The sequence below is a fragment of the Proteus sp. G2618 genome (assembly GCF_009915995.1).
GTDB classification, from domain to species: Bacteria; Pseudomonadota; Gammaproteobacteria; order Enterobacterales; family Enterobacteriaceae; genus Proteus; species Proteus terrae.
On record NZ_JAABNI010000019.1, the window covers coordinates 1 to 57671 of the forward strand.

At 35.6% G+C, this 57671-nt stretch carries 55 protein-coding genes, 1 tRNA gene and 2 pseudogenes (1 of these 58 running past the window's edge); 34 read left to right on the forward strand and 24 right to left on the reverse strand.

Annotated features, from left to right (window positions below):
- Positions 1-176 precede the first annotated feature (176 nt).
- The 19 genes from GWJ01_RS10090 (at position 177) to GWJ01_RS10180 (ending at position 19232) form a co-directional block, all read left to right on the forward strand.
- The gene (locus GWJ01_RS10090) at positions 177-716 is read left to right on the forward strand and encodes a fimbrial protein (protein ID WP_109401246.1); all 540 of its coding nucleotides are present in this window, start codon (positions 177-179) and stop codon (positions 714-716) included.
- Between the two features lie 83 nt (positions 717-799).
- Positions 800-1360 carry a fimbrial protein gene (locus tag GWJ01_RS10095; RefSeq protein ID WP_098944003.1) on the forward strand — a complete coding sequence of 187 codons (561 nt, stop codon included), beginning with the start codon at positions 800-802 and terminating at the stop codon, positions 1358-1360.
- Between the two features lie 21 nt (positions 1361-1381).
- A complete protein-coding gene (locus GWJ01_RS10100) occupies positions 1382-3997 on the forward strand; it encodes an outer membrane usher protein (protein ID WP_109401245.1) in 2616 nt (871 codons plus the stop codon).
- A 55-nt stretch (positions 3998-4052) separates the two neighbouring features.
- Positions 4053-4811 carry a fimbria/pilus periplasmic chaperone gene (locus tag GWJ01_RS10105; protein WP_109401244.1) on the forward strand — a complete coding sequence of 253 codons (759 nt, stop codon included), beginning with the start codon at positions 4053-4055 and terminating at the stop codon, positions 4809-4811.
- Positions 4812-4824: 13 nt separating this feature from the next.
- On the forward strand, positions 4825-5370 hold the full coding sequence (locus GWJ01_RS10110) for a fimbrial protein (protein ID WP_161711056.1): 546 nt from the start codon (positions 4825-4827) through the stop codon (positions 5368-5370).
- A gap of 11 nt (positions 5371-5381) precedes the next feature.
- Entirely contained in the window at positions 5382-5867 is a 486-nt protein-coding gene (locus GWJ01_RS10115; protein WP_023581062.1) for a fimbrial protein, read from the forward strand.
- Positions 5868-5877: 10 nt separating this feature from the next.
- Positions 5878-6426, forward strand: a complete 549-nt coding sequence (locus GWJ01_RS10120) for a fimbrial protein (RefSeq protein ID WP_109393353.1) — start codon at positions 5878-5880, stop codon at positions 6424-6426.
- Between the two features lie 21 nt (positions 6427-6447).
- Positions 6448-7275, forward strand: coding sequence for an MrpH family fimbial adhesin (locus GWJ01_RS10125; RefSeq protein WP_075673423.1), 828 nt, complete (start codon positions 6448-6450; stop codon positions 7273-7275).
- 21 nt (positions 7276-7296) lie between these two features.
- Entirely contained in the window at positions 7297-7617 is a 321-nt protein-coding gene (locus GWJ01_RS10130; protein WP_109393354.1) for a helix-turn-helix domain-containing protein, read from the forward strand.
- 1939 nt (positions 7618-9556) lie between these two features.
- Positions 9557-10084, forward strand: coding sequence for a fimbrial protein (locus GWJ01_RS10135; protein ID WP_161711057.1), 528 nt, complete (start codon positions 9557-9559; stop codon positions 10082-10084).
- A gap of 86 nt (positions 10085-10170) precedes the next feature.
- On the forward strand, positions 10171-10731 hold the full coding sequence (locus GWJ01_RS10140) for a fimbrial protein (protein WP_109393356.1): 561 nt from the start codon (positions 10171-10173) through the stop codon (positions 10729-10731).
- Positions 10732-10751: 20 nt separating this feature from the next.
- The gene (locus GWJ01_RS10145; RefSeq protein ID WP_161711058.1) at positions 10752-13373 is read left to right on the forward strand and encodes an outer membrane usher protein; all 2622 of its coding nucleotides are present in this window, start codon (positions 10752-10754) and stop codon (positions 13371-13373) included.
- Between the two features lie 45 nt (positions 13374-13418).
- Positions 13419-14177 carry a fimbria/pilus periplasmic chaperone gene (locus GWJ01_RS10150; protein WP_109393358.1) on the forward strand — a complete coding sequence of 253 codons (759 nt, stop codon included), beginning with the start codon at positions 13419-13421 and terminating at the stop codon, positions 14175-14177.
- Positions 14178-14188: 11 nt separating this feature from the next.
- Entirely contained in the window at positions 14189-14746 is a 558-nt protein-coding gene (locus GWJ01_RS10155; protein ID WP_161711059.1) for a fimbrial protein, read from the forward strand.
- 12 nt (positions 14747-14758) lie between these two features.
- On the forward strand, positions 14759-15256 hold the full coding sequence (locus GWJ01_RS10160; protein ID WP_234566043.1) for a fimbrial protein: 498 nt from the start codon (positions 14759-14761) through the stop codon (positions 15254-15256).
- A gap of 10 nt (positions 15257-15266) precedes the next feature.
- Positions 15267-15818 carry a fimbrial protein gene (locus tag GWJ01_RS10165; protein WP_109393360.1) on the forward strand — a complete coding sequence of 184 codons (552 nt, stop codon included), beginning with the start codon at positions 15267-15269 and terminating at the stop codon, positions 15816-15818.
- 20 nt (positions 15819-15838) lie between these two features.
- Positions 15839-16705: an MrpH family fimbial adhesin gene (locus GWJ01_RS10170; RefSeq protein ID WP_109401240.1), complete on the forward strand. Its 867-nt coding sequence runs from the start codon at positions 15839-15841 to the stop codon at positions 16703-16705.
- Positions 16706-16727: 22 nt separating this feature from the next.
- Positions 16728-17045, forward strand: coding sequence for a helix-turn-helix domain-containing protein (locus GWJ01_RS10175; protein WP_109401239.1), 318 nt, complete (start codon positions 16728-16730; stop codon positions 17043-17045).
- Positions 17046-17657: 612 nt separating this feature from the next.
- A complete protein-coding gene (locus tag GWJ01_RS10180) occupies positions 17658-19232 on the forward strand; it encodes an AbgT family transporter (RefSeq protein WP_109393363.1) in 1575 nt (524 codons plus the stop codon).
- Positions 19233-19293: 61 nt separating this feature from the next.
- Here GWJ01_RS10180 and GWJ01_RS10185 read toward each other — a convergent pair whose 3' ends face one another.
- The gene (locus tag GWJ01_RS10185) at positions 19294-19683 is read right to left on the reverse strand and encodes a DUF1992 domain-containing protein (protein ID WP_109401238.1); all 390 of its coding nucleotides are present in this window, start codon (positions 19681-19683) and stop codon (positions 19294-19296) included.
- A 128-nt stretch (positions 19684-19811) separates the two neighbouring features.
- Between GWJ01_RS10185 and GWJ01_RS10190 the strand changes: the two genes are divergently transcribed.
- Together GWJ01_RS10190 and arnT are read left to right on the forward strand one after the other, a co-directional pair.
- Complete coding sequence (locus GWJ01_RS10190) at positions 19812-20150, forward strand: carboxymuconolactone decarboxylase family protein (protein WP_109393365.1); 339 nt, start codon at positions 19812-19814, stop codon at positions 20148-20150.
- A gap of 379 nt (positions 20151-20529) precedes the next feature.
- Positions 20530-22176, forward strand: coding sequence for a lipid IV(A) 4-amino-4-deoxy-L-arabinosyltransferase (gene arnT / locus GWJ01_RS10195; protein ID WP_161711060.1), 1647 nt, complete (start codon positions 20530-20532; stop codon positions 22174-22176).
- 495 nt (positions 22177-22671) lie between these two features.
- Here the strand turns inward: arnT and GWJ01_RS10200 are convergent, their stop codons facing one another.
- From GWJ01_RS10200 to GWJ01_RS10225, 6 genes are all read right to left on the reverse strand, one after another.
- Entirely contained in the window at positions 22672-24024 is a 1353-nt protein-coding gene (locus GWJ01_RS10200) for a TolC family outer membrane protein (RefSeq protein ID WP_109393367.1), read from the reverse strand.
- Entirely contained in the window at positions 24024-25349 is a 1326-nt protein-coding gene (locus GWJ01_RS10205) for an HlyD family type I secretion periplasmic adaptor subunit (protein ID WP_109393368.1), read from the reverse strand. The genes GWJ01_RS10200 and GWJ01_RS10205 overlap by 1 nt, the downstream gene beginning before the upstream one ends.
- 16 nt (positions 25350-25365) lie before the next feature.
- Positions 25366-27105, reverse strand: coding sequence for a type I secretion system permease/ATPase (locus GWJ01_RS10210; RefSeq protein ID WP_161711061.1), 1740 nt, complete (start codon positions 27103-27105; stop codon positions 25366-25368).
- A 166-nt stretch (positions 27106-27271) separates the two neighbouring features.
- A complete protein-coding gene (locus GWJ01_RS10215; protein WP_161711062.1) occupies positions 27272-28699 on the reverse strand; it encodes a serralysin family metalloprotease in 1428 nt (475 codons plus the stop codon).
- 335 nt (positions 28700-29034) lie between these two features.
- Positions 29035-30663, reverse strand: coding sequence for a M10 family metallopeptidase C-terminal domain-containing protein (locus GWJ01_RS18930; RefSeq protein WP_161711063.1), 1629 nt, complete (start codon positions 30661-30663; stop codon positions 29035-29037).
- A 394-nt stretch (positions 30664-31057) separates the two neighbouring features.
- Positions 31058-32803: a M10 family metallopeptidase C-terminal domain-containing protein gene (locus tag GWJ01_RS10225; RefSeq protein ID WP_161711064.1), complete on the reverse strand. Its 1746-nt coding sequence runs from the start codon at positions 32801-32803 to the stop codon at positions 31058-31060.
- 548 nt (positions 32804-33351) lie between these two features.
- Between GWJ01_RS10225 and GWJ01_RS10230 the strand changes: the two genes are divergently transcribed.
- Entirely contained in the window at positions 33352-34236 is an 885-nt protein-coding gene (locus tag GWJ01_RS10230; RefSeq protein WP_109393373.1) for a helix-turn-helix domain-containing protein, read from the forward strand.
- Here the strand turns inward: GWJ01_RS10230 and GWJ01_RS10235 are convergent.
- The gene (locus GWJ01_RS10235) at positions 34230-35486 is read right to left on the reverse strand and encodes a M20 family metallo-hydrolase (protein WP_109402648.1); all 1257 of its coding nucleotides are present in this window, start codon (positions 35484-35486) and stop codon (positions 34230-34232) included. The genes GWJ01_RS10230 and GWJ01_RS10235 overlap by 7 nt on opposite strands.
- A gap of 1050 nt (positions 35487-36536) precedes the next feature.
- Between GWJ01_RS10235 and GWJ01_RS19050 the strand changes: the two are divergent.
- From GWJ01_RS19050 to GWJ01_RS10250, 3 genes and pseudogenes are all read left to right on the forward strand, one after another.
- A pseudogene (locus tag GWJ01_RS19050) lies at positions 36537-36926 on the forward strand (Fic family protein); the annotation flags it as partial.
- Positions 36927-37054: 128 nt separating this feature from the next.
- A pseudogene (locus GWJ01_RS10245) lies at positions 37055-37534 on the forward strand (phage integrase N-terminal domain-containing protein).
- A gap of 253 nt (positions 37535-37787) precedes the next feature.
- Positions 37788-38093: an ArdC-like ssDNA-binding domain-containing protein gene (locus GWJ01_RS10250; protein WP_109402649.1), complete on the forward strand. Its 306-nt coding sequence runs from the start codon at positions 37788-37790 to the stop codon at positions 38091-38093.
- A gap of 107 nt (positions 38094-38200) precedes the next feature.
- Here the strand turns inward: GWJ01_RS10250 and GWJ01_RS10255 are convergent.
- The 4 genes from GWJ01_RS10255 to mutY form a co-directional block, all read right to left on the reverse strand.
- Positions 38201-38276, reverse strand: a tRNA-Phe gene (locus tag GWJ01_RS10255).
- A gap of 251 nt (positions 38277-38527) precedes the next feature.
- Positions 38528-39598, reverse strand: coding sequence for a membrane-bound lytic murein transglycosylase MltC (mltC, locus tag GWJ01_RS10260; RefSeq protein ID WP_161711065.1), 1071 nt, complete (start codon positions 39596-39598; stop codon positions 38528-38530).
- A 63-nt stretch (positions 39599-39661) separates the two neighbouring features.
- Positions 39662-39934, reverse strand: coding sequence for an oxidative damage protection protein (locus GWJ01_RS10265; RefSeq protein ID WP_098943971.1), 273 nt, complete (start codon positions 39932-39934; stop codon positions 39662-39664).
- Positions 39935-39963: 29 nt separating this feature from the next.
- Positions 39964-41004, reverse strand: a complete 1041-nt coding sequence (mutY, locus tag GWJ01_RS10270; protein WP_109402693.1) for an A/G-specific adenine glycosylase — start codon at positions 41002-41004, stop codon at positions 39964-39966.
- A gap of 216 nt (positions 41005-41220) precedes the next feature.
- Here mutY and trmB point away from each other — a divergent pair, with 216 nt between their 5' ends.
- The 5 genes from trmB (at position 41221) to GWJ01_RS10295 (ending at position 45143) form a co-directional block, all read left to right on the forward strand.
- Positions 41221-41940, forward strand: a complete 720-nt coding sequence (gene trmB, locus GWJ01_RS10275; RefSeq protein ID WP_088493525.1) for a tRNA (guanosine(46)-N7)-methyltransferase TrmB — start codon at positions 41221-41223, stop codon at positions 41938-41940.
- Entirely contained in the window at positions 41940-42266 is a 327-nt protein-coding gene (locus GWJ01_RS10280; protein ID WP_023581025.1) for a YggL family protein, read from the forward strand. Before trmB ends, GWJ01_RS10280 begins: the two co-directional genes overlap by 1 nt.
- 74 nt (positions 42267-42340) lie before the next feature.
- Positions 42341-43267, forward strand: a complete 927-nt coding sequence (gene glsB / locus GWJ01_RS10285; protein WP_109395302.1) for a glutaminase B — start codon at positions 42341-42343, stop codon at positions 43265-43267.
- Between the two features lie 22 nt (positions 43268-43289).
- Positions 43290-44027 carry a DUF2884 family protein gene (locus GWJ01_RS10290; protein WP_109395301.1) on the forward strand — a complete coding sequence of 246 codons (738 nt, stop codon included), beginning with the start codon at positions 43290-43292 and terminating at the stop codon, positions 44025-44027.
- Between the two features lie 165 nt (positions 44028-44192).
- Positions 44193-45143 carry a siderophore ABC transporter substrate-binding protein gene (locus GWJ01_RS10295; RefSeq protein ID WP_161711066.1) on the forward strand — a complete coding sequence of 317 codons (951 nt, stop codon included), beginning with the start codon at positions 44193-44195 and terminating at the stop codon, positions 45141-45143.
- A 115-nt stretch (positions 45144-45258) separates the two neighbouring features.
- Here the strand turns inward: GWJ01_RS10295 and hemW are convergent, their stop codons facing one another.
- From hemW to GWJ01_RS10320, 5 genes are read right to left on the reverse strand one after another with little or no spacing between them, the layout of a single operon-like run.
- Positions 45259-46389, reverse strand: coding sequence for a radical SAM family heme chaperone HemW (hemW, locus tag GWJ01_RS10300; protein ID WP_161711067.1), 1131 nt, complete (start codon positions 46387-46389; stop codon positions 45259-45261).
- The gene (locus tag GWJ01_RS10305; protein WP_109395298.1) at positions 46382-46975 is read right to left on the reverse strand and encodes an XTP/dITP diphosphatase; all 594 of its coding nucleotides are present in this window, start codon (positions 46973-46975) and stop codon (positions 46382-46384) included. Before GWJ01_RS10305 ends, hemW begins: the two co-directional genes overlap by 8 nt.
- A gap of 11 nt (positions 46976-46986) precedes the next feature.
- The gene (locus GWJ01_RS10310; protein WP_161711068.1) at positions 46987-47544 is read right to left on the reverse strand and encodes a YggT family protein; all 558 of its coding nucleotides are present in this window, start codon (positions 47542-47544) and stop codon (positions 46987-46989) included.
- 18 nt (positions 47545-47562) lie between these two features.
- Positions 47563-48381, reverse strand: coding sequence for a pyrroline-5-carboxylate reductase (gene proC / locus GWJ01_RS10315; RefSeq protein ID WP_161711069.1), 819 nt, complete (start codon positions 48379-48381; stop codon positions 47563-47565).
- 14 nt (positions 48382-48395) lie between these two features.
- Positions 48396-49094, reverse strand: a complete 699-nt coding sequence (locus GWJ01_RS10320; RefSeq protein ID WP_075672347.1) for a YggS family pyridoxal phosphate-dependent enzyme — start codon at positions 49092-49094, stop codon at positions 48396-48398.
- A 21-nt stretch (positions 49095-49115) separates the two neighbouring features.
- On the opposite strand from GWJ01_RS10320, the gene GWJ01_RS10325 reads away from it, so the two are divergent.
- Positions 49116-50120 carry a type IV pilus twitching motility protein PilT gene (locus tag GWJ01_RS10325; RefSeq protein ID WP_109395295.1) on the forward strand — a complete coding sequence of 335 codons (1005 nt, stop codon included), beginning with the start codon at positions 49116-49118 and terminating at the stop codon, positions 50118-50120.
- 48 nt (positions 50121-50168) lie between these two features.
- On the opposite strand, the gene ruvX is transcribed toward GWJ01_RS10325, so the two are convergent.
- The 4 genes from ruvX to rsmE form a co-directional block, all read right to left on the reverse strand.
- Complete coding sequence (ruvX, locus tag GWJ01_RS10330) at positions 50169-50588, reverse strand: Holliday junction resolvase RuvX (protein WP_161711070.1); 420 nt, start codon at positions 50586-50588, stop codon at positions 50169-50171.
- Positions 50588-51151, reverse strand: coding sequence for a YqgE/AlgH family protein (locus GWJ01_RS10335; RefSeq protein ID WP_109395293.1), 564 nt, complete (start codon positions 51149-51151; stop codon positions 50588-50590). The genes ruvX and GWJ01_RS10335 overlap by 1 nt, the downstream gene beginning before the upstream one ends.
- 143 nt (positions 51152-51294) lie before the next feature.
- Positions 51295-52251 (reverse strand): glutathione synthase, encoded by a 957-nt coding sequence (gene gshB, locus GWJ01_RS10340; protein WP_069367062.1) that lies wholly within the window; start codon positions 52249-52251, stop codon positions 51295-51297.
- Between the two features lie 10 nt (positions 52252-52261).
- Positions 52262-52993 (reverse strand): 16S rRNA (uracil(1498)-N(3))-methyltransferase, encoded by a 732-nt coding sequence (gene rsmE, locus GWJ01_RS10345; protein WP_109395292.1) that lies wholly within the window; start codon positions 52991-52993, stop codon positions 52262-52264.
- 250 nt (positions 52994-53243) lie between these two features.
- Between rsmE and GWJ01_RS10350 the strand changes: the two genes are divergently transcribed.
- A complete protein-coding gene (locus GWJ01_RS10350; RefSeq protein ID WP_109402699.1) occupies positions 53244-53897 on the forward strand; it encodes a prepilin peptidase in 654 nt (217 codons plus the stop codon).
- 110 nt (positions 53898-54007) lie between these two features.
- Here GWJ01_RS10350 and GWJ01_RS10355 read toward each other — a convergent pair whose 3' ends face one another.
- Both GWJ01_RS10355 and GWJ01_RS10360 read right to left on the reverse strand, forming a co-directional pair.
- Entirely contained in the window at positions 54008-54676 is a 669-nt protein-coding gene (locus GWJ01_RS10355) for a DsbA family protein (protein ID WP_161711071.1), read from the reverse strand.
- Positions 54664-55536 carry an MBL fold metallo-hydrolase gene (locus GWJ01_RS10360; RefSeq protein ID WP_109395289.1) on the reverse strand — a complete coding sequence of 291 codons (873 nt, stop codon included), beginning with the start codon at positions 55534-55536 and terminating at the stop codon, positions 54664-54666. The genes GWJ01_RS10355 and GWJ01_RS10360 overlap by 13 nt, the downstream gene beginning before the upstream one ends.
- Positions 55537-55641: 105 nt before the next feature.
- On the opposite strand from GWJ01_RS10360, the gene GWJ01_RS10365 reads away from it, so the two are divergent.
- Positions 55642-56562, forward strand: a complete 921-nt coding sequence (locus GWJ01_RS10365) for a LysR family transcriptional regulator (protein WP_109395288.1) — start codon at positions 55642-55644, stop codon at positions 56560-56562.
- Here GWJ01_RS10365 and GWJ01_RS10370 read toward each other — a convergent pair.
- Entirely contained in the window at positions 56539-57465 is a 927-nt protein-coding gene (locus tag GWJ01_RS10370) for a LysR family transcriptional regulator (RefSeq protein WP_109395287.1), read from the reverse strand. The genes GWJ01_RS10365 and GWJ01_RS10370 overlap by 24 nt on opposite strands.
- Positions 57466-57577: 112 nt before the next feature.
- On the opposite strand from GWJ01_RS10370, the gene lysA reads away from it, so the two are divergent.
- Positions 57578-57671 carry the beginning of a diaminopimelate decarboxylase gene (lysA, locus tag GWJ01_RS10375; RefSeq protein ID WP_109402701.1) on the forward strand. 1148 nt of this gene lie beyond the right edge of the window, so only the first 94 of its 1242 coding nucleotides appear in the window; its start codon is at positions 57578-57580; the stop codon falls past the right edge of the window.

The following is a 57671-nucleotide window of genomic DNA, read 5'->3' on the forward strand; positions in this document are numbered from 1 at the left end:
AAACAATTTGGTGTATTTTGTTTTGTTTCTAACGATATTTAATTTCGTTTTGGACGGACATAAGTATACCAAAATTCAAAAACTCAATAAATGAGTCATTCAATTAGGAATAATTCAATCCTAATGAATTTATTATTTTTAATGTCTTCGTCCTTTATATTTTAGGAAACAAAAAGATGAAATTAAATAAATTAGCGTTAGTTCTTGGCTTAGGTTTATCTGTTGCTGCGGGTTCTACATTTGCTGCTGATCCAGTAAAAGATCAAGGTCACGGTACAGTTAAATTTGTTGGTTCAATTATTGATGCTCCTTGCTCAATTACTCCAGATACAGAAAATCAAACTGTTCCATTAGGTCAAATTTCTACTGCTGCATTAAAAGATGGTGGTCGTAGTAATTCTCGTGACTTTAAAATTTCTTTAGAAAATTGCACAACTGAAACTTATAAAACAGTTCAAACAACCTTCACTGGTTCAGAAGATGCAGACATTTTAGCTGGTTCTTTAGGTATTGAAGGTATCGCTAAAAATGCTGCTGTTGTTATCACCGATGCGGGTGGTAAACAAATCAAATTAGGTACACCAAGTGCAGCTCAAAACTTACGTGATGGTAATAACGATCTGAACTTTGCTGCTTACTTACAAGGTTCTTCTGCAGAAGCTGCTGTTCCTGGTGACTTCACTGCAATCGCAACTTTCGCACTGACTTATCAGTAAGAAAAAATAAGTTCTGTACAGGGATGTACAGGGCTTTTTTTCCTGTGTCTATTTTTAACGATTTTTTTCTTACGGAGAAAAATATGAATCGCAAGATGACACCACTATGGCTATGCCTTATTGCCAGCTTACTGACAACAACAGCAGTAGCAAGTGATGTAAAACAAGATAAAAACATGCATCAGCGATTTGGGGTACTTAATCTTTCAGGCTCGATCTTAGAACCATCTTGTACGATTGCTGCGGGAAGTGGTGAACAAGTTATTCCACTGACAATGGTTTCTATTCCGATGCTGGTGACTGAAGGGCAAGGACCTATCGAGTATTTTTCTATCAGATTAACGGAGTGTACGCTAATTGAACAAAAAGGTCAGGAAGCGGACAACCCTCGTTTTATTGCAACGTTTGAAGGTCCCTCTAACGAGAATGGTAATTTTGCACTCACTGGTGAAGCGAGAGGTGCGTCATTAGCTATAGCTGATCGTTATGGCAGGCGAGCAATTCCGGGTAAGCCATTACCCCCTGTTGGCATTGACTCTAAATCAATGGCATTACTTTACCAAGCGCGAATAGTCAAAAATAACGAAATACCAAAAGCTGGAAATTACCGAACAACGCTGCGATTTAAGCTGGAATACTATTAAATGGATCGGGTTGGATAACTTATGGTTAGAACATTCAAAACCGTTGGTTTAGGGACGGAAAAAAAGAAAAAACAACATACTATTCGGCCTGTTGCTGTACTGATCTATTTAATTCTTACTGGCGCCTCCAGTATTTCAAGTTCAGCTTTAGCAAATAGTAATATTGAATTTAATGCTGATATTTTGGATCTAAAAGATAAGCAAAATATCGACTTATCAGATTTCTCTCGCGCTGGCTATATTATGCCCGGCCGATATGAGTTTGTTATTCGTGTGAATAATAATGAACTCCCTGAACTTTATAATATTAGTTATGTAGTGCCTGCCAATGATCCTAAAGGTAGTGAGGCTTGCTTACCGCCTGAATTGATCCACCAAATAGGGCTCAAACCTGAATGGGCTGAAAAAGTGAAATATCAAGATAATGGAAGTTGTCTTGATATTTCTTCCATTCCCGGAATGACGGTAAATGCAAGTCTGGGAAATGGCAATCTTATTCTTACTATTCCTCAAGCGTATCTTGAATATTCAGCGCCAAATTGGGATCCACCTTCTCGTTGGGATCACGGTATCTCAGGAGTACTTTTCGATTATAACGTCAATGCTAACGTAACAGATCCCGCTAAAGGGAAACAGCGCCAACAAGTTACAGGCTTAGGAACCGTGGGAGCAAACCTTGGTGTTTGGCGTTTTCGTGCCGATTGGCAAGCAAGTTATCAGCATACAACGGGTCTTCCTGATAGCACTGAAAATAGTTGGAAATGGAACCAGCTTTATCTTTATAGAGCGATCACGCAATTAGGGGCTCGCTTTGTAATGGGGGAGACTTACTCACGCTCTGACATTTTCGATAACTTCCGTTTTACCGGGGTTAATTTGTCTACGGATGACAATATGCTGCCACCTAACTTAAGAGGATATGCCCCTGAAGTAACGGGAGTAGCAAAAACGAATGCGAAAGTAACGATTAGCCAGCAAGGTCGTGTGATCTATGAAACTCAGGTTGCTCCCGGGCCGTTTCGTATTCAAGACATCAATGATGCAGTGAGTGGCAAATTAGACGTGCGTGTTGAAGAGCAAGATGGATCTGTTCAAGAATTCCAAATGGATACTGCAAGTATTCCTTATTTAACACGTCCGGGTCGAGTCCAATATAAATTATCTGCGGGTAAACCGTCAGATATGAACCGTAATACGGAAGGCCCTATTTTTGGTATGGGTGAATTCTCATGGGGGATCAGTAACGGTTGGTCACTTTATGGTGGTTCATTAGTATCGGGAGATTATAACTCGGTTTCTGCCGGTATTGGTCGTGACCTAATGGCGCTGGGTGCAATCTCTTTTGATGCGACACATTCTTGGGCCAAAATTCCAAGTGATAATAAGCGTTATCACGGTGGCTCCTATCGTTTAAGTTACTCAAAACGTTTCGAACAAATAAATAGCCAAGTGACATTCGCCGGCTATCGATTCTCCGAACGTGACTTTATGAGTATGAATCAATATTTAGATCGCCGTTATCGTGGTGGTGAAGAAGATAACAATAAAGAGCTTTATACCATTATGTTTAGTAAGCAGTTCCCTGAATGGGGGTTGAGTGCTTACTTAAACTATAGTCATCAGACTTATTGGAATAAGCCTAATAATGATAATTATAACTTGTCATTAGCCAAAACGATGGATATTGGTAGCTTCAAAAATATCAATCTCAGTCTGTCGGCGTTTCGCAATAAATTTAATGGCACCAATGATAATGGTGTTTATATGAATGTCAGTATGCCTTGGAGCGATCGCGCGACCATTAGCTACAACACAGTGATTAATAAACACGGTAATTCACATAATGTCAGTTATTACGATCGTATTGATGACAATAGTAGTTATCGTGTTGGTGCTGGTTTAAGTAGTAACGGTAAACCATCCGCAGATGCCTATCTCATGCATTATGCTGATACCGCCTTAGTGACCGCCAGTGCGAGCCATATTAATGGCGAGTACACATCAGCCACATTATCACTACAAGGTGGGGCAACACTAACACCAAAAGGTGGTGCATTACACCGCACAAGTCGTATTGGTAGTACTCGTTTACTTATTGATACAGATGGTATTTCTGATGTACCAGTGAAAAGTATCGGCGCGATTACTCGTACCAATGCTTTTGGTAAAGCGGTACTGCCTGATATCAATGATTATTACCGCAGTAGTGCCAGCATCGACCTTGATCAGATGCCAGATAATGCTGAAGCATTACGTTCAATTCAACAATTAACCCTAACAGAAGGTGCAATAGGCTACCGCCACTTTGATGTGGTATCGGGGCAAAAAGCCATGGCTGTCATTCGCTTACAAGACGGAACTTATCCACCATTTGGTGCCAGTGTCACAACTGAGAAAGGGCGTGAGCTCGGTATTGTCAATGATGGTGGAAATGTCTATCTGACGGGGATTAATAGTGATGATGTATTGAGTGTGCGTTGGAATGGTCAAGAGCAGTGCAAAGTCCGTATTCCAACATTAGTTGAAGGATTATTTATGTCTTCTTTATTACTGACTTGTAGTGATGGAGACGCAACACCTTCGACAATCAATCAAAGAACTGAGCCCTTACCTAAACCTCAACTGATTACACAATAAGGTTAGGAAAGAAGGGAAAGATAAAAATAATTTCAGACAAAAAGAGTAATTCAAAATGATTTTATCAAAGCGCTTATTCATTGTAACAACCACTTTATTGACTGGAATGGTCTTTACTAGTCAAGCCCTTGCTGCGATTGCTTTAGATAGGACGCGTGTCATTTTTAATGGTGCAGATAAATCTATTAGCTTAAATGTCAGCAATCAAAACAAAGAGCTCCCTTACTTGGCTCAGGGCTGGATGGAAAATGAAAATGGAGAACGTATTGACAGCCCATTATTAGTTTTACCTCCAATTCAGCGTATTGAGCCGGGTGATAAAAGCCAAGTAAAAGTACAGTCATTACCAGATATTGCCAAGTTACCACAAGATAGAGAAAGTGTTTTCTATTTTAACTTGCGTGAAATTCCACCTCGTAGTGATAAACCTAACGTGTTGCAAATTGCATTACAAACACGAATTAAACTGTTTTATCGCCCAGCATCAATTTACGCCACACAAACGGATCTCACTCATCCTTGGCAGGAAAAAATCACCTTAATAAAGAAAGGTGATCGTTATGAAGTGAATAACCCAACACCTTATTACGTGACATTAGTGGATGGGTTGACAGGATTACAAGGAAAAAGTCTAGATGGTTTTGAACCGATCATGATTGCCCCTAAAAGCACAGGAACGATAAATCTACCTATTTCTGCGTTTGGCTCATCACCTGTACTCAGTTACATCAATGATTACGGTGGACGCCCACAGATGAAATTCACCTGTAATGGCAATGAATGCAAAGTCACAGAAACATCAGCAGGAAACTAAATAGGCCTATTTTATGAAAATGGAACAGCGGTTTAGCCCAAGCAAAGCAGTGTTGATTCTTATTTTGGCAACGTTTACTGGAGGCCTAAGTTTTACTGCTGTTGCGAATTTACCCGCGAGAGCGGTGAAAGATATTATTCCGGGCATTGTTTATATCAATATTTCAGGGAATGTCATTGCGCCACCACCTTGCTTAATTAATGACGGCAAAATGATCGAAGTTAATTTTGGTGAGGTGATGAGTACACGTATTGATGGTGTTCGCTATAAAGAGCCTATCCACTACACTGCGACTTGCCAAAAAATGCCAACCAATGCGATGAAAGTTTATGTCACGGGTAGTGCTACTGGCTTCGATTCAAATGCGCTACAAACAAATATTACAGGATTGGGGGTACGTATTCTATATCAAGGAAACTTATTAGATTTAGGCAAAGCGGTGAATTTTACCTATCCCAACTTACCTGAATTAGAAGCTATTCCTGTTCGTGATCAGAATGAAGCCTTAGTGGGTGGTGATTTTGTCGCAAGTGGCACACTGCATGTGGATTATCAGTAAGAGGTCAGAAGATGAATAAATTAAAGTACATGTGTCTGATTGCATTACTGAATTCTTATTCTGTCATGAGCGCAGACGCACCTAATATGAAATTGTTTGGCACTTTATTAGTGCCGCCACCTTGTGTCATCAGTAACAACGAACTGATTGATGTCTATTTTGGGCACAACGTAGGTATTCATAAAGTAGATGGCATTAACTATACCGAATCAGTGAATTATCGATTGGTCTGTGATCCAAATTTAAAAGGTTGGGATTTAGGGCTTTCTATTATTGGTCCTAAAACACAGTTTGATGAAGCTGCGCTACAAACCAATATTCCTGATTTAGGTATTCATCTCACACAAGATGGTAAGCCTTTTAAATTAAACGAGCGTATTGCGATATCACCCGATAATCCACCTGTGATCCAAGCCGTACCAGTTAAAAGACCGGGTAGCACTTTGCCTGAAGGTGCATTTGAAGTTTCAGCAACACTGCTTGCTGAATACCAATAGGAGCGTATTGATGAATATAACAAGATTATCGATCCCGTTCGTATTGAGTCTGGCCACATTTATGGGATTAACATCAAACGCTTTCTCTGCACCAGACAATATGCGCTTTCACGGCATATTGGTCGATGAGCCTTGCACTATAAAGCCCGGAGACGAAACCGTTGAGTTAGATTTTGGCAATATTCCAGACAAAAACCTTTATGCGTATCAAAGAACACCAAGCAAGTTGTTTCAAATACGCTTGTCTGAATGTGACTTAACGATTGGTAAAAGCGTCAAAATCACCTTTAAAGGCGATGAAAATCAAGCCATGGCAGGACAAGGTTTTTTAGCGATCAGCCCAAGCAGTCAAGCTGCGGGTATTGCTGTTGGACTGGAATCCGAAAATGGAAATGCGCTACCTGTTAATAAAGAAACAGACAAAATGTCATTAAGTGCGGATGACACAATTTTAAATTTTTATGCCTTTATTCAAGGGGAGCCGGATGCGATTGCTAACCAGTCCATTAAACGCGGCCCATTTAGTGCAATAGCCACATTTCATTTGAATTATGACTAATTATTAGGGTTGAGGTTTTTTATGTCCATATTAAAGCGATTTCCGGCTTTATGTATTGCAATCGGTTTGCTGTTTTCGGCACCTGCGATGGCATCCATCTTTTCTTATATAACCGAATCAACTGGAACACCAGCAAATGCAACCTATACCTATGTTATTCAACGCTGGGATCCTGAAGATCCTTACACCCCAAATCCTTGTTATGGTTGGAGTAAATGCTGGATAACCATTAACCATAAACATGATGCTAATGGTTCTCCAGGATCTGCGGTAAGAAGTATTGTCCGTGTTGAAAAAGAGCGTTATTTAGCTGGCGTTCGTGATGCGGTAATGCGAATGGAAAGTTTTCCAATACAAGGCACTGCTCGACATGTTGGTGATCCACTTACCTCAAACCAAGAATGTGTCGGGTTATTTTATGAATCTAAGGAAGGAGGTTGGTCTCCAAATGGGCGTTTATTACCAGGATCACTATGTGGTATTGCGCCACCACCAGTAGGTGCCTGCAAAATAACAGAAGGCGCTGTAAACCTAAATTATGGCGATATTGATGAAGTGAGTTTAGAAAATGCAACACGTGCTCAAAATATTAATGTCACTTGTAACTTGGCAATGAAAGTTCTAGTTATCGCATCAGGCTCAGACAGTGGCCGAGTACCACTGCGACCTGATAATAGTCTTTATGCCGATTTGTTTCTTGATAATTATCCTGGTGAAAAAGGTACTGTAATTGATGTTCCTGCAAATGGAACCATACCTGTAGAGGTTAAATCAGTTTTACATACCAATGGTCGCGTTGCTCCAGGATATTTCTCTGGTTCAGGTTCAATTATTTTAACGATGCCTTAATCATGATAATGGGTGAATATTATGATGAATTACGATTTTACAGATATTGATGTTAATGCGTTAGTTGGCAAGAGAATTCAAAAAAAACGTAAAGAATTAGGTTATACCGGTGTGCAGATTGCTGAAAAAATCGGTGTAAGCCAACAGCAATTTTCTCGCTATGAGAGAGGGATGAATAAAATAGATTTAAGTTACCTCGTTTTATTGGCTAATTACTTGAATACACCTATTTATTGGTTTTTCGAAGACTGCTTTACCTCTAAATCTTCATCTGAAAATCAGGGTATTGATAAACGCAGTAGCATCATGGCTGAAGCGATGCCTGATGTTTTTTTATACTAGTGCATATCGCTAAAGGGTACTCAAACTTGATGCTTTAGTGTGTATGCTTTTCTTTGATTGATTACCAAATTGGTAAGGCAGGGGAAACCCTGCCCTTTTTTTATGCTAAAAAATACTAAGTACTGTTAGTTAAATTTGAGTTATTGATTGTGCTATCAGTAAAAAAGGGAAGGTATAGATAATCAATTTTTACTCTTTTATAAGAGGTGAAAATTGGTCATAAAAGTAAAGTTGTCATTTTAAGATGATAATAATTATCTAAAACATGCCTTTTGCTTAAAATGCATAATAAGAATACTCTTAAAGAGAGTATTTTAAAAAAGTGCATTTCTATTAGGTTAAACATGTCTTTTTTTATTACATCATGAAAAAGATAAATAAAGCTAACTTAATTTATTAAATAAAGATCTTCTAATAATGATACTCTTATTAAGAGATAATTGGTTGAATAATTAAATAATATTAATGAAATTCTCTATTTTTATTTAAATTCTTAACTTGTTATTATTTAATCGATAAAAGATTATTTCTAATATATACCTTAAAACTTACTTATTTAGATTAATTAACTTATTCGAAAATGAGTTAAATTTATTCAGATAATATAAAACTATCCCTGATTTATCGTAAAGATAAAAAACTCCAATATTCTTATTGAAAAAGATTTGATAATTAAAAAACAAGTAATAACGACTAATATATATACGCATTAAATGAGTAATGTTAAATTTATATATATTAAATGTAATTAAAATGTATTTAATGGTGTTTCTTTTTGGATAAAAATATGTGGATTCTATGGGAAGGCAATAATATGAATAAGCTAATAATGAAATTAGTAGCAATACGTAAAATAGTCAAGGCACCAATAAATAAATAATTTAAATATTTGAAGTGGCTATTAATAAAATACATTAAAAATTTTACCCAAAAAAAGCGTAATCATTCTCAATCAAATTATTATATTTTTAGTTTTTTTTGCGAAAAAAATGTACATTACACGAATTTCTTTTTTGAATTATCAGTTAGTTAACGTATGGGAGTGTTCTGAATCAAAAAATGCAAATTGTATAAAAATTCGCTTTCTGACTTTAATTTCCTAGGTATAAACACTTATATGTAAATGTTAAATTTTTATAAAAACACTCTATCTCTGATTGGCTTATTTATATAATTAATTATAAATCAAATGGTTATGGTTTTTTTAATCTTGTTGTGTTATTTATTGTAAATGCATGTAATTATAAAAAATGTAATTATTAATTAATGTATTAAATACAATTAGTTATATGCATTTAATGTTTTATTTTTAATATTTATATTGATTTAAGATTATCAATAATGGATTGGTTTTGGTGTGGTTTCTATGTGGTAGTAAATAATAACAATAAATCAATTAACAAATTCACTATTTTGATTTACTTATAAATCAATATATTAAGGTGTGTTTGTTTCGTTATGTAAAATTTTAGTTATATTAAGTTAATATAAATAAATAATAAAATATTATTTAATTGACAGTTACTCCTATTCGTAAAAAGATAATTAGATCTTTTTACTTTAAATTCTTAAAAGGCAGAATTTAAATCTTATATATATCTTTTTAAGAGTATTAACTTGGTTTAAAAGTCCATTCTGGTTATTTTCAAAAAGTAATATTTTGTATGAAAATGTAAAAAAAACACCTAATATCAGTAAATTAATAAAAATGAATTTAATAAAGTTGGGGTGGTTTGACTTAATAAAAACCGAAGAGAATAATATGTCCAACTTGATATGTTTCCTTTATCTAATTTCATTATTAAATATGAAATTGATTAGGCGAAATTTATCAAAATATAGAAACTCTATTTAGTATGACATTCATTTAAGCAGTTTGCTTATATTGAATTTTATTATTTTAAATATCTTCGTTCTTATATTTTCAGGAAACATAAAGATGAAATTAAATAAATTAGGTTTAGTTTTAGGTTTAGGCTTAACTGTTGCTGCTGGTTCTGCATTCGCGGCTGATCAAGGTCATGGTACTGTAGAATTTTGGGGTTCAATCATCGATGCTCCATGTTCAATTGATCCTAACTCAGGTGACCAACGTGTTCCATTAGGACAAGTTTCAGCAAATGCTCTGAAAGATGGTGGCCGTAGCGTTTCTAACACTTTCAAAATCAAATTACTGCAATGCTCTACTGAAACTTATAAAACAGTTCAAACTACTTTCACTGGTGCTGAAGCAGCAGCTATCCTGCCTGGCTCTTTAGGTATCGAAGGTTTAGCACAAAATGCAGCAGTTGTTATTACTGATGCAGGTGGTACACAAATTAAATTAGGTGAACCAACAAAAGCTCAAACTATTCGTGATGGTTCAAATGATCTGAACTTTGCTGCTTACTTAAAAGGTTCTGAAACAGATGCAGCTGTACCAGGTGACTTTACTGCGATCGCTACTTTCGCATTAACTTACCAATAATAGATGTGTTTTTAAGCCCTGTATAAGGATGTATAGGGCTTTATTTTGAGCTTTATTTTATGGTTTACCTTATGGAGTAGAAAACAATGAATCGCAAAATGGTGTCACTATTATTACTTGTTGCAATAGGACTATTTGTTAAACCTGTAATGGCAGTGACCGACATAAAACAAGATGTAAAATCACATCAGCGATTCGGCGTGGTTAGCCTACAAGGCTCTATTTTAGAACCAACATGTACCATCTCAGCAGGAAGCCGAGAGCAAGTTATTTCTTTAAGTACCGTGTCTATTCCAACCTTAGCTATCGAAGGCCAAGGTCCTATTGAATATTTTTCGATTCGCTTAACAGAATGTTCTCTTGTTGACCAGAAAGGTACGCAAGCTGAACGTCCTCGTTTTATTGCTACTTTTGAAGGCCCCGCACAGAACGGATTATTCCAACTTTTTGGTGACGCGAAAGGTGTTTCGTTAGCTATTGCTGACCGTTATGGAAGATTAGCAATACCAGGGAAACCTCTACCTCCTGTGGATATTGATACAAAATCGTTGTCTTTGCTATATCAAGCAAGGCTCGTCAAAAATAACGAAATTCCACGAGCAGGTAATTATCAAGCAACCCTGCGTTTTAAACTCGAATATTATTAAATGGATTGGTTGGATTATTTATGGCTAAATCATTCAAAACTGCTTCACGAAAAGCAGAAAAAAAGAGTAATCAGCATACTATTCGACCTGTTGCAGCACTGATCTATTTAATTATTGCTGGTATGGCAAGTGCTTCTAATGTGGTATTTGCTACTAGTGACATCGAGTTTAACTCTGATATTCTTGATCTTAAAGATAAACAAAATATTGATTTATCTGACTTCTCTCGTGCTGGCTATATTATGCCAGGAAGATATGAATTCATTGTTAAAGTTAATAATAATGAATTACCCGATCTCTATACTGTTAATTATATTGTTCCCGAAAATGATCCTAAAGCGAGTATTCCTTGTATTTCTCGCGAATTGGTCAATCAATTTACGCTGAAACCAGAGTGGGTTAAAGCGGTGACTTGGAAGGATGGCGACACGTGTCTTGATGAGTCTTCATTACCAGGTATGACAACAAGCACTAACTTAGGTGCAGGTAGCTTTATTGTCACCATTCCTCAAGCTTATGTTGAGTATTCAACTGAAGACTGGGATCCACCTTCTCGTTGGGATGAGGGAATTTCAGGTCTTATTTTTGACTATAACGTCAATGCTAACGTCAATGATCCTGCAAATGGTAAACAGACACAACAAGTAACAGGGAGTGGTACTGCGGGTGCGAACTTAGGTGTTTGGCGTTTTCGTGCTGATTGGCAAGCAAGCTATCAACATACAACAGGCGTTAATAGTAGTTCAGAAAATGATTGGGATTGGAGCCAATATTATCTTTATAGAGCAATCACTCAATTGGGCGCTCGCCTTGTTATGGGTGAAACTTACTCACGCTCTGATGTTTTTGATAATTTCCGTTTTACAGGTATCAGTTTACTGACTGATGACCAGATGTTACCACCAAACTTACGCGGTTATGCTCCTGAAGTAACGGGTGTGGCGAAATCTAATGCAAAAGTAACAATTAGTCAGCAAGGACGAGTGATCTATGAAACTCAGGTCGCGCCAGGTCCATTCCGTATTCAAAATCTTAATGATGCTGTGAGTGGTAAGCTTGATATTCGAGTAGAAGAGCAAGATGGCTCAGTACAAGAATATCAAATGGATACCGCAAGTATTCCTTACTTAACACGACCAGGTCGAGTGCAATATAAATTATCAGCGGGTAAACCTTCTGATATGGACCATAAAACGGAAGGACCTGTTTTTGCAATGGGTGAGTTTTCATGGGGGATAACAAATGGTTGGTCTCTCTATGGTGGTTCATTAGTTGCAGGCGACTATAATTCTGTTTCTTTAGGTATTGGTCGAGATTTGATGGCATTAGGTGCAATTTCTTTTGATGCCACCCATTCATGGGCAAAAATTCCTAATGATGGTAAGAACTATCATGGTGGTTCTTATCGGGTCAGCTACTCTAAACGTTTTGAATCAATTAATGGTCAGGTAACTTTCGCCGGTTATCGCTTCTCTGAACGTGACTTTATGAGTATGGATCAGTATTTAGATCGTCGTTATCGCGATAACAATCGTGATAATAATAAAGAGCTTTATACCGTCACATTAAGTAAGCAATTCCCTGATTGGGGAATGAGTGCCTATCTTAACTATAACCACCAAACTTATTGGAATAAACCTAATAACGATTATTACAACTTATCATTATCTAAATTTATGGATATTGGTAGGTTCAAAAATATTAACTTTAACTTATCAGCGTATCGCAACAAATTTAACGGCACTAATGATGATGGTGTTTATCTGAATGTCAGTATGCCGTGGAGTGATAAAGCGACAATTAGCTATAACACTGTGATTAATAAACACGGTAATTCACATAACGTAAGTTATTTCGACCGCCTTGATGACAATAATAACTATCGTTTAGGTGCCGGTTTAAGTAGCCGTGGTCGTCCTTCAGCTGACGCTTATTATACCCATTATGGTGATACTGCATTAGTCACTGCAAGTGCAAGCCATATTCAAGGTGAAAATACATCAGCATCACTTTCGTTCCAAGGTGGCGCAACGTTGACACCAAAAGGTGGCGCATTCCACCGTACGGCAATGCCAGGCGCGGCGCGTCTATTAGTTGATACTAATGGTGTTTCTGGAGTACCAGTGAGAAGTTTAGGAGCGGTAAGTTACACCAATGCCTTTGGTAAAGCGGTGCTTCCAGATATTAATAACTATTATCGTAACAGTGCAACAATCGATTTAGATAAATTACCTGATGATGTCGATGCGATACGTTCAATACAACAATTAACCCTAACTGAAGGGGCTATTGGTTACCGTGAGTTTGATGTTATTGCAGGGCAAAAAGCGATGGCAATTGTACGTTTGAAAGACGGTACTTATCCACCATTTGGAGCAAGCATTACCACTACGAAAGGGCGTGAATTGGGGATCGTGAATGATAGCGGTAATGTTTATCTCAGCGGAATAAATTCAGGTGATATTTTAGACGTACGTTGGAGTGGTAAAAAACAGTGCACAGTACAAGTCCCTAAATTAGATGAAGGTTATTTTATTTCTTCACTATTATTAACTTGTGGATCCACTCCATCAACATCTTCTCCAGCAGAAGAGAGAACTGAATCACTATCTCAACCACAGCTTGTTAAAACAGAAGGTTGAGAAGGGAAAAATTAAACGATTTTATAAACAAAAGAGTAATTAAAGATGATGTTATTAAAGCGCTCATTCATTGTAGCAACCACATTATTAACTGGCATGGTATTCACTCAACAAGCCATTGCTGCGATTGCATTGGATAGAACTCGTGTCATTTTTAATGGAGCTGATAAATCTGTCAGCCTGAATGTTAGTAATCAAAATAAAGATCTACCTTATTTAGCACAAGGTTGGATGGAAGATATCAATGGGCAAAAAGTGGAAAGTCCATTAATCGTTCTGCCACCTATTCAGCGAATTGAACCAGGTGATAAAAGCCAAATAAAAATACAAGGCCTACCTGATGTCGCTAAATTACCTCAAGATAGAGAAAGTGTGTTCTATTTTAACTTACGTGAAATTCCACCACGTAGCGATAAACCGAATGTTTTACAAATTGCTTTACAAACGCGTATTAAACTCTTTTATCGTCCAGCAGCTATTTATGCAACGCAGACAGATTTAACAAATCCTTGGCAGGAAAAAATCACCTTAACAAAAAAAGGGGATATCTACCAAGTTAATAATCCAACACCTTATTATGTCACTATTGTTGATGGATTAACGGGATTAAAAGGAGAGAGCTTGAATGGGTTTGTACCTTTAATGATTGAGCCTAAAGGTAGTGCAAACCTTAATTTGAAAGCCTCTGCATTTGGTGTTTCACCTGTATTAAGTTACATCAATGATTACGGTGGACGCCCTCGTTTAAAATTTAGCTGTAGTGGTAATGACTGTAAGGTTGTAGAAACTGCAGTAGGAAATTAATAGGTTTATTTATGGATATGGAACAGCGGTTAAACACAAGCAAAGCAGTGTTGATTTTATTAATGACAACATTTACTGGTGTCCTGAGTTCAGCTGCTGTTGCAAATACATCATCAAGTATGTTCACACCTAAAGCGACGACAGTTTCACCGGGTATGGTTCCTGTTAATATCACCGGTTATGTTATCGCTCCTCCACCTTGTGTTATTAATAATGGGCAGATGGTTGAGGTCGATTTTGGCGAAGTAATGAGCACGCGTATTGATGGTGCTAACTATAAACGCCCCATTAATTATAAAGTTGAATGTAAAAAAATGCCGACTAATGCGATGAAAATTTCGGTTGTTGGTGGTGGTGCTGGATTTGATAGTAATGCGCTAAAAACAAATATTACTGGGTTGGGCGTCCGTATACTCTATCAAAATAAATTGTTGCGATTAGGACAAACTGTAAACTTTACTTATCCGAATATACCGATTCTTGAGGCAATCCCTGTTCGCGATTATTCAGCAACATTAAGCGGTGGTGATTTTTCGGCAATTGCGACACTTCGCATTGAATATCAGTAAGGAGCCGAGACTGTGTATAGCAAATTGAAACATGTTTGTTTGATGACTCTACTTGTAATGGCTCCATTATCAGTCAATGCCGCAGACGAACAACCTAATCTAAAATTATTTGGAACATTATTAATTCCACCGCCTTGTGTGATCGAAAATAATAACTTAATCGAAGTTTTTTTTGGCGACAATGTGGGGATCAATCGGGTTGATGGAATTAATTACACAAAACCGGTGAATTACACATTAAAGTGCGATCAAAATATAAAAGGTTGGGATCTTACCTTGTCAATAATTGGCCCTAAAAGCCAATTTGATGATGCGGGACTACAGACCAATATGGCAAATCTAGCTATTCATATGATACGAGATGGCCAGCCTTTTATTTTAAACGAACGTGTCATTATATCACCAAGTAAACCACCGATTATTCAAGCTGTACCTGTTAAAAAACCAGGAAGCACGTTGGTAAAAGGTCCATTTGAAGTCACTGCAACATTGCTCGCTGAATATCAATAGGAGAGTGAAAATGAAAATCAAGACATTATCACTTCCTGTTATTTACGGGTTAACGATACTGATAGGAAGTATGGCAACCGCCAATGCAGCACCGAAGAATATGCGGCTTTATGGCACGTTAGTGGATGAGCCTTGTGTGATTAAGCCGGGTGATGAAACTATTTCTCTGGAATTTGGTAATGTTCCTGACAAAACATTTTATATTGGTTCTGGAAGAACAAATAGCCAAGCATTTCAAATTCATCTATCAGAATGTGATCTTTCTCTTAATAAGAAAGTAAGAGTGACATTTAGTGGTACTGAAAATCAGGCAATGATAGGGCGAGGTTTTCTTGCATTAAGTGCAGGAAGTCAAGCTGAAGGTATTGCTATTGGCTTAGAAAATTCTGATGGTACTCCACTACGGATTAATCAGGAAACCAGCAATATCGCCTTAAATTCAGGGGATTCGATTTTAAGGTTCCGTGCATTTATACAAGCAGAGCCGAATGCTATTGCAAATGAATCAATAAAACGAGGTCGTTTTAGTGCAATAGCCACATTCCATCTGAATTATGATTAATCTTTACGATTGAGGTTAATATGTTTACCCCAAAACGATTATCAGCATTATTTATATTTAGTGTGATGATGTTATTTTCAACATCATCAATGGCAGCAATTTTTTCTTATATTACGGAATCAAAACCAGTAGGGCATAAGAATGATGGTGCTAACTATACCTTTATTATTCAACGCTGGGACCCTGAACCTCCTGGTGCATTAAATCCATGCTATGGATGGAAAAAATGCTATATTACTATAAATCACAGACACCAAGCTGATGGTTCCGGTGGTTCAAGAACAAAAGTTATTCTTAGAGATGCTGAAAAATATAGAACCATGGAAGAACTGCGCATTGCAGTTCTCAATAGTGGGAGATTACCATTACCTTATGGCCCGAGTGTTGCGAAGCATAGAGGTGTTCCTCTTGATACTCTTCAAGAATGTGTGGGCTTGTTCTATCAAGAAAGTTCAGGAGGGATTGCTGATGATGGGCGTTTATTACCGGGATCATCATGTGGTATTGCCCCTCCACCTGTAGGTGCTTGCCAAATTATCAATGGTTCCGTGGATTTGGATTATGGTCAAATTAATGAGAATGAAATCGAGAACGCCCGTCGTTCACAAACGATCCATGTTACCTGTAATAAAGATATGACAGTAAAAGTCATTGCAACGGGTATGGCGAGTGATCGCATTTCTTTACGCCCAGATAATAGTTTATATGCAAACTTATATTTAGGATCCCTTAATGGGGGCGAATATCCCGGGGAAGACGGCGCAATTATTTTTGTTCCCAAAGGTAGAGCAACATCAGTAGCAGTCAGTTCTGTATTGCACACTAATGGCCGTGTCGAGGCTGGATTCTTCTCTGGTTCTGGTGCACTTATTTTAACATTGCCATAATAGAGAGAGAATAGGTTAAAGCATGATGGATTATGATCTTATAGACATCAATGTGAATGAGCTAGTTGGAAAAAGAATACAGAGAAAACGTAAAGAGCTTGGTTATACTGGCGGCCACATTGCTGATAAATTGGGAATTAGCCAACAACAGTTCTCACGTTATGAACGCGGGTTAAATAAAATAGACTTGAGTTACCTTGTGACATTGGCGGTCTATTTAAAAACTCCCATTCACTGGTTTTTTGAAGATTGCTTTCACGTTGAAGAAGAAATTGAAGATAGACGTGCAAGTAAGTGCATATATTTTATAGCAGAAACTACGCCAGATGTTATCTTCTAATCAGTAAATATTTTCTCATTAATTGATAAATAAAAAGGGCAATTTATTATTGCCCTTTTTATCTTCAAAATATCAATGATATTGTCCTCTTAAAGATTTTTTTTTGTAATATTTCTTTTTCTTTCCTCAGATCATCAACTCTTCATTCTACGTATAGTCGAACGTTCAATATCTACTGTAAAATTAGTTGTTCATGTTACAAATAATCTAAAGTTTTAACCTATCCTGACCATTTATTCGTCATTATTTTCCCTTTTATAGTAATTACAACCGTTACTATCAGGTTTATCTGAGTGTTTAATCGTTTCTGACTATTAATTAATGGCATTTTTAATCAGAAAAGGTTAATAAATAATCAAGATAATGTTAAAAAATGTTATCTTATGCACATTTTTTAATTTTAGATATTATAAATTAATTTTAATGTAAGTTGTTTGTAATTGTATGATTAATTTTTAACTAATTGTTTATTAAGGTTAAAAATATTTTATTTAACAATTTTATCCTGATTATTATCTTAAATAAGGCATTTATAAATAGGATTAACAGATAGTCATAATAAAAAGGGTTGTGTACTGTGCATTTTCTGTTTTTTTATAAAAAGGATAAATGATGCAAACAAAAAAACAGGGAGGCAGTCGCTTTCTACGCACAGTGGAATGGCTAGGAAATGCGCTACCCCATCCCGTTATTTTATTTATTATTTTAATTGCTATTTTACTTGTCTCTTCGGCGGTTGGTGAATACTTCGGTGTTACGGTACAAGATCCCCGACCAGAAGGCGCCAAAGGACGCGCAGAAGATGGCTATATCCATATTATTAGTTTGTTAGATGCGGATGGTATTCGTCGTATATTGGCAAATGTCGTTACAAACTTTACTGGATTTGCACCTTTAGGTACGGTGCTGGTGGCGTTATTAGGTGTTGGTATTGCTGAACGAGCAGGTTTATTATCTGCGGTGATGCGTTTAGTGGTCATGAAAGCACCGCGTAAAATGACCACATTGGCAATTGTCTTTGCTGGTATTATGTCTAATACTGCAGCTGAATTAGGTTATGTGGTACTGATACCGTTATCAGCGATTATCTTCCATTCGTTAGGGCGGCATCCTCTTGCTGGTTTAGCAGCTGCGTTTGCAGGGGTTTCAGGCGGTTATTCCGCTAACCTACTCTTAGGAACGATAGATCCGTTATTATCGGGTATTACACAGCAAGCTGCGCGTATTATAGATCCAACCTATATCGTTGGTGCTGAAGCAAACTGGTACTTTATGTTTATCAGTACATTCCTTATTACTTTCTTAGGTTACTTCATTACAGAAAAAATCGTTGAGCCTCAACTAGGGCCTTATAACGGTAACGAACTTGATGATGAAGAAAATGATTTAAGGAATGCTGCTGAAGTTACGCCACTAGAAAAGAAAGCACTATGGGCTTCAACAGGGACATTTATTGTGATGGCCGTGATTTTGGCGCTAACGGTTGTTCCTGAAAATGGCATATTGAGAAATCAAGAAACAGGGCTAATTGGTAATTCTCCTTTCTTAAAATCTATTGTTGTCTTTATTTTCTTATTCTTTGCAATACCAGGTATTGTCTACGGATGGATTGCTAAGACAATGCGTACAGATAAAGACATCGTTGATGCTATGGCGAATTCGATGAGTACGCTTGGCCTTTATTTAGTGATTATTTTCTTTGCGGCTCAGTTTGTTGCGTTCTTTGGTTGGACAAACATCGGTCAGGTTATTGCTGTTAAAGGGGCTGCGCTACTTAATAGTATTGATATGCCAAGTGGATTGCTGTTCTTAGGCTTTATTTTAATCTGTGCTTTTATTAACTTAATGATTGGTTCGGCATCGGCACAATGGGCTGTGACAGCACCTATCTTTGTACCAATGTTAATGCTTGCAGGTTATGCGCCAGAGACAATCCAAGCGGCATATCGAATAGGCGATTCTGTCACTAATATCATTACACCTATGATGAGTTATTTTGGTTTGATATTAGCAGTCGCAACAAAATATAAGAAAGATACAGGCATTGGTACCATGATCTCTATGATGTTGCCATATTCCGTGATTTTCTTAATTGGTTGGTCATTATTGTTCTATTTATGGGTGTTTGTATTCAATTTACCAGTAGGGCCTGGCTCACCAACATACTACTCTCCAACAGCAGGTTAATTCTCTGCAATGATTGAAGCTTATACAGGGATGTATAGGCTTTTTCTATTTTGATATTTCATTATTTTTGTTCGGTTTCTTTTTTATGATTTACCAATTTTTTTGTTAATTGTGTGGCATAGTCTGCATGTAAAAATTGGGTATCTAAACCTGCTTGTTGCAATTTTAGCTCAAGTAATGCCAAACGCTTTTGCAGTGTTTCATCTTCTATTCCCGTTTCATTTAACGTACTTAGGATTTCCGCTAGAGATAAGGCTTCTTTTCTATCTTGCATTTCAGGTGGTAAAAAACCAGCATTCTTTAATAAGTGATAGCTTGCTCTGAGTGACTCAGGAACATGGCTATTATCATCAAGGATCAGTGGTTTTCCTTCACCTTTTAGTGATGAAAGTTCCCCTTTTTGTAACGCTTTTTCGATATGGCGTTCAGCCCACTCATCTAAAATAGACACTTTAAACCTCTTTTTTAGTAACTATCGCAATAGAAAAGATCACCACAAATTAAATTGACTTGCTTAGATTATATAATTTGATATTATATTTTTATATTATATATAAATATATTGATAGGGAATCAAAAATGAGCAAGTACAAAGAAATAGTAACAGACATTGCAGGTAACATGGGGGTATTGTCTCAAAATATTCCAGAAGTGATGAAAGCGTTTATGAGTACGACAAAAGCGGGTGGTAAAGAAGGCGCTTTAGATGCAAAAACAAAAGAATTGATCGCCATTGCAATTGCTGTTGCGAATCGTTGTGATGGTTGTATTGGATTTCATACAAAAACACTTGTAGAGCTTGGCACAACAGAACAAGAACTTGCTGAAGCATTAGGTGTTGCTATTTATATGGGCGGTGGCCCTTCAGTTATGTATGCATCCAACACCATGGGCGCTTTTAAAGAGTTTAGTAAATAAGATTTTTATCATCATATAATTAAACAACGTAATCAAAAACCAGAATTAGTTCATTCTGGTTTTTTTTTATTTATAGGCTTTGTTTACCTTCTGTTTATATTAACTGTTATCCTCTATGTTTTGTTTTAATACTATCTAGATAATCTTTTAATAAAAAGATGCCTGTTAATTAATAAAAGATTAATCTTTCATTATTTTAACTTCTAATGAGGCTGTTTTATTGTTTTGATTTATATGGGTAAAATGTTTATTAAGCATCATTTGGTTGGTTAAAAATAATAATTAATTATAATTTAATAAATAATAATTGAATCTTTTATAGGATAGCTATTCTAAGTGAATAGTTCATATAAAGTGATATTATTTTAACGAGGAATATATGCGTGTTGATGTTGTAGAAAGGTATAAATGGTTTCTACTTTTTATTTTTATATTTCTAACTTATTTAATTCCTCTCGAAACGCGACTACTCTGGCAACCAGATGAGATCCGCTATGCTGAAATTAGCCGAGAAATGCTGGTATCAGGTAATTGGTCAGTACCTTACATGCTGGATATTCGCTATTTTGAAAAGCCAGTATTGGGGTATTGGCTAAACAGTATTGCACAATGGTTATTTGGCGGAGGTAATTTTTCTGTTCGTATTGTTGTTGTGACTTCAACCTTATTAACCGGCTTATTTGTTTATCGTGCCACTATGCTAGTTTGGCATAACCGTACTTTGGCGTTTAATGCACTAGTGGTCTTTTTATCCTCGTTTCTTGTGTTAGCAATTGGTACCTACAATATTCTTGATCCTATCGTGACAATGTTTGTCACTATTGCGATGTATTACTTTTTAAGTGGATTATCTGCACAAAATAGAAAGTCAAAAATCAGTGCTTATATTTTAGTTGGTATTTTCTGTGGATTAGGTTTTTTAACTAAAGGTTTTATTGCTGTTGTGTTACCTGCGTTAGTTTTTGTTGTAACCGCAATTAGCTTATCTCGTTTTAAAGAAGTCCTTTGTTATGCGCCAGTAGCGCTTATCTCAATGCTTGTTATTGTGGGCCCTTGGGTGATTTCTGTTGCACTTCAAGCTCCTGATTATTGGCACTACTTCTTTTGGATTGAACACGTTCAACGCTTTGTTGAAAAGGATTCAGCAAGATCGCAACCTATATGGTTTTATTTACCTATTGTTGTTTTGGGTATTTTGCCGTGGTTAGGGTTCTTATTTGGTGCTCTTAAATCAGCTATTTTTTTGAAAAAGGGAACGCTTTATTTTTCGTTTTGGTTATTCCTATTTTTTGCATTCTTTTCTGCCTCCAGCGGTAAGTTATTAACTTATATGTTACCTTGTTTTGTGCCACTTTCTATATTGATTGCACATTACATGGAAGAGCTAAAAGATAAACAAAATGAAAAAATTCATAATATCAATGCGATCATAAATACTGTTTTTGGGCTTGTAGGCGTTTCTATTATTGTTTATTCGCTGTTCTCTACACGATTTACGTTATATGAAACTCATGAGCAAGATAAAGCGCTGCTGGGTATTGTGGGCTTTTTATTTTGGAGTGTGATGGGAATTGCTTCACTCTTTAAACCCACACGTTTACTGACTCTGTTTTGCTCGATAGGATTAAGTCTAGTAATTGGGCATGCCATTCCTCATAAAATTGAAAGCAAAAGCACCCCTGAAAAAGTAATTAACCACTATTACAGTGAGCTAGCAGATAAGCCTTATATTTTAACTGATGAAGTCGGGATTGGAACGTCCTTAGCATGGAGTTTAAAACGCACTGATATTCGTTTAACAGAGACGAAAGGGGAGCTTGCTTATGGTCTTGCATATCCTGATGTGCAAAATAAATATTATGATCTTAAGCAGTTAGTTAATTTAATTGAAGAGAATAACTATCAAGGGCTTGCGATTGTTTTAGTCCGACCAGAGCGAAAAAAAATATTATCTGTTATAAGTCAGCTAAAGGTAAAACCTATTGTAGAAAAACAGGGTGATTTAACATTTGTTTTCTTTAATTAACTGATTTAAAAGTCTATTTCTATTTTTCAAGAGACGATTATAAAAGAGCAAATAAATTTAGTTTCAGCTTTAAAATGACATCGATTTGATTTTTTGTGTTGTTTTTATGTGATCAAAGCCAAAAAATGGATTTTGTTGAGAAATATATTTTGCTCTTTTTAGTTTTAATGGTAGGTTTAAAATGTGTCCATTAAATCGGAGTTAGCTAAGCACTATATGACAAGTCACTTTACTTTATCAGAACCCCCGCCCAAACAAAATGTACTTATGAATGGGGGTAATTTATGCTGATTTTCCTAGCTGAATGTTTTATCGGTCTAGCATCAATTGCTCTTACTCACCGTGTATTAACGTTGTACGGTACTAAAAAGAAGTGATGATACCCGCTAGCTAAAATAAGTAATCAACAGTTGCTTATAATTAAAAGTCCTATATCTATCGCGATCTAGGACTTTTATAATTATCTCAATATCTCTTATTAAAAACTTAGCAATTCTATTGAAAATAACCTTCAATCAATTTTATTTTTTCAATATCCAATGTATTAGTATATTGATGTAATAATGCCCAAGCCTGAATATAATCATATTTAGCTTTAATTAAATCCTGTTGGGCGCGATATAATAATTCTTCAGCATTAAGAACATCGACCATTGTTCTTTGCCCACCAATATAACTTTTTTGAGTCGCATCTAGTTGTAATTTAGCAGAAGAAACAGATTGCTCATAGGCATTCAATTTAATATTACTCGTTGTGCATATTTGGTATTGATGACGTAGTTCTTGTTTAATTTGCTGGATAATGGCATCTCTTTCAAAAGCACTCATCTGATATAGTGCAGTAGATTGGCGCATTGAAGCTGTTGTTTTTCCACCATTAAATAAAGGTAAACTGACATAAAAACCAACATTCGCTGATTGATATTTCTGATTTACAGTATTATTGCTATCGGAATCGCTATTAGAATAAGAAGCATAGAGTTGCACTGTTGGGAAAAATTCACCTCTATTTTTTTCTACTTCTTGTTTTGCTATTGCCATTTCATAACGAGCTGTTTGAATATTGAGGTTGCTTTGCATAGCCTCATTTTCCCATGACTCGTAATTATTGGGTGTGATAGGTTGTAATATAAAACTATTATTGCTTAATTTTGCTATATGTTCTGCATAAGGAAGTGATGTACCAATCATTGAACTTAGTTTATTTTTAGCATTATCTAACTCAAGCTGGATATCTGTATATTGAGATTGAGTTAAATATAATCGTGTTTGGATCTCTGAAATATCTGTTTTTGTTCCTTCACCTAATTCGAATAAACGCTGACTTGATATTAGTTGTTTTTTATAAATCTCTTGCTGTGAAAGATTTAATAATAATTTATCCTGCGCATAAGCCAATTCTATATAATTATCTACTAATCTGATCACAAGCTCAGAAAATTTAACTTGATAACGACTGTCAGATAATAATGTTTTAATTAATGATGATTTATAATCACTAAATGCCGTGTAATCAAAGAGTGGCTGGCTAATAATGGCACTGACAGAATGACTTTGATAATTCTGATATTCGGTTCGTTCCATTTCTCCTTGATTCGTATTAATAGGATAAACTTTTCGTTGCCAATTTCGTGGGTTGTTTTGATAGTTTACATGTACGCTTGGAAGTAATTGAGATAATCCAATATTTTCATACTCTTTCCCCGCAACCTGTTCTTTAATCGCAGCATTAAACGTAGGATCATTTTTTACTGCTAAGAAATAGAGATCAGACAAACTGATGGCAAAAGCGTGAAAACTTAGCATCCATATAAATAAAATGGCAGAGAGTTTTTTTGTTTGCATCATTATTCTTCCGTCAATGAAGTATGGATCCTATCTAAAACAGGTTTAAATAAATAATTTAGTAATGAGCGATCACCTGTATTAATAAATACATCAACTGGCATTCCAGCCTTTAATTTATTTTTCTTGTCTTCAAGAAGCGTATTATCTTTAACATTAATAAATACTTGGTAATAAGGTTCTGTCGTTCTTTCATCGAGAAGTCTATCCGCTGAAATTAACGTCACCTCTCCGGGGATTTTAGGCGTTGTATTTTGATTGAATGCACTAAACATTAAATCAACAGGAAGACCAAGGGTAACTTTATCAATAAGATGAGGGGCTAACCGAGCCTCAATAATTAATTGGTGATCTTGAGGAACAACTTCCATTAATGTTTGACCTGTTCTTACAACACCACCTTGAGTAAAAACAGATAAATCCATTACTATTCCTGAAATTGGGGCAGTAATTTGCATTTTTTTCAGTTTATCTATTTCAATGATAAGTTGTTTTTCTGTTTCACTTATTTGTAATTGAACTTGATTAAGTTCAGTGCGTGCTGATTGGTAAAAATTAGCATTGCGTTGCAATATTTTTTGCTCATATTCCAACTTCTGTTTTTCTAATGTACTTATTTGCCCAAGTGTATCATTGAGATGGTTATTATTTTCAGCGAGTTCACGCTCAATTTCTTGATAACGATGGCGAGGAATATAGCCCTCATTAGCAAGTGTGTATAAATCTTTGATTTGATTTTGTAAGCTATTAATTTGATGCTGTTTATTTTGAGTGGATTTTTTTAAATGAATTAAACGATTAGAAACTCCATCAATAATAGCGTTATAGCCATTTATTTCACTATGCAATTCAATATACTTTTCATTAAGTAATTTGTTTTGAAGTAGTAATAATTTATTTAAATTCTCTGAAGGAGAGTAATATTCTTCATTAAGATCTAAGGTGAATTCTTTTTTTTCATTCAATTGAGCATATAAGCGCTGTTGAGTAATAAGTAAATTATCATATTGTTCTGATAAGGATTTTACTAAAGCTTTTGATTGAATAGGACTTAATTGAATAAGTGTTTGACCTTCGGTTACGCTATCTCCATTCTTTACTAAAATATCAGTAATAGTGCCTTCTACTGATGCTTGAACACTTTTTTTATTACCTGAAATTGAGACATTTCCTTTAGCCGATACTCCTTTATCTAAAGGAGCAAAAGCTGCCCAAAAAATAAAAATAGCAAGACCTAAAAGAATAACTGACCATCCTATTATTAAGAATTTCCTAGGATCATCTGAAATTCCATGAACAATATCGATTTCATTTTTTTTTGTGATCATAATAGTCTTCTCAATATTAAATATTGCTTTGAGTAATAGGTGTGGTTGCTGGCGTTGGCGTACTCTTTATTGCTGATGAGTTATTTAACTCAGCAATAACAGCTGTTGTAGAGCCAAATAATTTAGTGTGACCATCGAAAAGAACTAAGAGTTTATTGGTCACTGAGAGTAATTGTTTTTGATGCGTAATTAATATAACGGTTTTCTTATTTTTTTTAAGCGTTTGAATTGCTTGCATTAAAGCTTTAATACCCAAATCATCCAAATTAGAATTCGGCTCATCTAAAACAACTAAAGCAGGATTTCCATACAATGCGCGAGCTAACGCTATACGTTGTCGTTGTCCTCCTGATAACCCTTCCCCATGAGCACCAATAACGGTTTCATACCCATCAGGAAAACGTAAAATCATCTCATGAACATTTGCCATCATTGCAGCTTGAGTGACTTTTTGAGGATCTATCTCAGAAAAACGTGCAATATTTTCGGCAATTGTACCGGGAAAAAGGGCGATTTCTTGTGGAAGGTATCCAATATATTGACCAACTTCACTTTTATTCCATTGATATATATCTGCATTATCAAGGCGTATGGCACCAGTTTTAACTTCCCATATGCCAACAATAAATTTAGCTAAAGAAGATTTTCCTGAAGCACTAGGGCCAATAATACCAAGTACATCACCTGGGCTTAGTGAAAAATGAATATTATTTAATAGAGTACGTTCCGTTTGAGGGTATTGAGCTTGATTAATATTGACCGTTAATTCACCTTTAGGGGCTGGTAGCGCCATTTTTTTATTTTCTTCAGGATACGCGTTTAGTAGAGTGGTTAATCTTTTATAAGCTTCTTTACTGCTATCCCAGTTTTTCCATACACCAATTACTTGTTCAATTGGGGCTAAAGTACGACCTAATAGTATTGATCCTGCGATCATCATTCCTGGGCTAATCGTATTATCTATTGCTAGCCATCCACCTAATCCTAACATTAAAGACTGCAGTGCCATTCGGGTGACTTTTGTTATTGCATTGACACCGGCTGCATTATCACTTGCATGGGTTTGTGCTTGTAGATATTTAAAGTGAGCAATTTGCCATTGGTTTCGTAAATAACCTAACATTCCCATTGCTTCAATAGGTTGTGGATGTTCAAAATGATGACCTTGTATTACTTGTGCTTGATTAGCAAACTCATTGGCCTTTTTTAATGATGATCGAGATAAATATTCATTAAGAATTGCCAACGAAAATAAAGCGAGTGCACCACATAATGCAAATAATCCTAACCATGGATTAAATAATGCGATAACAAGAAGATAAATAGGGAACCAAGGTAAATCAAAAAAAGCAAAAATAGCATGGCTTGTAATAAATTGCCTAATAGTCACTAAATCATTAAATGCTAACGAAGAATTAATACCGGGAGTTTTGTTCAATTTTGCTTGATATGCCGCGGTGTAAATTCTTGAATTTAAAGATAAATCAAGTTTGTTGCTCATTCTAATGACAATAATGCTTCTTAAATATTCTAATCCTCCCATAAAAATAAATAATGCTAACATAATGAGCGTTAGCATTAATAAAGTCATTTCATTACCTGAAGGTAAGACTCGATCATAAACTTGCAACATATAAATGGAAGGAACTAACATTAAAATATTTATTAAGGCTGTAAATATTCCAATGGAAAGAAATACTTTCTTTCTCTCTTTTATAATATTTTTTATTTCATTATTGTATTTGTTTGCTGGCATAATGTTATTCCTGATTTTATTCCTATCTGTTTATTGCTATTTACTGCATTTTTTCTATCAATACGGAGTGATAAATCTATCTTTTTTTTTATAAAAGAATATAAAAATAGCTCCGTATTGGTAAAAAAAAGGTAGGAGAAATACTTCTCTCCTACCCAATGCCAAATTAAACAATAAAGTCAGTTTCGTAATTAACAAATCCTACAATGTCAATTTTGAAATCAGGGCTATATCCATAACCATAAGCATTAATAGCAAGTTCACTTGAGTTTGTTGCTTGATCATATTTAATGGTTGCTTCACCTGAGCGACCTGTAAAGTTATCAACAAAATTAAGGAATTTTTGGCTAAAGGTATTTTCGATTAATTCTGATAAATCAATCTTATCAATACCTGATTTGAAGTCCATTATCTTGTCAGCGGCAGAGGTTAAAGAGTCAGAGATCTCTTTATAAACAAAGGTATTGCTGCCTGTACCACCCCATAATGTATCTTGACCACCGCCACCATACAGTATGTCGTTACCGCCACCACCGATGAGAATATTATCAGCATCATTTCCATAGATAATATCATTACCTGAGCCACCGATTGCATTTTCTATTGTAACGTCTTGTGCAATAGAAACGTTTTTCTGTAGTCCGCCAACATCAGAGAAATGACCCTCACGTAAATCAATAACTTGATCTTGATAATATCCTGAGAAGTCAAAAGTATCGTTACCACCGCTATCCCAAACGGAGAATATTAATTTATCGTTACTGCTTGTTGCTGTGTAATAATCAATACCTGTGTTTGAATTGAAACCATAAACATCATCACCTGTTCTGGTTGTTTTGTTTGCACCATAGAGGTATTGCATTGCTGAAATATCATGAAGTAATGGTGCGCCTGCATAAGCACCTTGGAAGTGTGCGCCTGTTTCATATTCATCCCAATAACTCATAACAGTATATTGGCGACTGTCTTCAGCGTAGTCAGATTTTAAATAATCTGGTACATTTTCTCCTGCGTTATAATCTCCGGGATGCATTAAACCGAGCGCATGACCAATTTCATGGATAATAGTTAAGCGACCATAATTACCTAATTCAGGCGTTGTATTACCCGCATAATAATAATCACTAAACCAAGCTTGGCCTGAAACATCACGCCCGTAATAATCATGGGTATTTGGTAATGTTGCATAAGCTTGGAACTTGCCATATGGATCAGTAATATTCCCAAAAGTAATATCTGATTTTACATTTGGTCCTACTTCTGTAAATTTAATATTTGCGATATCAGACCATGCATCTAAAGATTGTCTTGCATGTTCTTTCTGTGTTGAATTAAATCCATAGGGATTTTTATCACCAAAGTCATTAAACTTTTTACCAGCCCAAGTTGGGAATGAATATGTTACTTCTGCCGCTTGACCGATAACATATTTCCCATTCCATGTGGAATTTTCACGTGCAATATGTTTTCCTGCGGTATCATAATCAAAAGAAGGTAGAGTCTTAGCTGAGAAATTATAAAAAATTCCACTCTTATCTAATAAATCAGAAACATTAGATAGTCCTACTGCTTTTTTTAATAAAGAAGAACCCATAATATCCTCCGGATATCAAGTTTAGGTTAAGTTTATTTTCATGTTGAAAATAGTTTAATTATCTGGCGAGCGCCAGCGATAATAAAGATAGCTATTTATTGATATTAATCCAGAGGGGGAAAATATGTTTTTAAATAATTGTGAAGTGAGGTGTGTTTTAAGTCAGAATAATTTAATTAAGTAAATAAAATCATCGTTATCTTTCCGAGAGGTATTTTTTTTATTGTTATTGTTTTATTTTGTTATTTTTATTGATCTGAATATAACTTAAATATTATATTTTATTAATCTAAGTCATATTTTTAGGTTGTTTGAAGTTTAAATTAATTTTATTTTTAGCTGTTAAATATATCATCATAAATAAAATTTCCCACAAGTTCGATTGTGTGAATATACTTTGTAGATTGTATTTCTTTTGAAATGGAGAGTTGAGTAGTGTTTTCTATATTGTGATAATTTATTGAGATAATAATTTTTTTATCTTCAATTAAATTTTTAATACTGAATATGTTTTTATTCCTATCAGAAAATAACAAGCGATCATCATTTATATTAAAATCCATAATTTTATCACGGTTATTATGATTATTAAGGCCTAATATAAATATATCTTTTCCTTTTCCACCACTGAATTGATTACATCCTTTATCATCCCAAAGAATATCATTTCCATCAGAGCCATATAGGATGTCATCATCTTCGCCACCATAAAGCCAATCATTGCCTTTCCCACCATAAAGAACATCACTACCTTTATTACCATAAATAGTATCGTTACCGTTATTACCATAAAGATGATTATTAGTATGATTACCAATAATAATATCATCATTAATACCACCAATTGCATTCTCAATGACAGCACCATATGCTATAGAGAGGTTACTTCGTAATCCTCCAATGTCAGAAAAAGCACCTTCATTGAGGTCTATTTTTTGTCTTGCGTTATATTTATAAAAGTTGAGAGTATCAACACCTCCGGCATCCCAAATACAACTAATAATAACATCGTCTGGTGTAGTTAAACTATAACAGCCTCTTTGTGTATTGGAATTAAAACCATAAATAGTATCATCTGTTCGAGTCGTTAAATTTACTCCATAGAATTTTTGAATGACATATATATCGATTAATAATGGAGACATAGGAAAAAGACCACCAAAATCTGCCTCTTCTATTTTTGGGTAACGATATGTCATCACTGAATATTTAAAACTATTTTCTTCAATATCAGGATTATTACAATTATTTCCTCTAAAGGTATGAGGTAAACCAAGAGCATGTCCAATCTCATGTATATAAGTTTGAGTTTCTTTATTTCCTTTTTGTAATATTAAAGGTCGATTATTTATATGACCATCTTTATTGTTGTTTTTATATAAAGTAATATGCGAGTCTGTTTCTATATAATAGTATTTTATATTGTCTGATTTCTCTTTAAATGCATCTATTTCATTTTTTTGCTCTGGTGTTATTTTATTTTTATTGAATTTTTTTATACGTATAGTTGTGGATATATTAATCCAAACATGTCCTCCATTACTATAATCAGTAATTTTTTCTATTTTCTTACTGGGATCTATATTATTTAATGGGAATGTTGCAACACCTTTCACTAAGTGAGATGTATCTTTTGTTATCTCATTTACATTATTATAAACACCAAATTTAATATTGGTGTCATATTTGTTATCTTTCTTAATAAACTTAATATTTGCAACATCAGACCACAATTGTAATATTTTTTCGGCAACTTCTTGTTGATGTTCGTTTAATGTTGTAATTGTTTTATATTCATTTCCTCTTAACTCATTCCAATTGGGAAAGCTATATGTTACTTCAGTAAAATCATTATTGGGATCATGTTTTTTCCATCTGCGTAGTGGTTTAAAGCTCTTTATTAGCTTGATAATATCATTATTTTCTAAATTTTCTAAAGAAGTATCTTGATGAGTCTTACTCATAATGTATGAATATCCTTTATTATGAAATATCTCCATGTAAAAAATATGTGTTTTAACTTAAATATAAATAATTTTTTAAAATTTAAATTTTAAAAATATACGTTATTTAATGATGTTTGTATCAAGTGAAGTAAAAAAATAAAGATTTATTATTGTTTTTAATAGAATGATATAAAATAATTACGAGTAATCTTCTCTATTATAACGAACTTTATTTTCTTTAAAAACAAACAAAGAGATAATTGCTAGTTTTTTGTTGTTTTGAATAGTAAGATTTTTTATCTTTATAGAATACACTATGTTTTATTAGATATTCCCTTAAAACTAAATGCATTTAATATATTACTTGATGCTCTCTCATCAAGTAATATATGAAAAAATGCGAGTGTTTTAATTAACAGAATAAATCTTCATATTCGTATTTACCGATGATGTTAATATTTAAATATTTAGGTTCTGAGGTTTCTGATGTATTTATTTTTAACATTGTAATGTTTTTAATGTTGTCATAATAAAAATTACCTTCATTATTATTTAGACTATTTGAATTTACAATGTTAATATTATTTATAGTCTTACTATTATCTATATTTTTATAAAAATATATTTTATCAATGCCAGACTGAAAATCAGTAATTAAATTTGAGGAATTATTATCTTTACTATTAAAGTTAAAGGTATCATAACCTGCACCTCCTGTTAATTGGTTATTACCCATCCCTGCATCTAAATAATCATTACCTTCACCTCCATTAAGTACATCATTACCTTTAGCACTAAGTAAGATATCATTACCCAATCCGCCATAAAGAATATTATTTCCTTCTGAGTCCCAAAGATAATCATTTCCTTGTCCACCATATAGGTAATCATTGCCTTCGGAACCCATTAGATAATCATCGCCTTGCTCTCCATATAAGAAATCATCACCTCCTTTAGCGTATAAAGTATCATCACCAAGCTTACCAAATAGTCTGTTATTAACATCATTTCCAGATATGATATCTGATTTACAGCCTCCTATTGCATTTTCAATAACAGTATCATAGGCAATAGAAATATTAGCTCGTAATCCTCCCACATCAGAAAAACTTCCTTCACTAAGATCTATTTTTTGGTCAACTGAATATTTTGAAAAATCTAATGTATCTATTCCCTCTGCATCCCAAATACATGTAATAATTTTATCTTCAGAGGTATTTAATGAATAATGTTCTTTTTTTGTATTAGAATTAAAACCATAAGTGGTATTACCAATATGTGTGAATTTATTCTGTCCATACGTTGCTTGAATAGCGTAAGTATCCATTAACTGTAGTGTTAAAGGAGACATACCTTTAAAATCAGCATGTTTAAATTCAGGATGGTTATATGACATTATTGAATATTTAGTGGTGTTTTCTTCACAGTCAGTTGTTTTTTGTCTTGTAAATGTATGTTTTAGACCAAGAGCATGACCTATTTCATGATTAATTACTCGTTGTATGTCGGAGTCGTTTTTGAATACATTTTCTGTATTATCAATATGAGCCCGAGCATTATTGTTTTTTAGTAGTAAATAATAGTCATTATTTTCTTCAACGACATAATCAATAATATTTGCTTTAGATTTAAAGTAATTTACTCTTGTTTGTTGTTCTGGTGTTATTGTTGACTTCTTAATGTTTTCAATAATATTCATATCAGAGATATTTATCCAAACTTGCCCGCTGAAACTATAATCTCCGACTTTTTCTATTTTATCTTTTTCTATCTTATTCTTTTTTTCTATATTATTAGGGCGATAGGCAAACCCTTTTATTGAATAGTTTGTGTAACCGGCAATCTCATTGATATTATTATAAATACCAAACTTAATATCTGTGTCTTTTTCGCTTTTTACTTCAATAAATTTAATATTGGCAACGTCTTCCCATTGCTGAAGTTTTGCTCTAACTAAATCTTTTCCTTTTTCATTGAATGTTGTGAGTGTTTTATATTTATCACCTCTTAATATTGACCAGTTAGGAAAACTATAGGTTATTTCAGTATAACCTTTTTCAATATTATAACTTTCCCATTTGTTAGTTGATTCATTTATTCTCATTATATTGTAAATATAATTAAAATTAGGTGATATATGTTTTAAATATCTATTCATGATTAATTTTTCCTTTTTTTTGGTAACGAATAGTTTATCGGCAGCCTGCTAAATGCCTTTCAAAAAAGAAATATTTTAAATTATTTTAAAACTAATTAATCTTGTGAATTTATATTGGATTGGAAGGCGATAAAATTTATTATTATATAATAATGGTGTTATATACTTTTTGCTTATGTATTTAAATATAAATTTTAATGGATATTTAATGAGCAATTTATATGTATTTAATTGATGTTTTAATTAGTTAAAGAATACTAATCAATGGATGATAGTGAACAAGGAAAAAGTGCTGTTATATCCATTAACAGCACTTTTTGTTTTTTTATTGTTAATTTTTTACTGCGTTACCCCTGGTGAGGTTACCTGCTAAAAGCAGGTTTATTGAAATAGACTAACTTTTTACTACAAACTTCTTTTATTTACCTCATTGTGAGGAAGGTGATTCTTTTTATTTTGGGTTTAATTTAAACTATCTGAACTAACATCTTATTGTTGTGCTATTACTTTACCCTAGTACTTTGTGCATTTGGGAGCTAATTATAAATATGCCTTACATACCTAGAGAAAAAATAGATTACCAAGCCATTGGCTATCGCCTGCGTGCTTACCGCATAGCCTCCTCATTAAAAGCTGAAGATGTAGCAGAAAGCTTGGGTATTTCTCGTGCCGCTGTATATCGGTTAGAAAAAGGCGAAATTGTTAAAATTGAGACACTTGATAATCTTGCTAGATTATTAAATACCTCGTTAACCAGTTTGTTGGGAATTAATACTGAATATTATTCAAGTGCAAATGGCTTTTTTGAACGAATGCGCCAACTTGAAACACAATCTTCACATATTTACACCCATTTCGAACCTTTCTCTTATTTATTAACTTCAGATTGTTATGACAAAACATTGGTTGAAATGCTAACAGAGGCATCACCTTTAAATATCTTGTCTGAAAAACAACAAGAAGTTTTGTCTATTTTAAAAGAGCGTAAGAAACATCAGTCCTTACATTCCCCCTATATTTATAACCTTATTAGCCAACAACAAATCGAAAAGTTTCTTTATGTTGGTATGCTAGGTTCTGTTAATCTAACTAAAACACTGCAACATGAAAGAAAACAACGAGCAAAAAATGAAATTCTTCATTTAATTGAAAAGTTAGAACAAAAAAATAGTTATCTTAATATTGCGATCATTTCAGATACTATGCCATCTTTGACTTTCCAATTATTTTATCAAAATGAAATACCGCTTTCTTTAGCCGTTAGCCCGTTCCGCCTAGGAGAATTTCCTAATGTCAGTACGGGCATTGCGACGGTAACTTCTTCAACTGAGGCGATATTTCAATATCAATCTCTTTTTGATAAGTTATGGTTAAAAGCAACCAAGGGGAGGGATGCAATCAACCTTTTAAAACAAATAGTTAGAAATTACTGATTAGCAAGCGTGCCTAATGTTTCTGCTAATAAATCTGCAGCAACAGCAATATCACTAAATTCGGTAAATTCATCCGGATGATGACTAATACCAGCAACAGATGGTGTAAAGATCATTGCTGTTGGATAAAGTGGCGCCATATTCATTGAGTCATGACCTGCGCCACTTAACATTGTCATATAGTTGATATCGTGTTTTTGGCATAAGTTTTCAATCACTTGGCAAATTGAATCATCTAATTTGACTGGTGATTCAGCAGAAATCGGTTGAACATCAATAGCGACACCAAAATCTTTTTCTGCTTTCTCAACACTATTATTGAGGCGTTGTACAACGCGTTGAATACTTTCAATATCAATACCACGAATATCAACAGAGAATTTTACTTGTCCTGGAATGACGTTCATGGAGTTTGGTACAACATTGAGTTTACCCACTGTACCTACAGTGCCATAAACGGCTTCAGTACATGCTGCACGATTGATATCTGTAATAATCCCCGCACTTGCCACTAGAGCATCTTGTCGCTGATACATAGGTGTAGCACCAGAGTGATCAGCATGACCATTAACCGTAACAGAGAAACGAGTTGGCGCAGCTATTCCATTGACAATACCAATAGTTTTTTTATCATTCTCAAGGCGTTTACCTTGTTCAATATGAAGCTCAACAAAGGCACTAAAGCGATCCTTTTCCATTAAACAGCTATCTAAATTATCATACTGATAGCCTAATGATTTCAGAACCTCAAAGAAGTTATTGCCATCATCATCTCTATTTTGTTCCCAGCGTGCTCTATCTATTTTTCCTGCTAACACTTTACTGCCAATACATGAAAAGCCAAAACGGCTGGATTCTTCTGCACGGAAAACAACAAGCTCAAGGTCACGTTTAAGTTGTTTTGGTTTGTATTGCATTAAGGCATAAAACCCTGCGATAACACCTAAAGCTCCGTCATAAGCACCACCTTGAGGCACGGTATCAAGGTGAGATCCTGTACCGACTGCAGGCAGTGAGCGATCTTTTCCTGGTAAACGAGCGTAAAGTGTACCAATACCATCACGATAAACTTCAAGCCCAGCTTCTTTCATTAAACCAGCAAGATACAGATGCGCGGCTTCATCTTCTTCGCCATAGGCAATACGAGTGATCCCTTTGCCACTGTTATCTTTTTTATAGATTTGCATTGTCTCAATTAACGCTTTCATATCATCAATTGAATAATGAGTTGCTGTATCTAGTTGAGTCATAAGAGAATTCTCCCGTGGTTTTTGTAATATCTCTTGTCTAAAAAATGAGACAGTTTAAGGATTAAAAAAGCCATCTTAAAAGATGGTCACTGTTTTTATGATCATTGCTTATTATATTTACTGCTGTAGCTATATTTCGTCAATGATAATTAAGGTCAATTTCATATTCTGTGAGGTAGGTATTAATTAAAAGGAGATATATATCTAGAGTATTTCTTAAATGAACTTAATTTGTATGATAAATGTTATAAAATAGATCGCTTTTATTTTAAATCTATAAAAGAAGATATGTTTAAAGTTTTAAATGAAAATAAAAATTAGTATTAGTAGTGATTTTTATTAGAGTGAAATATCATTTATGATAAATTTAAATCTTTATATAAAATAGAATAAATGAATTTTAATGATATTAAAAATAATATTGTTAATATGATAAATATCCTATCTTATATATTTTCAGTTAAAATCCATTTTTATTTTATTCTAATGATATAGGTTATTATCTTCAGGTAAATTGAAAAAGTAGTTATTAACTATTGATAATATTTGTTAATCAAATTGAAAAATGAGAGAAAAAATAAATTAGTACTCAAGCAAGTCGGTTTTTTGTGTGGGTCTATCCGTACATTATGTAGTACTCTAGGCGTTGATATGGCTATTTATTCCGCATGCTGTTTATATAAGAAAGAGAATAAAAGTGAATGATTTTGATGAGTTATCACTATTTCCTGGTTGGAGATTTTTCTATTTTACATATCTTAACTTTTACCTTTTTATATATTATATAAGTTGCAACTTTACCTTCTTAATAAAGGGAGTGGGTTTTAAATTTAATATTTATATTGTTTATTTACTTTATTGTTAGTAGTTGTCTTATTATATTTAAATTTGGTGATAAATATTTTTTTGTGAGTTATTTATAGGATCAAGTAATAAAGATATTACTTGATATAGTTGTCTATTTTTCGCCCTTTATCTTTGTGTATCACTTATATTTGGAAAGATAAAGCAACTTATTGATTATGATAGTTTCTTTTGGAAGAATAAGCGTTAAAAGAGTGGTGTGTATATGTTCTTTCTGGGATCTCTGTAGAACTTAAAAAGCTAGAACAATTAACTAATCATACTTTTTTAAGTAAAAAAATACTATACCCAGCGATTGATTTCTCGTTAGAAAGAGAACTTATAAATACTTTTGAATCTAAGGTATTAAAGTAAACAGCAGAGTTAGGAACAATAAAATCTGGAGATATTCGTAAGATTTTACCTAATTTAAAACCATCCCAAATAACTTATCGGCTTGATAAATTAATTGAAAGAAGGTTGTTGCAACCCATAGAAGAAGGATCTCGAATTTATATTGCAAAATTTTCAAACTCTTATTTGATTCGAGGTGTTATTGAAATTTTAAAAGAAGAAGGATTTATTCATAACTTATAATTATTATTAGAAATATTATTGTTAATAATAAATGATATTTTTATCAGATAATTTTTAGTTTCTGATGAGGAATAACTTCGTCCAAATTAAGCAAGCAATTATCTACATTAGCGAAATAAGGTAGAGGGATTTTTAAAACCGTTGCAGATCGTTTGAAAATAACCTCTCGCATTGCAGATAAAATGGGAAAACTGAATATTCAAATTCGTGATGTAAAACATATCAAAACAAACCATATCGAACTTTATATCAAAAGCCGACAGGAAGAAGGCATTTCAAAAAGAACACTTCAAAACGAAATGGCAGGTATTAGAAATATTTTAGCTGTTGCTGGCAGAACAAAGCTTGCCTCATCTCAACATGAAAAGCTCAGTAATCATGCGCTTGGTTTGTCAAGTGCGAGTCGTGATGGCACGAAAAGGGCTATTACCGATGAATGGTAAATTGATTGATAAACCCGATTTAAAATCTGTCATAGATCGCTATCGAAATGTAGCCAGAAATGCTGGGTTAACAGGTAAATAACACCCCATAGCTTACGTTATGCGTGGGCAGTGAATGCAATGGAGTATCATAAAAATAATGGAATGAACTATGATGATGGGTGAGGGCATTATGTCGAGCGTGTCTACAATAAACTTGATATTAATGATTAATAAAACATACTTGTTTATAGCACATCAAATTAATAATGTTTACCCGTTAATTCGTTGTTTTTAACAACAGCCAATATTTCTGCAATCTGAAAGAAATGCCTTAGGGCGATTGTACATTAATTAAATCAACTTTCTTTATTTCAACCCAAATGGGAATTTCTTCCTCATTTGGTGGCATTTCCCTTTTTCTTAACAGGAATTGCCTATGAAAAAGGAATTAATAGGTTGTACATCCTCACAGCAAAACGAGCTTTATCATATAGTGACAAATAAGATTATTGAAGCATTAGAAAAAGGAACAGAACCTTGGCGTAAAACTTGGGATACCGAAAATGAAGGGCTACCTGTTAATGCTGCAACGGGACGATATTACAGCGGTATTAATGTCATGCTGTTATGGATTGGAGCGATTGAAAAAGGTGTTAATTCAAATCGGTGGCTGACTTTTAATCAAGCAAAATGTGCGGGAGGCAAAAAGAAAAAGGTTCTGACTAAATCACAGATGGGATGATATGTACCGTCGAATGGCACACTATCTAGAACTAAAAAAGAAGGTCTCAAAAATTTATAAAACGCAGAAAGCAAAAAACCAGCCCTAAGGCTGGTTTTTCTAAATAGTGGTGCCCGAACTCGGAATCGAACCAAGGACACGGGGATTTTCAATCCCCTGCTCTACCGACTGAGCTATTCGGGCAACGGGGCGTATTAAACCCGATATCGCCTTGCTCGTCAACGTTATTTATCACAAAACTGTTTGATTGCTGTTTTTTTAAACTTATTGATTAATAAAACGCTATTTGCCACGGAAAATGAATAAAAATAAAGCTGAAAGTGTTTTGTGATCCTTAAAAAAACACATGACGATAAGCCTTTTATTGAGCCTCAGTAACAAAAAAGCTTCCCCAAACTTATTGAGGAAGCTTTATTTTTTAGACTAATTATCAACTAACGATAGTTACGTTGAGCTGTACTGACCTTCTCAAGATAACGACGAGATTGATCGGCAGGGTGCTTATTACGTAATGTGGTATACACCTGTGTTGGCGCTAATTTGTTAATCATAGCGGCTGCTTGTTTCTTATCACTATGGAATATCCGTAATACGCTACCAGCACCGCCATTGTAAGCCTGTATAACGGCGTAGCGACGTGAAACAGGATCTTTGATATCTCCAAGGTAGCTGTTTTGCAGTATCGAAATATAAGCCGCACCTGCATCGATATTATTAGCAGGATCAAATAAGTAACTACGACTTGGTTGTCCTGATTTTCCTTGCATTCGGAAGACATCTCGACCTGCTGTTGCTGGCATAATCTGCATTAAACCGAGTGCATCAGAGCTGCTCACCGCATATGGGTTGAAACTGGATTCAATCTGCATAATTGCCAAAATTAGTGATGGCTCAACACCATATTTAGCGGCTGCCTGTTGTACTAGTGGTAAATATTTATGAGCACGTTGATCAAGATGATTAGGAACAAGATTAAGGGTGACATACCAAATTGTGTTCATACCGGATTGACGTTTTTGTAATTTATTGGCAATCAGATAATCTGCAAATTTATTGGCGCGCCATTCCCAACGTATAGGTTGCCCTGTGTTATCGAGTACTTGTCCTAATAAAAAGGGTTCTGTACTGTGAGGAATATTATTAACGTCAGAGTAGAGATCGATAGAGCCTGGATCTTCGCCCATCAATAACGTTGTGACTATCGCCTTATGCAATTGAAATTGAGGTGCATCATCACCTAAAGTTTCTATCGTGATCGTACCAGCTTCAAAATTAATATGGCTACGTGTTTTATAAGCATTGGTATATTTTACGTAGTCTTTAGGGCCTGCGATTAATACTTCCTTCATACCCCAAATCATTTCGATATTATTGGCAAATTGCCCCATAAGAATATCGAACGCATTGGTATCCTTTGCGTAATCGGGTTCAAATGTTTTTGGTGGTTGACTACTACATGAAATGAGTAGAGGGGCGATAATCAGCAAGAGAAGGATTTTTTTCATGGTCAATTGCATCGCTATGGTGAATAAAATACCAGAGCCTTAAAGGCTCTGGAAAAGTGAATATTATTTTTCAGGTGGTGTGTAGCCGTCAATATGAACATCATGGCCTTCAAATAAAAATCTCACCATTTCTTGTTCTAATAGTTTGCGATCATCAGGATTCATGGTGTTAAGTTTTTTCTCATTGATAAGCATGGTCTGTTTTGTCATCCATTGAGCCCATGCTTCTTTTGATATTTCATTGAAAATGCGCTTTCCAATTTCTCCTGGGTACAACTGAAAATCAAGCCCATCAGCTTCTTTGTTAAGGAAAGTACAAAAAATAGTTCTGCTCATAATAAATCCTCAATATCGCAGGTATTAGCTTAGGCTAATTGTCTAAGTAAATTCTCTACAGGTGCTGCTAACCCTACGGTCGCAGGTGTCTGTAAGTTATACCAAAGTCCTTTTTGCTCCTCCATCATAGAGGTAAACGCTGAGAGTTTTACGCAAATTGGCACAATATCTAAATGAAAGTGGCTAAAAGTATGTCTAAATGAAATCAGTTGCTCTGATTCATTATTATCAAGTCCATGTTCAATTAACCACTGTTCTAAAAGCGCTTTTGTTTCAAATTGAGGAAAGGCAAATAACCCACCCCATATTCCTGCTGGTGGTCTTTTATCCAACCAAACAAGATTATCATATTGTAAAATAAGAAAATAAGTTGTTTTTTCTGGGATGACTTTTTTCGGTTTTTTCCCAGGATAATCCGCCCAATTATCTTGAGCATAAGCGATACAGCCAGTATTTAATGGGCATAACTCACATTTAGGCTTACTTCTTGTGCAAACCATGGCACCTAAATCCATCATTGCCTGATTAAAATACTCGACACCTTCGGTTGGGGTGACGTTTTCGCTGATCTCCCACAATTTATTTTCAACTTCTTTTTTACCCGGCCATCCTTCAACGGCATAACAGCGTGCTAAAACACGTTTCACATTACCATCAAGAATTGGATAAGGCTTTTTCAGTGATAACGATAAAATAGCACCAGCAGTTGAACGTCCAACACCAGGTAAGGCACAAACGTCCTCAAAGGTATCAGGAAACTGCCCTTGATGTTTATCTACAATGTGTTGTGCCGCTTTATGTAAGTTTCTAGCTCTTGCGTAATAACCAAGGCCCGTCCAGAGATGAAGTACTTCATCTAGAGGGGCTTTAGCTAATGCGTTGACATCAGGAAAACGTGCAATAAAACGCTCAAAATAAGGAATAACCGTTGCAACTTGAGTTTGTTGCAGCATTACCTCTGATAACCATACGTGATAAGGCGTTTTTTCTTGCTGCCAAGGGAGTGTTTTACGCCCATATTTGTGATACCAATTGAGTACGACTTGCGAAAATTGCAGAGCTTCCATCATGTTTTATTTTATTAACTCATGTTCTGATTAAGGTAAGATTGCACCACAGAGAGAATAAACTGTAAACACTCTTAATATTTATCTTATAGAGTGATGCTTCTATGTGTGACTCTTGCTAAACTTAGTGATCTTTGGATAATGTCGGTTAAGTTGCACTATTGCGACATTATAACGATTTTAAGTAAATAATTGGCCTAACGACTGACAGTATTAGACATGATCAAGAATGTAATTTCTCCGGAATTCAATGAAGAGGGACGTGCTTTACGACGCGTTCGTAGTTTTGTTCGTAGACAAGGCCGTTTAACGCCTCGTCAAGAGCAAGCATTAGAAACACAGTGGCCCGCCTTTGGCATTGAATATCAACCGGAACCCATCGACTTCAGTCAGGTTTTTGGACGCGAAGCGCCTGTAATTTTAGAAATAGGCTTCGGCATGGGCGCATCGCTCGTGACTATGGCAAAAAATACACCAGAAAATAATTATTTCGGTATTGAAGTACATGCGCCGGGTGTTGGTGCTTGTCTTGCAAGCGCTGAAGAAGAACAATTAAGTAATCTGAGAGTCATGTGTCACGATGCGATTGAAGTGCTCAATCATATGATCCCAGATAATAGCTTAAAAATGGTTCAGTTATTCTTTCCTGATCCATGGCACAAAGCGCGTCATAATAAACGCCGTATTGTTCAAGTGCCTTTTGCAGAATTAATTTTAAAAAAATTAACGTTAGACGGTGTTTTTCATATGGCGACAGATTGGGAACCATATGCAGAACATATGCTTGAAGTAATGACAAGTGTTGAAGGTTATCAGAATTTGTCAGAAACTCAGGATTATGTACCACGACCAGAAACACGCCCTGTGACTAAGTTTGAAAAGCGTGGTCATCGTTTAGGGCATGGTGTCTGGGATCTTATGTTTAAGAGGGTAAAATAATGGCTAAACAACGTAGTCGCCGCTTACGCAAAAAAATGCGTATCGATGAATTTCAGGAATTAGGTTTCTCAGTTAAATGGACTTTCCCAGAAAATACCCCAATTGAGGAAGTAGATCGCTTTGTTGATGAACTGATCCTCAAAGTTATTGAGCCAAACGGGCTGGCATTTGATGCAAGTGGTTACCTGAGTTGGGAAGGCTTAATCTGCTTACAACAAATTGGTAAATGTACAGAAGAGCATCGCCAATTAGTCGAAAACTTCCTAAAAGAAAGCAAAATGCAAGATGTACAAACCTCTGAACTATTTGATGTTTGGTGGGATTGATAGAAAGTTATACATTTAGCAAATAATAACAAGGGCATCCAAAAGGATGCCCTTGTCTGTCTGGGGAAGGGACTGTGACTACAACGTTATCTAACGCATTACTTTCAGATATTTTGCAACAAATTCGCCCATTAATAGGGCAAGGAAAAGTCGCGGATTATATTCCTGCATTGGCTCAAGTACCTCCAGAACAGCTTGCTATGGCTGTTTATACGATTGATGGTGAACTCTATCAATCAGGCATGGCAGATAAGCGTTTTTCAATCCAATCTATTTCTAAAGTACTCAGCTTAACGCTTGCTTTAACGCGTTATGAAGAAAATGAAATTTGGCAACGTGTAGGAAAAGAGCCATCAGGGCTGCCTTTTAATTCCTTGATACAGTTAGAAATGGAAAAAGGAATACCACGTAATCCCTTTATTAATGCAGGTGCCATTGTTATCGCTGATATGTTGCAGTCTCGCTTAAGTGCGCCTAAGCAAAGAATGTTAGAAGTGATCCGTTTTCTCACTGATACTCCTGATATTTGTTATAACTCAGTGGTCGCAAAATCAGAGATGGAGCATCTTAGTCGAAATGCCTCTATCGCTTACCTGATGAAATCTTTTGGTAATTTTGAGAACGATGTTATTACGGTACTGGAAACCTATTTTCACTATTGTTCAATAGAGATGAGTTGCACCGAGTTAGTGCGATGTTTTAGTTATTTGGCTAATCAAGGTACATGTGTGGGTAATAAAAATCAGATTATTACGCCAAGACAAACCCGCCAAATAAATGCGTTAATGTTAACTTGTGGAATGTATGATGGTGCCGGTGAATTTGCGTTTCGTATCGGTATTCCCGGAAAATCAGGCGTAGGTGGTGGCATTATTGCTGTTGTTCCCGATGCTTTTACGGTTGCAGTCTGGTCACCAGAGCTGGATAAATCAGGTAACTCATTAGCAGGTTGTGCAGCACTTGAATTATTAGCAAACAAAGTAGGACGTTCAATTTTTTAGGTGTGTTTTCAGGAGAGTTGTTATGAATTTAAGAAATATTGCTGCCACACTGTTTTTTGTTGCAGGTACAGCAAATGCATCACCAAGTTTTGATTGCGCTGTAATGCCAAAAGATGATTTACGCATAACCTCTGAATTTGTTGAAGTCGCGGGTTCACATGGTTTAATGGTGATTTATCCTGACGGTACATTATTTCAAAATGAAAAAAGTGCCTCATTGACACCACAGCAACAAGAACTAGCAAAAAAATATCAAGCCACCGTAAGACGAGACGTACCTTGGCTAAGAACTGAAACAGGGGTAAAACTGCAAGATTCTCGTAAAGTGCTTGATAAAGTGGTGATTGAAGCTTTTGGTAAAGATAGCAATATCCTTAATAGATTAAGTAGATTAGAGAAAGATCTTAATCAGCAAATGGATAGAGTGGTCAGCATAGAGCCGAATAACATTACATTCCATTCTCAAGCCATTAAAGAAGTTGAAGTTAAAGGCCGTGAAATCGTAGAAAGTAGTTTAGGTGGTATGTTGCAAGACAGCATTAATGAGTTGGGGAAAAAACAGTTATTAGCAGCTGCGGGTGGTGACAGTAAAAAAGCCTTAGGCGGATTATTAGGAAACTTAGATGGTTTTCAAAAAATTATAGATCAGGAGTGGAAACAGCAAGAAGCTGCATTTACTCAATTTGGTCAGCAAGCTTGCAGCAAAATAACCCAGATGGAGAGTCAACGGGTAGAGCTTGTTAATTCTCTAAAAAAATAATAATACTCGTCATGCTTCAAGCGATATCTTGAATTATTTAGAGTATATATTACTAGCTCACAACAATTGAAAACAATAATGAAAATCATTCTTATTCAATTGACTTATGAGATGAGCTGTTTAGAATGCCCTGTTTGAGTATTTCACTTAAACAGGGCAAAATTAATGAAGAAGATCCTTCCTTTAGTTATCGCATCTATCCTTTCTGTAACCAGTTTCTCTGCGTTAAGCAAAACGCCAATCGAATACCAACCTAACCAAGTTATTAGCCAGCATAATGACAAGATGGTGATTAAACACCAGTTGGGTGAAACGTCGGTCACTAAGAACCCTTCAAAAGTGGTTCTATTTGATTTTGGTCTCTATGATTCTTTAGTTCAGTTAGGTTTAGCAGATAAAGTGGTTGGGTTACCGTTAGGTAATGCGCCAGCCTATATTAAAGGAAGTATTGCAACTAACGTTGCTAATGTTGGTGGCATGAAAGCGCCTGACTTAGAAAAATTAGCCGAAATTAAACCTGATTTAATTATTATTACAGGTCGCCAAGGTGCCTCATATGATGCTTTAGCGAAAATTGCACCAACCGTTAATTTAGGTGCTAACAGTGCAAATTATCTCAATTCAGTTGAGTCAAATATCAAATTATTAGGTGAATTATTTGATAAACAGCAAGTGACTCAAAAGCAAATTGCTAAATTAAATACTGTTATTGAGCAAGCCCAGAAAAAAGCAGCAGGATCTGACAAAAAAGTTTTAGTATTATTACATAACGCTGGCAATTTAATGCCTAATAATCAAAGTGTTGTTTATGATGTTGTTAAAGCAAAAAGAGCTGAATTACCGCCTGTTGCTGAAGAAGAGAAAGGCAAGCGTCGTGTAGTTACATCAGAAATGATTGTTCAAGCTAACCCAGATGTTATTTTTATTATTGATCGCAGTGAGGCCATTGGTGCGGGTAAATTAGAAAAAACAGCGTTTGAAGATGATGCTATAAAATCAACTTCAGCCTATAAAAATGGCGGTATTGTTTATCTACAAGCTGATCTTTGGTATCTTTCTGGCGGTGGTTTAGACAGCTTAACTAAACAAATTGAAGCGGTAGAAAATGCACTTTAATTAATTTAACCTTAAGATTTTTATGGTGTTTTAAGGTTTGCAATAAAGAAAAATGCCCAACTGTGAATAATCAGTATGGGCATTTTTTTAAGCTAGCTATTTGAAATCAGCAATATTAAAGAAATAACTCAAGCAATGAATTGAGGAACAGCTTGCCATGAGGTGTAATTTGCCAGTGAGTGTCTGATTCACTGATATAACCTAAAGTCAAAGCTTCATCTATTTGATGGCGAATAACTTCTTCAGAAAGCCCAGTGTAATCACTGAAATCTTGTCTTGGGAATGCTTCTAATAGACGAAAACGGTTCATAAAAAATTCAAATGGACGGTCATCATTATCAACAAAATTTTGCTGGTGGAGATAACGACCTTCCATAAAACCTTTAGGATGCTTGGTTTTTACGGCTCGCATTATACGACCATCTTCAAAGCTTATTTTTCCATGAGCACCACAACCGATGCCTAAATAATCCCCGAAACGCCAATAATTTAAGTTATGCTCACATTGAAAGCCCGGCTTACAATATGCTGATGTTTCGTATTGTTGATAACCTGCTGCTGTTAGTAATTTGTCACCTTCTGAGAAAATATCCCACAGCATATCGTCATCAGGTAATTTCGGTGGACGAGAGCCAAATTGTGTATTGGGTTCAATGGTTAATTGATACCAAGACAAGTGTGGTGGGGATAACTCTATTGCTTGCTGTAAATCCGAAAGTGCTTGAGATAATGATTGGTCTGGTAATCCATGCATTAAATCTAAATTAAAGCTACGTAGGCCTAATTCTTTGGCTAAACGAGCGGCATTTTTAGCTTCATCAGCATCATGAATGCGCCCTAAGCGAATAAGCTTATCGTTGCCAAAACTTTGCACGCCAATAGAAATACGATTTACACCTGCGCGTTGGAATCCAGCAAAGCGTTCAGCTTCCACGGTTCCCGGGTTAGCTTCCATAGTAATTTCTGCATTAGGACTAACAGCAATGCGCTCTTTAACGCCATAGAGTAAATCAGCCATTGACTCAGCGCTTAATAAGCTAGGTGTACCGCCACCAATAAATATGGTTTGGATTTCACGGGAACCCACGTGAATAAGATCGGCATCTAAGTCATTGAGTAAATGTTGCACATATTCCTGATGTGGAACTTCGCCTTTTAGTGTGTGTGAGTTGAAATCACAATAAGGGCATTTTTGTACACACCAAGGAATATGAATATACAAACTTAATGGAGGCAACTTAAGCATTCTTAAGGGCATCCAACATTAATTTAAGTGCTTTACCACGATGCGAATACTGATTTTTTTGCTCTTTAGTTAATTGTGCCGCAGTACAATTTAATTCAGGAACAAAGAAAATAGGATCGTAGCCAAATCCACCTTCACCATGCATTTCTGTGCTTAATACACCGTGCCAAATACCGTGAAAAATTAATGGAGTTGGATCGTTCTCATGGCGCATATAAACTAATACACAGTTAAATTGTGCTTGGCGTTTTTCAGCAGGAACATCTTTCATTGCATCAAGCAATTTATCCAGATTATGCTGATCACTCGCATCAACCCCCGCATAGCGTGCTGAGTAAATTCCTGGAGCGCCACCTAAAGCATCAACCGAAATACCTGAGTCATCGGCAATTGCGGGTAGACCAGTTACTTTTGCTGCATGACGCGCTTTAATCAGCGCATTTTCAACAAAGGTTAGGCCCGTTTCTTCAACAGAATCAACACCAAGCTCTGTTTGAGCAACAATATTTAAACCAAAATCGGAAAGCAAAGAGGCTAGCTCTTTGACTTTTCCTGGATTTCCTGTTGCGAGTACTACTTTTTGCATGAGTGTTATCCTTAGTAAAGTGTTGCGCTAAGTAACCATTGTAAAACGTCTACACGCAGATAATTCAGGGCGTAAAGCACAAGAATAACAATCATTGCTGAGAAATCTAAACCACCCATCGCCGGAATAACACGACGAATTGGTGCCATTAAAGGTTCTGTTAATTGAAATAAAAGATGATCAATTGGATTACGACCTTGGCTTACCCAGCTAAGAATTGCGCGGATAATGATCAACCAGAAAATCATCTTACCTGCTGCTGTAAGCAGTTCAATAAAAGCAAATGGGAACATTAAAGAGAAAGGAATTGATGTTCCTGATAAGTAAGATGGAATGATAATACCAATTAGAATTAATATATAGGCTAATAAAACTGAGGCTGTATCAATAGGACCAATAGAAGGAATAACACTTCTTAATGGGCGAACAATTGGCTGTGTGATTTTGACGATAAATTGTGAAAAAGGATTATAAAAATCAGCTCTGACACATTGCATCCAAACACGTAATAGTAGTACGGATGTGTAGAGTTGAAGAAGAGTCAGAATGACGAAATTTAAAAAATTCATTAGTTGGCCCTGATGAAATTAAAATTGTTTTTCCATTTCTTGCGCACGTTTAATCGCAGCTTGCATGGCAGAAGCGACGTTTTCAGGTAATTTACCTTCATAAAACTGCATAAGTGCAGCCGCTGTCGTTCCACCTTTTGATGTTACTTGTTCACGTAAAGTTGAGAAAGGTAACATGTATTGTTTCTCTGCTAAGGCGGTAGAACCACTTGCTGCTTGTTGCACAATAGCTCTTGCTACTTCAGGTGAAAAACCTAAACGTTCAGCTTCTTGTTGCATTGATTCCATAAACAAGAAGAAATAAGCAGGTGCACTACCAGCAACGGCGATAATATCATTGATGGCAGATTCTTGCTCTACCCAAACGGTTGTTCCAACACTTTTCATTAATTCATCAGCAAACTGTTTATCTTGAGATGAAAGCGAATTGTGCGCGAACATACCACTTAAACCTTTACCTACAAGAGCTGGGGTATTTGGCATAATGCGAACGAGCTGTAATTGAGTAGCGAAATAGTCATTATAACGTGTTGCAGGAATACCAGCAGCGATAGTGAGGACTAACTTTTTACTCATATCGATATTTTGTAAGGGCTTACAAACTTCCTCCATCATTTGTGGCTTTACTGCCAGCACAATAACATCCGCTTTCTGAACCGCATCAATATTGTCATTAGTACTATGAATACCGAACTCTTTTTCTAGTGGTTCACGACGAATAGCAGAAGGCGAGCTGACGGTGATTTTATTTGCTGGATATCCACCTTGAACCAATCCTGCAATAATGGCTTGAGCCATATTTCCAGCGCCAATAAATGCGATGTTACGATGTTCCATATAAACCTCTATTTTTACTTAGTCGCGTAATCTCTTGCGCCAAAAATTGCCGTTCCAATACGAACAAGTGTTGAACCACAAGCAATAGCAGCTTCCATATCACTCGTCATTCCCATAGATAACGTATCTATATGGGGATATTGAGATTGCAATTGCTTAAATGCGAGATGCATTTTTTCTAGCACTTCAACTTGTTTGTCATAATTACTTTCAGGTGCAGGGATCGCCATTAATCCACGTAATTTAATGCCTGAAAGAATAGAAATTTGTGCCGCTAGTCCATCAAGTTCAGTCAGATTAATACCTGATTTACTGTTTTCATCGCTAATATTGATTTGAATAAGGACATTTAATGGTGGCAATGAGTCAGGACGTTGATCACTTAATCTTTGAGCGATTTTTAATCTATCAATGGTATGGCACCAATCGAAATTCTCAGCAACAAGGCGTGTTTTATTTGACTGTAAAGGACCGATAAAGTGCCAAACTAGGGTGTGGTTATCAGCAAAATAATGGATTTTATCAACGCCTTCTTGGACATAGTTTTCGCCAAACTCAGTTTGTCCACACGCTATTGCTTTTTCGATATCACTCGCAGGTTTTGTTTTACTCACTGCAAGTAATGTTATTTCTTCTGAAGAACGGCCGCATTTCTGCGCTGCTGTGTCAATGTGAGACCTGACATTGACGAGATTCTGTTTAATAGTATTCATGGCAACTCAGGAGATAATAAGATGAAAATGGAAAATTTAATTGCATATAGTGTAAAGCATAACGCCTCGGATCTGCACCTTTGTTGTGGTGATGTACCACGATTGCGGATCAATGGAATACTTTATCAACAAAATCAATGTAAACCTATCACTTCCGATAGTCTATTAGCATGGTTCTTGCCTTTTTTGAGCAACACCCAAAAGCAAACTTTTGAGAATGAAGGGCAGGTTGATACAGCACTTACGCTATCTTGTGGGCAGCGACTTCGTGTCAATTTATTTCGTCAACAAAAGGGTGTTTCAGCTGTATTAAGAATAATTGAAACACAAATTCCTTCTTTAGATAAACTTCGAGTACCCAAGTCGGTTTCAACACTTTTAGACAGCTATTCTCATGGGCTTATTTTGGTAACGGGGGCAACAGGAAGTGGGAAATCATCGACATTAGCGGCAATGATCAATCATTTAAACCAATATCAACGTCAGCATATTTTGACATTAGAAGATCCTATTGAGTTTATACATAGCAATAAGCAAAGCATTGTGCAGCAAAGGGAAATAGGGCGAGATGTTCAGCATACTGCAAATGCGATAAAGAGCGCTCTACGCCAAGATCCAGATGTCATTATGTTAGGCGAATTAAGAGATGCACAAAGTATTCAATTGGCATTAACAGCAGCAGAAACCGGACATTTGGTGCTGGCAACATTGCATACTCAAGGGGCAGCACAAACGCTTGAGCGCGTAACTAATGTGTTTACAGGCAATGAGCGACAATGGATTTCATCACAATTAGCGTGCAGTTTAAGGGCGATAATCTCACAAGAGTTAGTATCTTCAACCGAAGGTGGGCGTGTGGCGTTATTTGAAATAATGCAGGTCACGCAGGGTATTTCTCATCTTATTAGAGAAGGAAAATACCACCAAGTGACAACATTAATGCAGACAGGTAGTGAATACGGTATGCAAACCTTCATGTTAAGTCGGCAACAACGCCAACATGAAGGTTTAATTCAAGCTGAGTAATAACTTATAAGTAAAAATAGGCGACTATTACTAGTTGGAACCTATTTTTTAGAATTGTTGTTCAAACCAGCTTTCAAGAATAATAACGGCAGACGCTGCATCTACACTGCCTTTATCTAAGGAACGATAACCACCACGTTCAAAAAGATGAGCGCGAGCTTCTACGGTGCTAAGGCGTTCATCATGCAACGCAATTTGTACACCAAATCGGCCATGAAGGCGATTAGCAAATTTTTTAGCTTGAGTTGTGATTAACTGTTCGGTGCCATCCATATTAAGAGGTAAACCGACAACCACGAGATCAGGTTGCCACTCTTTTATGATTTTTTCGATTTGAGCCCAATCAGGAATACCATCTTTTGCTTTAAATGAGGCTAAAGGTCTTGCTGTTCCTGTAATTTCTTGACCGATAGCGGCACCAATGCTTTTTGTGCCAAAATCAAAGCCCATTACCGTTCTGTTTGACATTATGCGTGACCCGCTATCGGTGAAATGGTGTGGATATTAATCCCAATTAATTCAGCGGCTTTATGCCAACGTTCAGCAATAGGGGTATCAAAAATAATTTGAGGAGAAGCTTCAACTGTTAGCCAGCTATTTTCTAAAATTTCTTTCTCTAATTGGCCTTGTTCCCAACTAGAATAACCCAAAGAGACTAATGTTTTTTCTGGTTGTCTTGCTGTACCTAAGGTTTCTAATACATCTTTGGAAGTTGTGATCATCGTGCTATCACTAATTTTGATACTAGAACTAAAACCTGAAACCGGAGTGTGCAAGATAAAACCATGCTCTTCTGCAACAGGGCCTCCTGACATCACGGGTTTTTGTAAGCTAATTGCTCCATCTCTATCAGTTGAAAAAATTTCTAGTTGATCTAATACACCTTCCACAGAGATATCTTCGATAGGTTTATTAATAATTAAACCCATCGCACCGTTTTCATTATGTTCGCAAACATAGACGACCGAGCGTTCAAATAACGGATCGCTTAATGAAGGCATAGCAATAAGAAAATGGTTAAGTAAATTCATAATAGTCGTACTGTTCCCTGATCATTTTTATTAAAAAAACCTAGCCCTTTTATACATCGTATTTCTTAATGTATACCGCTTATTGATTAATATGTGGGGGCTAGGTTCATACTTTTAAACCCTTTAATCTCAGTGTCTAAAAGTTAGTTTTTCTTGTTTAAGCGGACTTCAATTGCATCCATTAGCATACCTGTAATAGAAACATCAGGATAAGCTGCTTCAATTTCACGCGCACATGTTGGACTTGTGACGTTAATTTCAGTCAAGCGATCGCCAATAACATCTAATCCAACAAAAATAAGGCCTTTTTGTTTAAGAATAGGTGCAACTTGACGCGCAATAGCCCAATCACTTTCTGTTAATGGACGAGCTTCGCCACGGCCACCGGCAGCTAAGTTGCCTCGCGTTTCACCTTTTGCAGGAATACGCGCTAAGCAGTAAGGAACAGGTTCGCCATCGACAACCAGAATGCGCTTATCACCATTGACAATTTCAGGTAGGAAATTTTGAGCCATACAGAAACGGTGACCATGTTCTGTCAATGTTTCAATAATAACACCTACGTTTGGATCGTCTTTTTTCAGGCGGAAGATTGATGCGCCACCCATACCATCTAGTGGTTTGAAAATGACATCACCGTGTTTTTCATGAAAAGCGCGTAAATGCTTAGCTTCACGAGTCACTAAGGTGTCTGGTGTTAATGTTGGAAACCATGCAGTAAAGAGTTTTTCATTACAGTCACGTAAGCTTTGTGGCTTATTAACTATCAGCGTTCCCATATCTTCAGCGCGTTCTAAAATATAGGTTGCGTAGATAAATTCGGTATCAAAAGGCGGATCTTTACGCATTAAGATGGTATCGAGTTCACCTAAAGCAATATCTTGCTCTTTGCCAAACTCAAACCATTTTTCTGGGTTTTCTTCTACACTGAGTAAACGAGTGTGAGCGCGTGCTTCACCTTGATGTAGGTAAAGGTCGTTCATCTCCATATAATGAATTTCCCAGCCACGACGTTGTGCTTCTAATAACATGGCAAAGCTGGTGTCTTTTTTGATTTTGATGGATGAAATTGGATCCATCACAATACCTAATTTAATCATTACTTCTCCTTTATCCCAGATCGCCGAACCGAACCTGCAAAGCGGTGATTGCGGTGAGCGCTGTTGTTTCAGTTCTTAATACACGAGGACCTAATAAAATATCAGTAAAATGGTGCTCTGCTGTCATGGCGATTTCTTCAGGGGAAAGTCCACCTTCAGGGCCAATCAATAAGCGCACTTTTTTAACAGGTAAGGGTAAGGTATTAATACTTTGGTTAGCCCTAGGATGTAAATTGAGTTTTAAACTACCATCATCTTGAGCACACCATTCTTCTAATGGCATCACAGGCATTAATTGTGGAATGCTATTTCTGCCACATTGCTCACATGCCGAGATAATAATTTTTTGCCATTGCTGATGTTTTTTCTCTAAACGACTAGGGTCAAGTTTAACACCACAGCGTTCTGAGATCAGTGGAGTGATCGTATTAACACCTAACTCAACTGATTTTTGAATAGTAAACTCCATTTTCTCACCTCGTGAAAGCACTTGTCCTAAATGGAGGTCGAGAGGGGATTCTTTATCATCAACAATGCCTTCATTGATTTGCACAGTGACTGACTTTTTTGTGCTTTCTATGATTTCAGCATCAAATACCTGATTTGAACCATCAAACAGTGCTAGTTTTTGCCCAGTAGACATTCTTAATACACGCCCAACATGATTAGATGCTTCTTCATCTAATGCTGTTTGAGTACCTGCTGTGAGTGGTTCTGGATGATAAATGCGAGGAATACGCATAACGTGAAACCCTTACGTAATAGATGGTTAACCGTGATAAATAAAATATGTGATATGCATCATACGCATGACATTATGGCATGCAAGTTATCACTTTGCTTTTGTTGCTATTATAGCGTGGATCTTATTGCGTGTTTTGTCGCAAAATTTCATGTTTTCATTGTCATTATAAAGAAAATTCTCGGTATTAAATGGATCTTCTTATACAGTCGTTTAACAAGGATAACGATGTATCAGGGAGTAGATATTTATGCCATTAAGCCGTTGTTGTTTTATAAAAACACCTTTGTTTTCTTTTTTGAGTGATTTTCTTGTTTTTATTAAGTTTTGTCTGCCTTTTTCATTATTATTTTTGTTACCTAAAACTCGATGTAAACAACTTACACTGAGTTACATTATCATTTGTTTATATTGGTTTTTTTCAATTAATTCATTTTCTTTATTGATAATACTTTCGGTATTAAGTTTTTATTTGTTGATGCTCTCTTTCTTTGATGCTGATTATTTTCTTCTGCCTAATACGTTGACTTATTGGCTAATATTTTTAGGGTTATTATGTAATTACTCAGTATATGGATTAGTACCTTTCAATCATGCTTTTTATGGTTTTTTAGGTGGTGTTGGGCTTTTTTATGGCATCTATTTATGGGGATATTTTATCTGCCAAAAATGTGTTTTAGGTTTTGGTGATGTGAAATTATTTGGTGCTATTGGGGCATGGTGTGGGGTTGAGAAATTACCGTATATTCTTTTGCTTGGTTCTTTTCTAGGATTAAGTGTGTATTGTGCAGTATTAATCACAACAAAAGATCATATCAAAAAAGTAGCATTTGGCTCTTGCCTTTCATTTTCAACATTAATGGTATTAGGTTTCAACTTTTCATCTTACAATTATTTCAATTAATTGATTTTAAAGAAACTAAATCATTTTTTAGATATGTATAAAAAGAAAATAATAAGAATCGAAATAAAGAAGGCAGTGTGCGGAAATTAATCTGCACACTGAAAAGAAGATTATAGGTTTTCTTTTATAAATTGCTGCCAACGTTTTGTATCACCTAAATATTTTTCAACCGGTATCAGGTGGTAACCTTGGTTATCTTCAATAAATAAAGTTGGAAAACCGCGACCATTAACTTGAGACATTAATTGTTGTGTCTGGCTTAAATGTTGCTGAATTTGTGTTTCGCTAATTTCAGACAGTAAAGATGCAAACAGCTCAACATCAAAGCCAAGTTTTTTCACAATAAATAGCAGAGTGTCTCTGTCACTGATATTTAAGCCGTCAAGGTAATAGGCCTCTTGTAATGCTTTTAATAAATAAACATCTCGCTCTCCCATTTTTTCCGCAACAAGAACGGCTGAAATAGGTAGAAGTGAATTTAAAACCATTTCAGTGTTACCAAGAGTGTCATGATATGCGTGACTAAAAACTTGGCCCGATAATTGACTAATACGTTCATCAATGGGTGTAACATGCTCTTTCCATGATTGACCACCTGTGACTGCTCTTGCTGGTGTAAACAATCCACCACCATGTAACTTAATGGAATGTGGAAACGCATTGCTTACTGCTTCAATCAGGGGTGCAATGCCGTAGCACCAACCACAAAGAGGATCATAAACATAGTGCAATATTTTAGTACCTTGGGTATTACCTGTATTGCTTGCTACTGAGGCCACTGCATCTCTCCTTTTAGTACTTTTGCACTAAGTTCTAGGCTTGATTTATCTGCTAAATTCTGATGATTTTTTTCCATCGCTGCAATAAATTCATCTGAATTTTTCGTTTTTTCAAGATTTTTCTCAGCTTCAATTAGGTAATTCATTGTAAAGTCAACGGCTTGTAGATCATACGTTGCTTTTGGTAAATAGTGACCAGGAATAACGGTTTTTGGGGATAATGATTTTATTTGCTGTAATGCATTAACCCAATGTTGGCGCTCTTCCACGGTTTGAGTATCAGCCAACCAAACATGAATATTTTCAGAGACTAAAACACCACCCATTACTGCATTAAGTTTTGGAACATAAATATATGTTCTATCTTGAGATTGCCCATCTAAGCCTTTGACTGAAATGGTTTCACCTTCTAGAGAAAAACTATCACCTTTTAGTACTTCAGGAATGATGATTTTCTGAGGGGCATTTTCTTTAAGTACAGGCCCCCAGTAGGCAAGCTTTCCTGCTTGAGTTTCATTAATGGCTTTAATTGTGGGTGCCGTTGCAATTACTTTAGCATTTGGAAATGCATCAGTAATGACATCTAACCCAAAATAAAAGTCAGGATCAGAATGGCTGATATAGATATAAGTCAGGTTTTTTCCAGAGGCTTTTATTTTATCAACTAGCGCTTGTGCATCATTTTTTTGAAATTGTGCATCAATTAAAACGGCATCTTTATCGCCATAAATAATTTCGGAAGAAACAGGGAAAACGCTCGCCTCTCCTGGGTTATAAATATCTAATGTTAAATCAGTTGCTAACGCTGATGTTGCGAAGAATGCGGTAGTTGCAAGTGTTAAAGGAAGTAATTTTTTCATCTTTTGTTTTCTCCATAAGGTTGTTGCTGACTATAATATGTTGCATAAAACAAGAGAAAAACCCTATTTTAGGCAATTAATTGTTGCGTAAATCGAGCAAATAAAATGGATAAAATAAAAGCATCAGAAGTGTTTGTAACCATTGTGAAGCAGGGAAGTATGATAAAAGCTGCTGATTATCTAGGTATGTCTAGAGCCATGGTGACGCGCTATTTAAATGAGATGGAAGAGTGGGCAGGAGTGCGTTTATTGCATAGAACGACACGCAAACAAAGCCTAACATCAGTAGGTGAAATGGTATACGAACAGAGTTTACAGTTATTAGAAATGGCTGAACGTATACCCGCTAATATTCCGAAAGAACGTCATCAAATCAGTGGGCTTGTTCGTATTACCAGTTCACAATCATTAGCAAATAGTATTTTGTCAGTGGCAATATGTGAGTTTATGCAGCGTTATCCTTTAATTGCGGTTGATTTACAAATCACTAATCAAACCGTGAATTTGGTGGAAGAACGTATTGATATCGCGTTGCGTATTACGAATAACCTTGAGCCTAACTTAATCGCACGCTCGCTTGCGACATGTCTTTCTGTGGTGTGTGCCCATAAAGATTACTTAGCAAAAAAAGGTATACCTCAAAACCCAGATGAACTTACTCAGCATCAATGTTTAACTTACCGATTTTTTGGTCGTAGTTTGTGGGAATTTAATTTAGGTGATGAACGTTATTCAGTACCTGTTGGGGGGAATTTAAGCGCAAATGAATCGGTTGTTTTATTGCAAGCTACGCTAAAAGGAGCTGGTATATCGCTACAACCTTATTATTCAGCCAAACCTTATATTGAAAGTGGTGAGCTAGAACAAGTTTTGTCTGACTATCAAGCTCAGCCGATGGGAATTTATGCGGTTCTAGCGAGCCGACAAAATATGCCTGCTGCCGTTAGAGTATTGCTGGATTTCTTAGTAGAGTGGTTTTCATCATCACCTTATTGGCTTGCTTTATCGGGTAAAAGCTTGGGTTAGTCGTTTAGGGTAATCTGATAATGTCTCTTTCATTACATCAATAAAATAGGCAACAAGTTGTGATGAAGGACGATGTGATGGGGTAATTAAGCTGATGGTAAAAGGGATAGTAAAGCTTAAAGGACGAAGGCAAATAGATTTATCTAAGTAATCAAGTGCGGTAATAGGGTTAACAATTGAAATACCGATATTTTCACTCACCATTGCACAAATAGAGGCGGCACTTTGTGTTTCCATAACTAATTGTCGTGCAGTTCCATTTTTAATAAATACAGTATCAATTAATTGTCGGTAACTATCATTGGCTGACAGGCTAATAAAACGTTCATTTTGAAAATCAACAGGGTGTAATAATGTTTTTTTACACAATGGATGTGATTTGGGTAAAACTGCGACTTCATTGAGTGTAAGCACGGTTTCTTGTTGAGTTCCAGCTGGTGTTTGTGTGTGTTCTACCAATCCTAAATCGTAATGTTGTGCGGATAACCACTCTTCTAATAAAGGGGATTCTTGAGGAACAATAGTTAAATTGACATCAGGATATTTATCTAGAAATTGTCGGCAAATTGAAGGTAATAATGATTGAGCAAATGCGGGCAGGCAGGTGATGTTCAATTCTGCTTGGTTAAAATGGCGAATATTTTCAGCTGCGTTAATTATTCTATCTAAACCATAATAAGAACGTTGTACTTCCTCAAAAAAGCGCAATCCTTCGGTTGTGGGCTGTAAACGGCCTTTTATTCTATCAAATAATTTAAATGCTAATAGATGTTCAAGACGAGATAATTCTCTGCTGACAGTGGGTTGTGACGTCTTCAGTAGCTCTGCGGCTTCAGTAAGGTTCTGCGTAGTCATCACCGCATGAAAAATTTCAATGTGTCGCCAATTAAAAGGAGCTTTCATCTTATATTCCTATATCATAGATGAATAGAGTGTAGCTTATTTGATATTTTTATTCCCTTATAAGTTCATAAATAATGATTCTATTCACCTGTGACTTTTATGAGTAGATAACATGACAACATCAATAACTATGGCTCAATACCAATTAGCACAAACTTATGGAACGCCATTATGGATTTATCAAGGCGATACTATTTCTCAGCGTA

Coding starts and splice junctions, on each gene's coding strand:
- GWJ01_RS10365 (WP_109395288.1), top strand. CDS start 55,642: ATGGATAAAATAAAAGCATCAGAAGTGTTTGTAACCATTGTGAAGCAG.
- mutY (WP_109402693.1), bottom strand. CDS start 41,004: ATGATGGAAGCTCTGCAATTTTCGCAAGTCGTACTCAATTGGTATCAC.
- GWJ01_RS10335 (WP_109395293.1), bottom strand. CDS start 51,151: ATGAATTTACTTAACCATTTTCTTATTGCTATGCCTTCATTAAGCGAT.
- proC (WP_161711069.1), bottom strand. CDS start 48,381: ATGGAACATCGTAACATCGCATTTATTGGCGCTGGAAATATGGCTCAA.
- trmB (WP_088493525.1), top strand. CDS start 41,221: ATGATCAAGAATGTAATTTCTCCGGAATTCAATGAAGAGGGACGTGCT.
- arnT (WP_161711060.1), top strand. CDS start 20,530: ATGCGTGTTGATGTTGTAGAAAGGTATAAATGGTTTCTACTTTTTATT.
- GWJ01_RS10360 (WP_109395289.1), bottom strand. CDS start 55,536: ATGAAAAAATTACTTCCTTTAACACTTGCAACTACCGCATTCTTCGCA.
- GWJ01_RS10225 (WP_161711064.1), bottom strand. CDS start 32,803: ATGAATAGATATTTAAAACATATATCACCTAATTTTAATTATATTTAC.
- GWJ01_RS10155 (WP_161711059.1), top strand. CDS start 14,189: ATGGATATGGAACAGCGGTTAAACACAAGCAAAGCAGTGTTGATTTTA.
- GWJ01_RS10125 (WP_075673423.1), top strand. CDS start 6,448: ATGTCCATATTAAAGCGATTTCCGGCTTTATGTATTGCAATCGGTTTG.
- gshB (WP_069367062.1), bottom strand. CDS start 52,251: ATGATTAAATTAGGTATTGTGATGGATCCAATTTCATCCATCAAAATC.
- GWJ01_RS10170 (WP_109401240.1), top strand. CDS start 15,839: ATGTTTACCCCAAAACGATTATCAGCATTATTTATATTTAGTGTGATG.
- GWJ01_RS10100 (WP_109401245.1), top strand. CDS start 1,382: ATGGTTAGAACATTCAAAACCGTTGGTTTAGGGACGGAAAAAAAGAAA.
- GWJ01_RS10135 (WP_161711057.1), top strand. CDS start 9,557: ATGAAATTAAATAAATTAGGTTTAGTTTTAGGTTTAGGCTTAACTGTT.
- GWJ01_RS10350 (WP_109402699.1), top strand. CDS start 53,244: ATGCCATTAAGCCGTTGTTGTTTTATAAAAACACCTTTGTTTTCTTTT.
- GWJ01_RS10250 (WP_109402649.1), top strand. CDS start 37,788: ATGAAAAAGGAATTAATAGGTTGTACATCCTCACAGCAAAACGAGCTT.
- GWJ01_RS10165 (WP_109393360.1), top strand. CDS start 15,267: ATGAAAATCAAGACATTATCACTTCCTGTTATTTACGGGTTAACGATA.
- GWJ01_RS10230 (WP_109393373.1), top strand. CDS start 33,352: ATGCCTTACATACCTAGAGAAAAAATAGATTACCAAGCCATTGGCTAT.
- GWJ01_RS10095 (WP_098944003.1), top strand. CDS start 800: ATGAATCGCAAGATGACACCACTATGGCTATGCCTTATTGCCAGCTTA.
- GWJ01_RS10205 (WP_109393368.1), bottom strand. CDS start 25,349: ATGATCACAAAAAAAAATGAAATCGATATTGTTCATGGAATTTCAGAT.
- GWJ01_RS10140 (WP_109393356.1), top strand. CDS start 10,171: ATGAATCGCAAAATGGTGTCACTATTATTACTTGTTGCAATAGGACTA.
- GWJ01_RS10290 (WP_109395301.1), top strand. CDS start 43,290: ATGAATTTAAGAAATATTGCTGCCACACTGTTTTTTGTTGCAGGTACA.
- GWJ01_RS10265 (WP_098943971.1), bottom strand. CDS start 39,934: ATGAGCAGAACTATTTTTTGTACTTTCCTTAACAAAGAAGCTGATGGG.
- GWJ01_RS10105 (WP_109401244.1), top strand. CDS start 4,053: ATGATTTTATCAAAGCGCTTATTCATTGTAACAACCACTTTATTGACT.
- GWJ01_RS10090 (WP_109401246.1), top strand. CDS start 177: ATGAAATTAAATAAATTAGCGTTAGTTCTTGGCTTAGGTTTATCTGTT.
- GWJ01_RS10190 (WP_109393365.1), top strand. CDS start 19,812: ATGAGCAAGTACAAAGAAATAGTAACAGACATTGCAGGTAACATGGGG.
- hemW (WP_161711067.1), bottom strand. CDS start 46,389: ATGCTTAAGTTGCCTCCATTAAGTTTGTATATTCATATTCCTTGGTGT.
- ruvX (WP_161711070.1), bottom strand. CDS start 50,588: ATGTCAAACAGAACGGTAATGGGCTTTGATTTTGGCACAAAAAGCATT.
- GWJ01_RS10215 (WP_161711062.1), bottom strand. CDS start 28,699: ATGGGTTCTTCTTTATTAAAAAAAGCAGTAGGACTATCTAATGTTTCT.
- GWJ01_RS10200 (WP_109393367.1), bottom strand. CDS start 24,024: ATGATGCAAACAAAAAAACTCTCTGCCATTTTATTTATATGGATGCTA.
- GWJ01_RS10120 (WP_109393353.1), top strand. CDS start 5,878: ATGAATATAACAAGATTATCGATCCCGTTCGTATTGAGTCTGGCCACA.
- GWJ01_RS10130 (WP_109393354.1), top strand. CDS start 7,297: ATGATGAATTACGATTTTACAGATATTGATGTTAATGCGTTAGTTGGC.
- GWJ01_RS10370 (WP_109395287.1), bottom strand. CDS start 57,465: ATGAAAGCTCCTTTTAATTGGCGACACATTGAAATTTTTCATGCGGTG.
- GWJ01_RS10235 (WP_109402648.1), bottom strand. CDS start 35,486: ATGACTCAACTAGATACAGCAACTCATTATTCAATTGATGATATGAAA.
- rsmE (WP_109395292.1), bottom strand. CDS start 52,993: ATGCGTATTCCTCGCATTTATCATCCAGAACCACTCACAGCAGGTACT.
- GWJ01_RS10280 (WP_023581025.1), top strand. CDS start 41,940: ATGGCTAAACAACGTAGTCGCCGCTTACGCAAAAAAATGCGTATCGAT.
- GWJ01_RS10295 (WP_161711066.1), top strand. CDS start 44,193: ATGAAGAAGATCCTTCCTTTAGTTATCGCATCTATCCTTTCTGTAACC.
- mltC (WP_161711065.1), bottom strand. CDS start 39,598: ATGAAAAAAATCCTTCTCTTGCTGATTATCGCCCCTCTACTCATTTCA.
- GWJ01_RS10110 (WP_161711056.1), top strand. CDS start 4,825: ATGAAAATGGAACAGCGGTTTAGCCCAAGCAAAGCAGTGTTGATTCTT.
- GWJ01_RS10180 (WP_109393363.1), top strand. CDS start 17,658: ATGCAAACAAAAAAACAGGGAGGCAGTCGCTTTCTACGCACAGTGGAA.
- GWJ01_RS10305 (WP_109395298.1), bottom strand. CDS start 46,975: ATGCAAAAAGTAGTACTCGCAACAGGAAATCCAGGAAAAGTCAAAGAG.
- GWJ01_RS10325 (WP_109395295.1), top strand. CDS start 49,116: ATGAAAATGGAAAATTTAATTGCATATAGTGTAAAGCATAACGCCTCG.
- GWJ01_RS10175 (WP_109401239.1), top strand. CDS start 16,728: ATGATGGATTATGATCTTATAGACATCAATGTGAATGAGCTAGTTGGA.
- GWJ01_RS10115 (WP_023581062.1), top strand. CDS start 5,382: ATGAATAAATTAAAGTACATGTGTCTGATTGCATTACTGAATTCTTAT.
- GWJ01_RS18930 (WP_161711063.1), bottom strand. CDS start 30,663: ATGAGTAAGACTCATCAAGATACTTCTTTAGAAAATTTAGAAAATAAT.
- GWJ01_RS10150 (WP_109393358.1), top strand. CDS start 13,419: ATGATGTTATTAAAGCGCTCATTCATTGTAGCAACCACATTATTAACT.
- GWJ01_RS10145 (WP_161711058.1), top strand. CDS start 10,752: ATGGCTAAATCATTCAAAACTGCTTCACGAAAAGCAGAAAAAAAGAGT.
- GWJ01_RS10310 (WP_161711068.1), bottom strand. CDS start 47,544: ATGAATTTTTTAAATTTCGTCATTCTGACTCTTCTTCAACTCTACACA.
- GWJ01_RS10320 (WP_075672347.1), bottom strand. CDS start 49,094: ATGAATACTATTAAACAGAATCTCGTCAATGTCAGGTCTCACATTGAC.
- GWJ01_RS10210 (WP_161711061.1), bottom strand. CDS start 27,105: ATGCCAGCAAACAAATACAATAATGAAATAAAAAATATTATAAAAGAG.